Annotated in this window: 49 protein-coding genes and 1 pseudogene (1 of these 50 running past the window's edge); 27 read left to right on the forward strand and 23 right to left on the reverse strand. The window is 36.0% G+C overall.

What is annotated here, in order from left to right; translation table 11 throughout:
- The 8 genes and pseudogenes from EGI05_RS12560 to EGI05_RS12590 all read left to right on the forward strand — a co-directional run.
- Positions 1 to 639, forward strand: a 639-nt coding sequence (locus tag EGI05_RS12560; RefSeq protein WP_148042567.1) for a T9SS type A sorting domain-containing protein, incomplete at its 5' end; no start/stop codon positions are given.
- Between the two features lie 11 nt (positions 640 to 650).
- Positions 651 to 3,899, forward strand: a complete 3,249-nt coding sequence (locus EGI05_RS12565) for an RHS repeat domain-containing protein (protein ID WP_134197478.1) — start codon at positions 651 to 653, stop codon at positions 3,897 to 3,899.
- Between the two features lie 7 nt (positions 3,900 to 3,906).
- Entirely contained in the window at positions 3,907 to 7,566 is a 3,660-nt protein-coding gene (locus EGI05_RS12570) for a DUF6443 domain-containing protein (protein WP_228428608.1), read from the forward strand.
- A gap of 9 nt (positions 7,567 to 7,575) precedes the next feature.
- The gene (locus EGI05_RS12575) at positions 7,576 to 7,842 is read left to right on the forward strand and encodes a hypothetical protein (RefSeq protein ID WP_123263407.1); all 267 of its coding nucleotides are present in this window, start codon (positions 7,576 to 7,578) and stop codon (positions 7,840 to 7,842) included.
- A gap of 103 nt (positions 7,843 to 7,945) precedes the next feature.
- Positions 7,946 to 8,068, forward strand: coding sequence for a hypothetical protein (locus tag EGI05_RS18190; RefSeq protein ID WP_317125050.1), 123 nt, complete (start codon positions 7,946 to 7,948; stop codon positions 8,066 to 8,068).
- 42 nt (positions 8,069 to 8,110) lie between these two features.
- Positions 8,111 to 8,641, forward strand: a pseudogene (locus EGI05_RS18195) (RHS repeat domain-containing protein); the annotation flags it as partial.
- Complete coding sequence (locus tag EGI05_RS12585; protein WP_123263408.1) at positions 8,626 to 9,084, forward strand: hypothetical protein; 459 nt, start codon at positions 8,626 to 8,628, stop codon at positions 9,082 to 9,084. The pseudogene EGI05_RS18195 and the gene EGI05_RS12585, both read left to right, overlap by 16 nt.
- A 6-nt stretch (positions 9,085 to 9,090) precedes the next feature.
- Positions 9,091 to 9,324, forward strand: coding sequence for a hypothetical protein (locus tag EGI05_RS12590; protein ID WP_123263409.1), 234 nt, complete (start codon positions 9,091 to 9,093; stop codon positions 9,322 to 9,324).
- A gap of 459 nt (positions 9,325 to 9,783) precedes the next feature.
- Here the strand turns inward: EGI05_RS12590 and EGI05_RS12595 are convergent, their stop codons facing one another.
- Positions 9,784 to 10,737 (reverse strand): polysaccharide deacetylase family protein, encoded by a 954-nt coding sequence (locus EGI05_RS12595; RefSeq protein WP_228428609.1) that lies wholly within the window; start codon positions 10,735 to 10,737, stop codon positions 9,784 to 9,786.
- Positions 10,737 to 11,129: a DoxX family membrane protein gene (locus EGI05_RS12600; RefSeq protein WP_123263410.1), complete on the reverse strand. Its 393-nt coding sequence runs from the start codon at positions 11,127 to 11,129 to the stop codon at positions 10,737 to 10,739. The genes EGI05_RS12595 and EGI05_RS12600 overlap by 1 nt, the downstream gene beginning before the upstream one ends.
- An 85-nt stretch (positions 11,130 to 11,214) precedes the next feature.
- Between EGI05_RS12600 and EGI05_RS12605 the strand changes: the two genes are divergently transcribed.
- The 6 genes from EGI05_RS12605 (at position 11,215) to pyk (ending at position 16,506) form a co-directional block, all read left to right on the forward strand.
- Positions 11,215 to 12,045, forward strand: coding sequence for a helix-turn-helix domain-containing protein (locus tag EGI05_RS12605; RefSeq protein ID WP_123263411.1), 831 nt, complete (start codon positions 11,215 to 11,217; stop codon positions 12,043 to 12,045).
- Positions 12,046 to 12,327: 282 nt separating this feature from the next.
- On the forward strand, positions 12,328 to 12,567 hold the full coding sequence (locus tag EGI05_RS12610) for an acyl carrier protein (RefSeq protein WP_002976354.1): 240 nt from the start codon (positions 12,328 to 12,330) through the stop codon (positions 12,565 to 12,567).
- A gap of 34 nt (positions 12,568 to 12,601) precedes the next feature.
- The gene (gene fabF, locus EGI05_RS12615; protein ID WP_123263412.1) at positions 12,602 to 13,846 is read left to right on the forward strand and encodes a beta-ketoacyl-ACP synthase II; all 1,245 of its coding nucleotides are present in this window, start codon (positions 12,602 to 12,604) and stop codon (positions 13,844 to 13,846) included.
- 9 nt (positions 13,847 to 13,855) lie between these two features.
- A complete protein-coding gene (gene rnc, locus EGI05_RS12620) occupies positions 13,856 to 14,617 on the forward strand; it encodes a ribonuclease III (protein WP_123263413.1) in 762 nt (253 codons plus the stop codon).
- A complete protein-coding gene (locus tag EGI05_RS12625; protein ID WP_123263414.1) occupies positions 14,595 to 15,068 on the forward strand; it encodes an IPExxxVDY family protein in 474 nt (157 codons plus the stop codon). The genes rnc and EGI05_RS12625 overlap by 23 nt, the downstream gene beginning before the upstream one ends.
- Entirely contained in the window at positions 15,061 to 16,506 is a 1,446-nt protein-coding gene (pyk, locus tag EGI05_RS12630; protein ID WP_123263541.1) for a pyruvate kinase, read from the forward strand. Before EGI05_RS12625 ends, pyk begins: the two co-directional genes overlap by 8 nt.
- Positions 16,507 to 16,638: 132 nt before the next feature.
- Here pyk and EGI05_RS12635 read toward each other — a convergent pair whose 3' ends face one another.
- The 4 genes from EGI05_RS12635 to EGI05_RS12650 all read right to left on the reverse strand — a co-directional run bounded on the left by EGI05_RS12635 (position 16,639) and on the right by EGI05_RS12650 (position 20,675).
- On the reverse strand, positions 16,639 to 17,931 hold the full coding sequence (locus tag EGI05_RS12635; protein WP_394337985.1) for an aldehyde dehydrogenase family protein: 1,293 nt from the start codon (positions 17,929 to 17,931) through the stop codon (positions 16,639 to 16,641).
- Positions 17,932 to 18,038: 107 nt separating this feature from the next.
- Positions 18,039 to 18,953 carry a formimidoylglutamase gene (hutG, locus tag EGI05_RS12640; protein ID WP_123263416.1) on the reverse strand — a complete coding sequence of 305 codons (915 nt, stop codon included), beginning with the start codon at positions 18,951 to 18,953 and terminating at the stop codon, positions 18,039 to 18,041.
- 92 nt (positions 18,954 to 19,045) lie between these two features.
- Positions 19,046 to 20,272: an imidazolonepropionase gene (gene hutI / locus EGI05_RS12645; protein ID WP_123263417.1), complete on the reverse strand. Its 1,227-nt coding sequence runs from the start codon at positions 20,270 to 20,272 to the stop codon at positions 19,046 to 19,048.
- A 34-nt stretch (positions 20,273 to 20,306) separates the two neighbouring features.
- Positions 20,307 to 20,675: a four helix bundle protein gene (locus EGI05_RS12650; protein WP_123263542.1), complete on the reverse strand. Its 369-nt coding sequence runs from the start codon at positions 20,673 to 20,675 to the stop codon at positions 20,307 to 20,309.
- A 146-nt stretch (positions 20,676 to 20,821) separates the two neighbouring features.
- Here EGI05_RS12650 and ruvB point away from each other — a divergent pair, with 146 nt between their 5' ends.
- The 4 genes from ruvB to coaE are packed head-to-tail and all read left to right on the forward strand — an operon-like array spanning position 20,822 to position 23,981.
- Positions 20,822 to 21,844, forward strand: a complete 1,023-nt coding sequence (gene ruvB, locus EGI05_RS12655; RefSeq protein ID WP_123263418.1) for a Holliday junction branch migration DNA helicase RuvB — start codon at positions 20,822 to 20,824, stop codon at positions 21,842 to 21,844.
- 6 nt (positions 21,845 to 21,850) lie between these two features.
- Complete coding sequence (locus EGI05_RS12660; RefSeq protein ID WP_123263419.1) at positions 21,851 to 22,462, forward strand: FMN-binding negative transcriptional regulator; 612 nt, start codon at positions 21,851 to 21,853, stop codon at positions 22,460 to 22,462.
- 13 nt (positions 22,463 to 22,475) lie between these two features.
- Positions 22,476 to 23,342, forward strand: a complete 867-nt coding sequence (locus tag EGI05_RS12665; protein ID WP_123263420.1) for an MBL fold metallo-hydrolase — start codon at positions 22,476 to 22,478, stop codon at positions 23,340 to 23,342.
- Between the two features lie 9 nt (positions 23,343 to 23,351).
- On the forward strand, positions 23,352 to 23,981 hold the full coding sequence (coaE, locus tag EGI05_RS12670; protein ID WP_123263421.1) for a dephospho-CoA kinase: 630 nt from the start codon (positions 23,352 to 23,354) through the stop codon (positions 23,979 to 23,981).
- A gap of 104 nt (positions 23,982 to 24,085) precedes the next feature.
- Here the strand turns inward: coaE and EGI05_RS12675 are convergent, their stop codons facing one another.
- From EGI05_RS12675 to lpxB, 12 genes are all read right to left on the reverse strand, one after another.
- Positions 24,086 to 29,788: a GEVED domain-containing protein gene (locus tag EGI05_RS12675; protein WP_123263422.1), complete on the reverse strand. Its 5,703-nt coding sequence runs from the start codon at positions 29,786 to 29,788 to the stop codon at positions 24,086 to 24,088.
- 167 nt (positions 29,789 to 29,955) lie between these two features.
- The gene (locus EGI05_RS12680) at positions 29,956 to 32,889 is read right to left on the reverse strand and encodes a reprolysin-like metallopeptidase (protein ID WP_123263423.1); all 2,934 of its coding nucleotides are present in this window, start codon (positions 32,887 to 32,889) and stop codon (positions 29,956 to 29,958) included.
- 189 nt (positions 32,890 to 33,078) lie between these two features.
- The gene (locus EGI05_RS12685; RefSeq protein ID WP_123263424.1) at positions 33,079 to 33,738 is read right to left on the reverse strand and encodes a DUF6048 family protein; all 660 of its coding nucleotides are present in this window, start codon (positions 33,736 to 33,738) and stop codon (positions 33,079 to 33,081) included.
- Entirely contained in the window at positions 33,704 to 34,177 is a 474-nt protein-coding gene (locus tag EGI05_RS12690) for a DUF6452 family protein (RefSeq protein ID WP_123263425.1), read from the reverse strand. The genes EGI05_RS12685 and EGI05_RS12690 overlap by 35 nt, the downstream gene beginning before the upstream one ends.
- A 30-nt stretch (positions 34,178 to 34,207) precedes the next feature.
- On the reverse strand, positions 34,208 to 35,614 hold the full coding sequence (gene rlmD / locus EGI05_RS12695) for a 23S rRNA (uracil(1939)-C(5))-methyltransferase RlmD (protein ID WP_123263426.1): 1,407 nt from the start codon (positions 35,612 to 35,614) through the stop codon (positions 34,208 to 34,210).
- 114 nt (positions 35,615 to 35,728) lie between these two features.
- Positions 35,729 to 37,273: a TlpA family protein disulfide reductase gene (locus EGI05_RS12700; protein WP_123263427.1), complete on the reverse strand. Its 1,545-nt coding sequence runs from the start codon at positions 37,271 to 37,273 to the stop codon at positions 35,729 to 35,731.
- Positions 37,274 to 37,411: 138 nt separating this feature from the next.
- Positions 37,412 to 38,179, reverse strand: coding sequence for a succinate dehydrogenase/fumarate reductase iron-sulfur subunit (locus EGI05_RS12705; protein WP_123263428.1), 768 nt, complete (start codon positions 38,177 to 38,179; stop codon positions 37,412 to 37,414).
- Positions 38,180 to 38,203: 24 nt separating this feature from the next.
- Positions 38,204 to 40,216, reverse strand: coding sequence for a fumarate reductase/succinate dehydrogenase flavoprotein subunit (locus EGI05_RS12710; RefSeq protein WP_123263429.1), 2,013 nt, complete (start codon positions 40,214 to 40,216; stop codon positions 38,204 to 38,206).
- A gap of 13 nt (positions 40,217 to 40,229) precedes the next feature.
- A complete protein-coding gene (locus EGI05_RS12715; RefSeq protein ID WP_123263430.1) occupies positions 40,230 to 40,892 on the reverse strand; it encodes a succinate dehydrogenase cytochrome b subunit in 663 nt (220 codons plus the stop codon).
- 144 nt (positions 40,893 to 41,036) lie between these two features.
- On the reverse strand, positions 41,037 to 42,812 hold the full coding sequence (locus EGI05_RS12720) for a ComEC/Rec2 family competence protein (protein ID WP_123263431.1): 1,776 nt from the start codon (positions 42,810 to 42,812) through the stop codon (positions 41,037 to 41,039).
- A gap of 164 nt (positions 42,813 to 42,976) precedes the next feature.
- Positions 42,977 to 44,071, reverse strand: coding sequence for a glycoside hydrolase family 99 protein (locus EGI05_RS12725; protein WP_123263543.1), 1,095 nt, complete (start codon positions 44,069 to 44,071; stop codon positions 42,977 to 42,979).
- A gap of 34 nt (positions 44,072 to 44,105) precedes the next feature.
- Complete coding sequence (gene lpxB / locus EGI05_RS12730; RefSeq protein WP_123263432.1) at positions 44,106 to 45,209, reverse strand: lipid-A-disaccharide synthase; 1,104 nt, start codon at positions 45,207 to 45,209, stop codon at positions 44,106 to 44,108.
- Positions 45,210 to 45,287: 78 nt separating this feature from the next.
- On the opposite strand from lpxB, the gene EGI05_RS12735 reads away from it, so the two are divergent.
- Both EGI05_RS12735 and EGI05_RS12740 read left to right on the forward strand, forming a co-directional pair.
- Complete coding sequence (locus EGI05_RS12735) at positions 45,288 to 45,797, forward strand: DUF2480 family protein (RefSeq protein ID WP_123263433.1); 510 nt, start codon at positions 45,288 to 45,290, stop codon at positions 45,795 to 45,797.
- Between the two features lie 122 nt (positions 45,798 to 45,919).
- Complete coding sequence (locus EGI05_RS12740; protein WP_123263434.1) at positions 45,920 to 46,573, forward strand: DUF937 domain-containing protein; 654 nt, start codon at positions 45,920 to 45,922, stop codon at positions 46,571 to 46,573.
- A 36-nt stretch (positions 46,574 to 46,609) separates the two neighbouring features.
- On the opposite strand, the gene EGI05_RS12745 is transcribed toward EGI05_RS12740, so the two are convergent.
- Together EGI05_RS12745 and EGI05_RS12750 are read right to left on the reverse strand one after the other, a co-directional pair.
- A complete protein-coding gene (locus EGI05_RS12745; protein WP_123263435.1) occupies positions 46,610 to 46,771 on the reverse strand; it encodes a 30S ribosomal protein THX in 162 nt (53 codons plus the stop codon).
- A gap of 82 nt (positions 46,772 to 46,853) precedes the next feature.
- Positions 46,854 to 48,248, reverse strand: coding sequence for an MATE family efflux transporter (locus tag EGI05_RS12750; protein ID WP_123263436.1), 1,395 nt, complete (start codon positions 48,246 to 48,248; stop codon positions 46,854 to 46,856).
- A 193-nt stretch (positions 48,249 to 48,441) separates the two neighbouring features.
- Between EGI05_RS12750 and EGI05_RS12755 the strand changes: the two genes are divergently transcribed.
- The 7 genes from EGI05_RS12755 to EGI05_RS12785 all read left to right on the forward strand — a co-directional run bounded on the left by EGI05_RS12755 (position 48,442) and on the right by EGI05_RS12785 (position 56,069).
- Positions 48,442 to 48,801: an ankyrin repeat domain-containing protein gene (locus tag EGI05_RS12755; RefSeq protein WP_123263437.1), complete on the forward strand. Its 360-nt coding sequence runs from the start codon at positions 48,442 to 48,444 to the stop codon at positions 48,799 to 48,801.
- Between the two features lie 150 nt (positions 48,802 to 48,951).
- Positions 48,952 to 50,706 carry an aspartate--tRNA ligase gene (aspS, locus tag EGI05_RS12760; protein ID WP_123263438.1) on the forward strand — a complete coding sequence of 585 codons (1,755 nt, stop codon included), beginning with the start codon at positions 48,952 to 48,954 and terminating at the stop codon, positions 50,704 to 50,706.
- 41 nt (positions 50,707 to 50,747) lie between these two features.
- Positions 50,748 to 52,082 carry a WG repeat-containing protein gene (locus EGI05_RS12765; RefSeq protein WP_123263439.1) on the forward strand — a complete coding sequence of 445 codons (1,335 nt, stop codon included), beginning with the start codon at positions 50,748 to 50,750 and terminating at the stop codon, positions 52,080 to 52,082.
- Between the two features lie 78 nt (positions 52,083 to 52,160).
- Complete coding sequence (gene ku, locus EGI05_RS12770) at positions 52,161 to 52,946, forward strand: non-homologous end joining protein Ku (RefSeq protein ID WP_123263440.1); 786 nt, start codon at positions 52,161 to 52,163, stop codon at positions 52,944 to 52,946.
- Positions 52,946 to 53,548: a DNA polymerase ligase N-terminal domain-containing protein gene (locus tag EGI05_RS12775; protein ID WP_123263441.1), complete on the forward strand. Its 603-nt coding sequence runs from the start codon at positions 52,946 to 52,948 to the stop codon at positions 53,546 to 53,548. Before ku ends, EGI05_RS12775 begins: the two co-directional genes overlap by 1 nt.
- A 71-nt stretch (positions 53,549 to 53,619) precedes the next feature.
- Positions 53,620 to 55,494, forward strand: coding sequence for a DNA ligase D (gene ligD / locus EGI05_RS12780; RefSeq protein WP_123263442.1), 1,875 nt, complete (start codon positions 53,620 to 53,622; stop codon positions 55,492 to 55,494).
- A 32-nt stretch (positions 55,495 to 55,526) separates the two neighbouring features.
- On the forward strand, positions 55,527 to 56,069 hold the full coding sequence (locus EGI05_RS12785; protein ID WP_123263443.1) for a hypothetical protein: 543 nt from the start codon (positions 55,527 to 55,529) through the stop codon (positions 56,067 to 56,069).
- Here the strand turns inward: EGI05_RS12785 and EGI05_RS12790 are convergent, their stop codons facing one another.
- The 3 genes from EGI05_RS12790 to EGI05_RS12800 form a co-directional block, all read right to left on the reverse strand.
- Positions 56,070 to 56,804 carry an SDR family NAD(P)-dependent oxidoreductase gene (locus EGI05_RS12790; RefSeq protein WP_123263444.1) on the reverse strand — a complete coding sequence of 245 codons (735 nt, stop codon included), beginning with the start codon at positions 56,802 to 56,804 and terminating at the stop codon, positions 56,070 to 56,072. It abuts the gene before it with no gap.
- Positions 56,805 to 56,933: 129 nt separating this feature from the next.
- Entirely contained in the window at positions 56,934 to 57,299 is a 366-nt protein-coding gene (yajC, locus tag EGI05_RS12795) for a preprotein translocase subunit YajC (protein WP_123263544.1), read from the reverse strand.
- A gap of 8 nt (positions 57,300 to 57,307) precedes the next feature.
- Positions 57,308 to 57,671 carry the 3' portion of a DUF1573 domain-containing protein gene (locus EGI05_RS12800; RefSeq protein ID WP_123263445.1) on the reverse strand. 140 nt of this gene lie beyond the right edge of the window, so the window shows 364 of its 504 coding nt (coding positions 141-504); its start codon lies beyond the right edge, outside the window — the gene reads right to left on this strand; its stop codon occupies positions 57,308 to 57,310.

Consider the following 57,671-nt stretch of genomic DNA (forward strand, 5'->3'; position numbering starts at 1 on the left):
AATGAAAGAGGAGAAGAATTATGGCAGAAATCCTATTCTTTCAAGAACAGGGATGTCTTGATGGGAATGAGTGTGATCAGTGGGATGATGGAAGCAGGAAGCGGGAAGTCTAATGAAAATGCAACCAAAGGAATATTATTAGGAGGTTATACTCAGGCAGAAGGAAGAATAGAAAGTGATGATGAGACGTTCTGGATGCTGTATCTTGATCAGGAAGGGAAAGAACAGTGGAGAAAGCATGTGAAAGGAGAATCCAGAAAGAAGGAAGAAAGATTATCAGATATTAAGCTTAACAGAGACGGTTCCATTATACTGGCAGGAACCAGTGCAGAGGAATTAGGAAAAGAAAACTGGAAGATTGTGAAATTGGGAGACGGACAGATTGATCAGTTGATCGAGAAGCAGGATATCAGAGTCTATCCAAATCCTGTATCGGATTACACCTATGTGGAGATCGGCTATGAGTTTGAGGAAGCGGATATCTTATTGTATGATATGAGTGGTAAGTTATTACAGCAAACCAAGACCAAAAATAAGGTAACCAAGATCAATACTCAGCCTCTAATTCAGGGAGCCTATCTGATCACAATAAAAACGGATACCAATAAAAACGCAAGTGCTAAAATCATTAAGAAATAAACACAATTAGAATGAGAAAAATAATAACAGCTATTGGCATAATAGCTATGCAAATGTATTTTGCACAAGATGAAGACTTTTTGCCTAAAATTGTTCCACCATCACCACAGGCTACGGAGCTGGGAAGATATGGAAATGTTCCTGTAGGAATGTTTACAGGTTCTCCGAATATTAATTTGAATATTTATAATTTACAAGAAGCAGGAATCAATATTCCTATAAGTATTACCTACAGCTCAAATGGTGTACAGATTGATGGGGTTGCCAAACAGTTAGGTATTGATTGGAACCTAATCACAGGGGGTGTTATTAATAGACAGGTAAATGATCTCGATGATTTACAGTATCCATTTACTAATGTCAATGTATCAAATTTATGCTTATCTGATAATACTGAAGCAGCAAGCATGGCTAATGGAACGATAGATACGGAAAAAGATATATTTAGTTTCAACTTCTTAGGAACCTCTGGGAAATTTTATTTTGATGGCAGCAATATTATTCAGATTGATCCATCTAGTATAAAAATTGAAAAACTAGTGGCTCCAAATAATACAACTCCCAAGTTTAAGATAACTAATGCTGATGGAACTGAATATTACTTCGGAGGTATAAATGCGGTTGAAAGATCCTGGAGTAGAAGTCATTGTGGGACAGTTGCTCCGCCTAATTTAAATGAGACAGCATGGTTCCTAACTAAAATAAAGACAATTCAGGGGCAGGAAGCTATATTTACTTATGCACAGGAAGACTTCCAATATATTCAATCTTATTATCAAACTGCTATTGCTGGTGGAAGTTATAATAGTTTGTCTAATGCTACACTATATCCACCCTGTTATAATGAGCTTCGTCATGAAACCTCATTTTTACAGGAAATTAGTATAAATGATAAGAAGCTCAAATTTTATTATCAAAAAATAGATCCTAATTCTTCAGAATCTAAACAGCTTGTATCAATGGAAGTCTATAACACTGCTTCTAACGTTATGAAGAAATATAATTTTAACTATGACAGTTTTGCAATTACTACCTCTTCTGGGTCATTGAATAGTTATACCAATGCTAATGAAAAACATATTTTTCTAAAAGATATTAAAGAAGCGGTTCCTACTTCCAATGAAAGTATTACAAAATATACATTTGATTATTATTCTCCAGATCAGCTGCCCCCAAGGCATTCCTTCGCTAAAGATATTTATGGATATTATAATGGACAAAACAATACTAATATAATATATAACAACCTTGTAAATCAAGACCCCTTAAATGATACAGATGCTGTTTACAAGGCATTCAAAAATATAAGTTCTAATAGAGAGCCTAATATTTTATATACCAAAAACGGGATGCTAAAAAACATCTACTATCCTACTAAAGGAAAGACTGAACTTATTTATGAACCTAATACTGTTTTAAGGGATAAAACAATTACTCCTCCTGAAATACAATTGGCTGATGCTGTTATTTCAGAATCTGTAGGATACAATACCATAGTATATTCCCAGCCATTTACAGTAAGTGGTAGTGTTACAGCCGTTTTACACGCAGTTGCATGGAGAGACTGTGGAGAAGATGATCCTGTTCACCCACCACAAGTCACAGTAGATGTAATTGATGCTGATACAGGAGTCATCATTAAATCCTTGTTGGCGAATGAAACCCCAGCCAATACTACAGTTAACTTATCCTCTGGTATTAATTATAAAATCAAGAGTAGAGTAAGCAGACCATGTCTTGGTGCTAATGCTTTTATAAAGGCTCCTGGCGGCCCATCATATACAATTAAAGTAAATGATCCTGTAGCAGGCGTAAGAGTGGTCAAAACATTAGATTATGACAATAATGGAAATATAGAAACAAAGAAATATTTCTATGGAAAATTAGAAAGCCTTGGTACTACTTCAGGAATATTTGCAACAATAGATCCTACTTTGATCAGAAATGTTGATTTATTTGAGAAAAGCAAATTATATAATTATACAACCTCAGTTGTAACAGCTAAGTTTACGATGAATTCAAGTCCTAAAGTAAACTTATTTTCTCTGGATGGATATATGATTATGTATCCATTTGTAGTTGAAAGTTTTGGAGAGAACTTTGAAAGAGGCGGGATTTTATATAGTTTTTATGATAATAAAGAAGATCTTCCAGAATATATATGTAATGGAGATCTTTTCAGGGGGATTTCTTTCTCTAATAATTTCCTTGCAGGAAGAGAAAAGCTCAAATCAGTATTCAGAAAAGTAAATAACAATTTTATTACGGTAAATTCAGAAGAATCTATTTATAGCGCAAATCCTACTTTCAATCAAAGTATAAATAATTATGTTGCAAGATTAGTAAGAACGGAGGAACAGGTATCCACGGATTCTTATGGAAATACTTCTATAAAAGAATTAAAATACTATGGCATCAATAAATATAAATTAAATAGCGAATTTAGGTATTTGTCATCCAGAAAAAATACCATATATGACATTGACGGATTAAACCCTGTAAAAACAGAAACCCAATATTTTTATAATAATTCATCACATTATCAGCTAAGTAAGCAGAAAGTGACTTTACCTGATGCAACAGTGAATGAAACAACTTACAGTTATGCTCACGAAAAAGGTAACCAGTTAATGATTGGAAAAAATATGGTTGGGGTTCCTTTGGAAACAGTTTCTACACAGACTATTGGCAGTACAACCCAAACATTATCCAAAACAGAAACGGTATATCCCACTTCACTCCCAACTACGGAAACGGGAAGTCTGATATTGCCAATTTCAGTGTTATCTTATGATCTTCAGAATCCATTAACAGGATCTACCGAGGTAACCTATAATAAATATGATACTAAAGGAAATCTATTGCAGTATACCACGAAAGCAGGGATTCCTATTGCCATAGTTTGGGGATATAATAATACACAGCCTATTGCTAAAGTAGAAGGAGCAACCTATGATCAGTTGGTAAATTCAGGGCTAATATCAGCTATTATTTCAGCGTCAGATAATGATGCCGCTGACCCAAGCACTGAAGGGACACTGCGCAATGCCTTAGACAGTTTCAGAAACAACTCTAGCTTATCAGGATACCAAATCACTACCATTACTTACAATCCTCTGATTGGGGTAACCAGTATGACACCTCCTTCAGGTATTAGAGAGGTATATATTTATGATTCTTTCAATAGGCTAAAGGAAATAAGAGAGAATGACGCAACAGGAAACCTTCTCAAAGAATTTAATTACAACTACAAACACTAACACAAATATGAAAAAACATCTAATTAAAAAAACAGTATCAATATTCAGTTTATTGTTTGTGGGAAGCTTATTTCATGCGCAAACAACCTCTGAAAATTATGTGCAGACCAGAACCTACTTAGAAGAAACAGCCACTTCTAGTATTTCAGCAAAACAAATTCAAACCATTCAATATCTTGATGGATTGGGAAGACCTAAGCAGATGGTGAATGTCAAAGCTTCTCCCACTGGAAAGGATGTGGTAAACCACATTGAGTATGATGCTTTTGGAAGACAGATAAAAGATTATCTTCCAATTCCCCAATCAGGAACTCAGAACGGGGATATTTATACTTCACCCTTAGGAAATGCCTCTACAATCTACGGATCAGAAAAGATATATGCTGAAAAGGTATTAGAAAACTCTCCAATAGACAGAATCCTTGAGCAGATTCAAGTAGGAAATGACTGGATTAATAAACCTGTCAATTTTGAATATGGTGCCAATATAGCAGGAGAAGTAATAAAGTTTACAACCACTACAATCTGGACTAATAATGCCACTAATTCTAATTTATTTATCTCAAATGTATCTGCAAGTTCTACCAATGGTTATTATAATGCGAATACACTTTATAAAAATACAATAATAGACGAAGATGGAAATAAAACCATAGAATTCAAGAATGGAGAAGGACAAGTCATTTTGGTAAGAAAAGTGTTGAGCACTACAGAGAATGCAGACACATATTATGTTTACAATGAATATAATCAGTTAGCATTTGTTATTCCACCCAAAGCAATTCAATTTCTTATAAATGATACTGGTATAATAGAAGGAGACCCTTTTGATTCAACAACTCTGACAGATCTTTGTTATCAATATCGTTATGACGGAAAAAACAGGCTTGTGGAGAAAAAAATCCCTGGAAAAGGATGGGAGCATATGGTATATGATAAAGCAGATAGACTCATATTTACTCAGGATGCTATTTTGAGGCCCCAGGGAAAATGGCTTTTTACTAAATACGACCAATTTGGAAGGGTAATTTATACAGGAATTATTTTAGCGGCACCCAGACCTTCTCTACAAAATACTGCCAATGATTATATTGTTACCGATTCAAGAAGTTCAACAGGTTTTACCAAAAACGGAATGCAAGTGTATTATACCAATGTGCTGTTTAATGAAATACAGACTTTGCTATCTGTTAATTATTATGATACTTATCCCGATTTATGGCCAGGAATTGCTGCACCAACCTCTATTCTTAATCAGGAAGTCTTAAGGCAACCAGACCAAAGCACATCTGTCAAGAATACAAAAGGACTACCTTTAGCTACCTATATCAAGAATATTGAAGATGATAACTGGACCAAAAATTATAATTGGTTTGATACTCGTGGGAGAGTTATTGGAACCTATTCCTTAAATCACTTAGGAGGATACACCAATACAGAGTCTGAACTGGATTTTTCGGGAGTTACTAAAAAAACAATTACCTATCATAAAAGATTAAGAACGGATACCGAAAAAGTAATTACAGAGACTTTTACGTATGACAACCAAAACAGGCTTTTAGTCCATAAGCATAAGATAAATAACAACACGGAAGAAATCCTGGCTCAAAACACTTACAATGAACTATCCCAACTTTCCAATAAAAAAGTAGGGGGAACGAATACTGCTACTCCACTTCAAAGCATAGATTATGCTTACAACATCAGGGGTTGGATGACTAAGATTAATGATCCTAATAATTTGGGTGAAAATCTTTTTGGATATGAGATGAAGTATATCAATCCTATTAATACTAATATTTTAGCAAATTACAATGGGAATATTTCGGAAATTGATTGGAAGAAAAATGCTGGAGCAGACAATGGAATATTAAAGAGATATAGTTTTAGTTATGATAAGCTGAATAGGTTGAATATGGCTATATTTTCACAACCTGAAATAACTGTCCCTTTCAATGACTTTTATAATGAAACAGCAGAATATGATCTAAATGGAAATATTACGCATTTGACCCGAAATGCACCTTCGTTCTATAGTAATAATTATGAAACAATTGATGATTTGTCATACGATTATGAAGGAAATAGGCTTACTGCAGTTAATGATGGCAGTGGAAACCCTACAGGTTATGAAGGTGGTGGAGGGTATATAGAATATAACAGTAATGGAAGTATGATTAATATGCCAGATAAAAGCATTAACGATATTGGCTATAATCACCTTAATCTGCCGAATGCATTTGGAATTAATAATAATATTAATAAATTACTATACCTATACGGAGCAGATGGCACAAAACGTAGAAAGATAACTCATCTATCAAAGCCTGATGGAGTATTTTTAACTATTACAGAATATCTGGACGGATTCCATTATCTAACTACCCAAGGAACGCCTGATAATGGAGATAACCCTCTGGACTATGCCTATGAGCAGGAATCTTTTATAAATAATATAATAAAAGATCAACCCATCCCTGCATTACAATTTTTTCCAACAGCCGAAGGATTTTATGATTATGCAAATAATAAGTATATTTACCAGTATAAAGATCATTTGGGTAATGTAAGGGTAAGCTACCAAAATAATGGTTATAATCATCCTGAAGTAGTGGATAATAATGACTATTATCCTTTTGGAATGAGTTTTATTAGAAATGCTGAAGAAGAACAGGCTTACTTTGGTACTGCTAGTTTTAAAAACTACAAGTACAACGGGAAGGAGCTACAAGAGACCGGAATGTATGATTATGGAGCAAGGTTCTATATGCCTGATTTAGGACGTTGGGGTGTGATTGATCCTTTGGCGGAAATGATGCGTCGCCATAGCCCTTACAATTATGTATTTAACAATCCAATTAACTTTGTTGATCCAGACGGTAGATCTCCTGGAGGACCAGGAGATCAAGGTGATGGAAAGACCATTGAGATAGAAGAAGTTGTGATTTATGCACAGAAAAAAACTAGAAGCTTTTGGAATTGGGCTTGGAATGGGATTAAGAAAATTTTTCCAGGTAATCAATATACTTCAAAAACTAATGCAGATAAATATGGGGGATTAGATTCTTACCGTCAATGGCAAGGAAGTCCTTTTTATAATGAAGGAGAAACGAAGATGGATAGAATTTTCAGATTGATGGGAAATAGTAAAAATGAAGAAATGCTGAATTTTGGAGGTGGAGGATACAATATGTTTGGAGGTTATGGAAGGGTAGCAAATGTATCTAGAGCTGTAAATGTATCTGGAGCTGTAAAGAATACACCTGAACTCATATTTACAGATATAAGTCCTGTTAAAACTATAGTTCATGCTAATAATATACAAGTGGGGATTATTGATTATGCAGGCATGGCAAGTACAGGTGTAAAATTAGAAATTAATTTAGCAAAAGATATGCAAGGGATGGGTATAGGATCCAAAATATTTAGTACAGCTGTTGAAGAAGCTTCAGTATTTGAAGCAAACTGGGTAAAAAGCTCCAGACTATATCCTGAAACAGGAATGTCCAATAATTTGATTCAATATAATAATGCAGTACAAAAAGGATTAAGTACAACCGAAGCCGCTTGGAGTACTTGGTCTGGAGGTCAGGCTAAAATTAATGGTTTTAACAACGTCACCGTAAAACCAATGGAAAATGGAATAAAGGCTACATTTACAAAATAATAACAAAATATGACTAAAATTTTAATACAAAATATGTTTTATAATCATGGTGATGAATATTATTTAATAGTATGCAAATACCAAGGAATAGTAAATACTGGGGATTATATTATTATAAATCCAGATATTCAAATCAAAATTGAAAAGATTGAAAATGGACTTTTTGAAACTCTTATTTTATCTGTATCAAGAGACTCTTTTGAAAAAGTGAATGATAATTTATATAATAAAGAGTTTTTAATACACAAGGTAGATCAACAATCAAATCACAGTTAAGATTAAGACATAATTAAAAAACAAAAGAACAGGTCTATATTGAGCCTGTTTTTTTAGTAGCACTTTTCTCATTTTACAATATAAACACAAAAATTATTTCTAGTTGCAAAAGTATATTTACAACTATACAGACCACTTAGGAAATACCCGATTGAGCTATTTGAATAATGGTTTGGGAGCTGAGATCATTGAAGAGAACAATTATTATCCATTTGGATTAAAATAAGGTACAGGAGGTGTTACAGGAAACCCTGTATATAGATACCAATACAATGGAAAGGAACTTCAGGAAGAAACAGGAATATATGATTATGGAATAAGATTCTATATGCCTGAATTAGGAAGATGGGGTATCCATGACCCTCTAAGTGGAACAACTCTTGAGCCATATGGATATGCTTATAACAACCCTATTTTCTTTAATGATCCTACTGGAATGATTGGGGAGCCTGGAGAACCTGAATTAGCTCCCAATGCTCCTGGAGGGAAAAATAATCCAATTGAAATTCCAGAGGTTGTACTTACCAAGAAATCAAAATCGATAAATATTAATAATTTTGGTTTATACAATCCAAATTCTTTAAATTTTGGTCAATGGGTACAATATCAGCAAGCATCTCAGCGGTACCAAAAAGTAATTGAATTTCTGCAATCTCGAGCTAATTGTGGATATTGCCATGATCGTGGTGTAATGATGATTGGAGGAGCTGGTGATCCTATTGGTATTTTAGATGTTGGAGCCCTTCTATTATCAAGAATGAGCCAAAGAATAAATATGCCGCAATGGGAATTGGTTTAGCTGCAATTTTGGTCACTCGATCTCCAAATGCAGTAAAAATGGAGGCTAGTATAGCTAGAACGGAGGCGTATGCTGGAGTCAGAGAAGCTTCTGTATATTTACAACAAGCGGGTGTTCCTAGAGATTATAGAAAGCAAATTCTTGAAAGTTTTGAAATTGAAACAATTTCTTTAAGAACTGCCGATAATTCAACTTATGGATTAAGATTTTATGGAGGTATAGCAAAAGAATCGGGAAGATATTTATTTCCCACATTTAATAACTATATAAATAGAGTTGGATTAGCTCTTCCTCCTAAGTGGAATACTATGTCTGGCTTTACACAATTTAAAATAGCCCCAGGAACACCTTATGTTTTTGGACGAGCGGCTTCACAAGGAGGAATATATACAGGAGGCAGTCTTCAAATGTATATTAATGATGTTAAAAATTTAACTAAATAAAAAATTATGAAAGAGGAAATTTTTATAACAAGAAAAGAGAAATTAAAAGCCTTTTTAGAAATGTTATTGGAGACACCAGACTCGTCAGAAATAACTACTATTTTAGAGATATTGAATCAATATACTTTTGACAATAGATTAAAGTTAAAAGGTACATTAACAAGATATATAATAGATAGTTCAGAAGTTGATTATTCAATTGGTGAAAAAGTTATAGAATTCGATACAAATATTCGATAGCAAGTTAATTTAGAAAATATTTTAAATAGAACCTACAATTTTTGTATTGTAGTGATCAAAAAGGACATTCTATTTACAAAAACAAATTAAATTTGCATTGAAATAAACAAAAAGCCTCTACAATAATAGAGGCTTTTATTTTATAGGAAAAATTTACTATAGGCAATAGATACATGTGATAGCAGTGTATAAATTTTAACCTAAAAACATATATATTCTGACAGTTTTGTAGTATAATAAATTTTGTTGGAAATTACTATATTGAGGTGTATATTCCAATTAAAATGACCTGTTGATTCCAGTCCAAATTAATCAGAAATCAACTGGTCACTTTCGCAGGATTATGGTCAATTTTTGCAGTATTCTACACTATAAATAAGCTTAATATCGGTTGCAAATCGTAGTGCTGTTTTTATTTTTAAAACCCTCAGTAATAACTTTTATGACCTGATCTATCTATCATTCTCTTACCGAAGTCTTATCCTCCAAAGTCATTTTTGCTATCTCATCTTTACGCCTGAATGATACTCCGTGGTGGTTTTTTATATAAGTAATAAGCTCACTGGTAGCATTAACTATTTGAGGAGTTCCTCCGATTCTGTCATGAAAGCTAATGGAAAGCATCCGGCGTTTATGCTGACTTTCAACAAACAACTGATCAAACTCTCTTTTCACCTGGTTAAAAAACTGATCTACAGAAAATTGTTTTCCTTCGATCAGAACAATATCATTACACCTGATCGTATAGGGAACAACAGCAAAATCTTTAGTATTAACATCAATAATAAAAGGTTCATCTCTGCTTACATCATCAATATGATATAAAAATCCCAGCTCCTGCAAAATCTTCAATGTATTCTCTCCCCTTCTCAGCCAATTAGCATTATAACCTACCGGAGAAAAACCAGTTATATTTTTTATAGCATCTGCACCATCTTTAATAAATTTCTTTTCCTGATCATAAGACATCATATACTGCGTATCCCAATTCATTCCATGTGCCGCTGCTTCATGGCCCCGTTGTACAATTTCTTTGGCTAGAGATGGATTTTTCAGCACCGCAGAACCAACCATGTGAGAGGTTACTTTGACACCCAGTCTGTCCCAATTGTCAAGCATTCTGGGAATACCTTCCTTGTACCCATAATTATACCATGTTTCTGCAGGAAGATCAACGTATCCCTTTTGCATATTCTGAGGAAAAGGACTTTCTGAGTTTACAGGCTGTCCTCCCGCCTCAAACTGCATTGAAATTGACACAATAAGCCTTGAGCCATCCAGCCATTTGGTTTGTTCTTTATTTTTCATGTTGATTTCCTCAGATGTTGAAATCAGTTTTTCAATCGGGGATAGAGCACCTGCCAAACCTAACATGCTGCTTTTCTTTATAAAATCTCTTCTCGTATCCATCATTATTTTGAGATTAAATTGTCTACAGCATAAGAATTATAAGTAAGATAGTTAAGCAGAAAAGCGAAGAATGCTGCATGAATAAGCTGAGAAGGTAATGCCTCCCAGTTTTCACACAGTGCAGTTCCTAAAATTAAGGCAACCATAATCATTCCTCCTGCAATACAGGCCATCTTTGTAAAAAGACCGCTGATAATCATTATTCCCACGCTGAATTCTGCAACAGGAAGAAAATAACTGAAAGGAAGCACCATTTCTTTAGGAAGCATAGATTTTTCGAATGAGCTTACCATCCAATGACTAAACTCAACAAGCTTTGGTAATCGTACCAGACCGTGTCCCAGCATACTTGCTCCAATGGCAAGCCTTACCAGTAAAAAAGATGTAGTATTCATTATAGATATGTTTTACAATACAAAAATCTTTAGAAAGAAAACAGTTTTGTTGTACAATCAAAGGAAATATTTGTAGTTTTAAATTATGGAAATACGAAATTTACATCAGCCTTTTGAGTTAGATTTAATGGAAATTGAGGACTATGAACCTTTTAGTCATAAAAACACTTTTTTTGAAATGGTTTTTGTCCTTGAAGGAAAAGGCATGCAAATCATTAATGAACATCAGCTTCCTTATACCCGAGACAAATTATTTTTAATCTTTCCTCAGGACACCCATACTTTTGAGATCAAAGCAACAAGTAAATTCTTTTTTATACGTTTCAACGAAAGTTACCTGAAAAACCAAAGCCGGGAATGGATTCAAAAACTGGAATTTATTTTTCACAATCACAACCATTTACCAGGCTGCATTTTAAAAACAGTAGCAGATAAGCCATTGGTAAGAGCATTGATAGAAGCATTAATCCGCGAACGTACGAATCAGTACCCTCAACAAATGGAAGTCATAAAACAGCTCATCAATACCATTATTACTATAGCTGCGAGAAATATTATGTTGTTGCCTGTCATTACTGATCAGTTCAATCCTTCCGGCACAATCCCTTTACTTAATTATATTCACCAGAATATTTATGAACCTAAATTGTTAAGAACAGAAATAATCGCTAAACATTTCGGGATTGCCCCAACTTATATAGGCGAATATTTTAAAACCCATACAGGACAAGGCCTGCAGGAGTATATTATGTCTTATAAAATAAAGCTTATTGAAACCCGTCTGCGTTTTACCGACATGCAGATTAATGAAATTGTACATGAACTTGGATTCACTGACGCAAGCCACTTAAACAGACTGTTTAAAAAGTATAAAAATATAAGCCCCACTGCGTTTAAAAAAAGTATTACACTATAATTTATTGATAAAAAATCATCATATATATTAAAAGAAACAATACTTTCTTTTGTATTTCATCTCAAAAAAAACAAAAGGTGCTTATACCGAAGTCTGAAATCTTAAAAAAATATTATGAAAAAAAGAAAACAATAACCCTGTTCTAAATATCTGAAAACTAAAACACTAAACATCACTATCTCAAAATCCGTATTGTCTACCCACAAAAAAGACTAAAAAAATGTTTTATCGTAAAGAATTTTATATATTTGCACCATCTAACAATTAAAAAAATAATTTACTATGTCAGACATTGCATCAAGAGTAAAAGCTATCATCGCTGATAAGCTTGACGTTGAAGAAACAGAAGTAACTCCTGAAGCTAGCTTCACTAACGATTTAGGAGCTGATTCATTGGATACAGTTGAATTAATCATGGAATTTGAAAAGGAATTCAATATTCAAATCCCTGATGATCAAGCTGAAAAAATTACTACTGTAGGACACGCTATCGCTTATATCGAGGAAGTAGTAAATAAATAATATTCTTCAACAAAAAAGAAATTAAACAAAGTTTATGGAATTAAAAAGAGTAGTTGTAACCGGTTTTGGCGCAATAACACCGATTGGAAATAATGCAAAAGAATACTGGGAAAATCTTCTTAAAGGTGAGAGCGGTGCTGCTCCGATTACTCTTTTTGATGCCACAAACTTCAAGACCAAATTCGCTTGTGAAGTGAAAGGTTTTGATCCATTGCAGCACTTTGATAAAAAGGAAGCTAAAAAAATGGACCGAAACACTCAACTTGGGTTGGTAGCTGCTAAAGAAGCGGTTGCACACTCAAGAATCATCGAAGACAATGTAGATAAAAACAGAGTTGGAGTAATCTGGGGATCAGGGATCGGAGGTTTGGAAACATTCGAAACAGAAGTTTTAGGATGGGCGAATACAGATATTCCGAGATTCAACCCTTTCTTTATTCCGAAGATGATTGCGGACATCACACCGGGACATATTTCTATTGAATATGGCTTCCATGGTCCGAATTATACCACTGTATCTGCATGTGCGTCTTCTGCTAATGCTATTATAGATTCCAAAATGCTGATCCAGCTAGGAAAAGCAGATGTAATCGTTTGCGGGGGCTCTGAAGCTGCCGTTACAGCAAGTGGTGTTGGTGGATTTAATGCAATGATGGCGCTTTCTACAAGAAATGATGACCCAAAGACAGCATCAAGACCTTTTGACAAAGACAGAGATGGATTTGTATTGGGTGAAGGTGCAGGATGTATTATTCTTGAAGAATACGAGCACGCGGTAAAACGTGGTGCTACAATCTATGCAGAATTAAAAGGTGGCGGTATGAGTGCAGATGCACATCACATGACAGCACCTCATCCTGAAGGTTTAGGAGCTTATCTGGTAATGAAAAATTGCTTAGAAGACGCAGGATTAACTGCTGATGAAGTAGATCATATCAATATGCATGGTACATCTACTCCATTAGGAGACATTGCAGAATCTAACGCGATTTCGAGATTATTAGGCGAGCACGCTTATGACATTCAGATCAATTCTACAAAATCAATGACAGGACACCTTTTGGGTGCTGCCGGAGTGATTGAAGCTATTGCTGCGTTAGGAACTATTATTCATGGTATTGTTCCTCCTACCATTAATCACTTTACTGATGATGAAAATATTGACAGCAGACTTAATTTTACCTTTAATGAAGCTGTGAAAAAAGATGTAAAAGTAGCCATGAGTAATACTTTTGGATTTGGTGGGCATAATGCCTGCGTTCTGTTTACGAAAATCTAAATTTACTGAATGGAGTTACAGAAATACTTTTCTAAATTCCTTCTCAAACACAGAAAAAGAAAATTAACGGAGAGAGACTATTTCCTTAGTACACAACTCAACATCATGTTAGGTACTGAGGTTCAAAATATTGCTCTTTATCGAGAAGCCTTCTCTCTTAAAAATTCTTCTAAAAATCAGGAAAGCAATTACGAAAGACTTGAATTTTTAGGGGATTCTGTTTTGGGAACCGTTATTTCCTGCCATCTGTTTCAAACCTATCCTCAGGCCAATGAAGGATATCTGACGCAGATGAAATCTAAAATTGTTAACAGAAAAAATCTCAATAAGCTTGGAGATGATCTGAAACTGACTGATCTTTTACAGAAACAAAGCTCAGTCGTTTTAAGTGAAAATATCTCAGGAAATTTATTTGAGGCTCTAATTGGCGCTGTTTATTTGGATTTTCAGTATGATGCCTGCAAAAAGATCATTTTGGAAAGACTTTTGACGCCAACAGAAATTAACAAACTCGAAAATAAAATTGTCAGCTATAAAGGTCTTCTGCTGGAATGGAGCCAGAAGAAAAAAGTGAACATCAAGTACGAGACTTGTGAAGAAATTCAGGTAAATAAAGCAATTGTATTCAGGTGCCACGTTTGGCTGGAAGAAGAAAAAATTGCAAACGCCACGGAAACTTCCAAAAAGAAAGCAGAAGAAAAAGCAGCACAAAGGGCATTTTATATTTTAAACAAAAAAGAAAATATACTTGGAAATCCAAAAACTTTATGATATTGATGATATAGAATTCGAAGATATTACCATTGGCTTGGTAAGATTGGTGAAAAATATACCTGATCATGAGTTTTTTTACAAAATCAACAAGAACAGCGATCTTACATTTTCCAGAATAAAAGATCTCGTCTATCATGGGTCTTATTATGATTATCACTTCCCAAGATTCGAGGCCTATCACAAATTTACCAAGACCTGTTTTACTTTTATTTCTAATCAATCTTCTGAAAGTAAACAAAAAAAACAACAGACTGAACTCTTCTCAGAAGAAGAAAACATTAAATTTTTATTAAATAATCAGGTAGAAGTAGAATATATTTTGCATAGTTCGGAACAGTTTCCTGATTTTTCCGTAATTTTGCTCCCTGAAAATCTTGTGTTTCCTATTCAGGATTACACTTTAAGTTCTGATGAAGAACTTTATCAAATTATCCAATATTATGAATAAGTATTTAAAGAAGACAAAAATTATCGCAACACTTGGGCCGGCTTCATCATCTAAAGAAGTTATGTTGGGACTAATGAAGGCAGGTGTTGACATTTTCAGAATAAATTTTTCACACGCAGATTACGATTTAGTTCGAAAAAATATTGAAATCATCAGAGAGCTTAATAGGGAATATGGATTCTCTGTCGGCATTTTAGGAGATTTGCAAGGTCCTAAATTAAGAGTAGGTGTTGTAAAAGAAGGGTCTTATCTTAACCCTGGAGATATTCTTACCTTTACCAATGAGAAAATAGAAGGAGATTCTACCAAGGTATATATGACTTACCAACAGTTTCCTCAGGACGTTAAAGAAGGCGAAAGAATCCTTATTGATGATGGAAAGCTGGTTTTGGAAGTTATAGAAACTAACGGAAAAGATACTGTAAGAGCTAAAACTATTCAAGGGGGACCTCTAAGCTCTAAAAAAGGAGTAAACTTACCTAATACAACTGTTTCTCTTCCTGCTTTAACAGAGAAAGACATTCAGGATGCTAATTTCATGCTTGATATGGAGGTAGACTGGATTGCTCTTTCATTCGTTCGTCATGCACAAGATATCATTGATTTAAAAAAACTTATTAAAAATCACCCGAACGGTAAATTCAAAACTCCTATCATCGCGAAGATTGAAAAGCCTGAAGGTGTAAAAAATATTGATCAGATCCTGTTGGAATGTGACGGACTAATGGTTGCCCGTGGTGACTTAGGTGTAGAAGTTCCAATGGAAGAAGTTCCTGCCATTCAGAAAACTCTGGTAGAAAAAGCGAGATTTTATTCCAAGCCCGTTATCATTGCAACCCAGATGATGGAAACAATGATTAACAGCTTAACCCCTACAAGAGCCGAAGTAAATGACGTTGCAAACTCTGTACTGGACGGTGCAGATGCTGTAATGCTTTCAGGAGAAACTTCTGTAGGAAGATATCCGGTTCAGGTGGTGGAAAATATGGCTAAAATTGTGAAAAACATTGAAATGACACACTTTTACCAGCATAAAAATGAACCTATTGAAAAAGATTTCAATTGTATCGACGATAGATTCATTACCAATAGAGTTTGTTTAGCAGCGGTAAGAATTGCAAAAACCACCAATGTTTCTGCAATCGTTACCCTGACCCATTCAGGATATACGGCATTCCAGCTTGCAGCACATAGACCCAATTCTCATATCATTGTATATAGTGGTAACAAACGAGTGATTACCATGCTGAATCTTCTTTGGGGAGTTCATGCTTATTATTACGACATGAAAAAACCTACCGATGAAACCATTATCCAGGTTAATATGCTGACGCATAACTATGGGTACATTGAAGCTGGAGACTTTGTGATCAATATCAATGCGACCCCATCTTACGAAGGCGGAAAAACCAATACCTTAAGATTAACTACGGTTTAAATATAGAGCAAAACAGAGAATTTGCTTTCTAGAAATAAAAAAAGCTCCTGAAGATTTCAGGAGCTTTTATTTTATGTATTTATAGATTATAGATTCCAAAAATTATGAATACATTTTACTTTTTACATTGAATTAGTTTCCTACAATAGTTTTAGGTGTTACAAACTCTTTTAAAGCGATCAGGGAAAGCTCGGTTCCATATCCTGAAGCTTTGGTACCTCCGAAAGGAAAACGGGGATCAGAGCTTGTCATTCTATTGATATTCACAGTTCCTGATTCTAGCCCTTCAATAAAAAATTGTTGACGTTCCTTGTTTTTGGTCCATACAGAGTTTGAAAGCCCAAAAGGAATATCATTCGCAATCTGTAATGCTTCTTCATCATTTTTGGCCACCATCACCATTCCAAGAGGCCCAAACAATTCTTCCTGCAAAATAGGATTCCCCTCTTTTACTCTTATTAAGCCCGGTTTAAACTCATTATCAGAGATTCTTTCCAACGGGATGATAATTTCGGCACCGTTTTCCAATGCTCTTTTAAATTGATCTTCCAGGTCATCTGCTAGATCAGGTCTTGCCATTCCGCCCAATTTGGTTTCCTTATCCAAAGGATCACCGGGAACATATTTTTTATATTCTTCTATAAATTTCGGAAGAAATTCTGCTTCAATCTTTTCATCAATGATGAATCTTTTGGCAGCCACACAGGTTTGCCCACAGTTCTGAAGCCTTGCCAAAGCCCCTACTTTTGCCGCTTCATCCAAATCAGCATCATCCAAAACGATAAAGGCATCGCTTCCACCTAACTCAAGCACAGATTTTTTGATATTCATTCCTGCAACTGAAGCTACTTCACCACCGGCTTTTCCACTTCCTGTCAGGCTTACTCCTTTTATGATCTCATGTTCCAGAATTTCTTTTACTTCCTTATGCCCAACTTCCAGATTCTGGAAAATACCTTCCGGGAAACCGGCTTCTTCAAATACTCTTTCAATAGCATTTCCACTTCCGAAACAGATGGATGCATGCTTTAAAACTACTGTATTTCCCGCCAAAATAGCAGGAACAGCAAATCTTAACACCTGCCAGAAAGGAAAATTCCAAGGCATTACTCCCAGGATTACTCCTTTGGGAATATAATGGACTTCTGAGAAAGTATATTCTGAATCTATTTTTTCCGGTTGTAAAATGTTGTCTGCTTTAGCATAGTAATTCATCATTAAAGCACATTTTTCTACTTCCGCCACAGCTTGTGAAATAGGCTTATTCATTTCTGTGGTAATAATTTCACCGAATTTTTGTGCATGAGCCTTTAAAATTTCAGCAGCTTTTGCGATTAATTGCTGTCTTTCAGCGAATGGTACTTTTTTCCAGTTTGAAAAAGCATGATTTGCTTTAATAAGTTTATTTTCAATTGATTGTTCCATGTTCATAAATAATAATATGCTTTTCGTAAAAGCATGATGAAAGCAGCAAATTTTGTTCCTTCCAGGTCAATAAAATAGTGATTTTCTCTATCGGTTGCTATGGCTCTTTAAATCATGAACCATTCGTTAACTAAGCACGCCGCCAATCGGGCTGTCCTCTCCTGAATATCATAAGAAGGGTTCACTTCAGCAACATCCAATGCAATAAGTTTCTGACTTTTTAAGATATGCCTGTAAAAGTGCATGAATGCGGCATCCACAAAAATTCCATTATAGGCGGCAGCAGAAACTCCGGGTGCAATGGAAGCATTAAAAACATCCATACAAATGGTAACATAGATGACATCCACTTCATTCAGCAAATCATCAATACGCTGATAAATCGACGGAAGATTTTCAAAAAATAATTCATCTGCCAAAATGTATTTCATTCCCAACTGATGAGCAGTATCGAACAATTTCAGCGTGTTGGAATTTCTTTGTATTCCAATATGTAAAGAATGGATTTTTCCTTCCTGGGCAATTTGCCAAAAGCCTGTTCCTGAACTTGGTCCTACTCCATTTTCGGGTTGCCTGTTATCAAAATGGGCATCAATATTAATGATTCCGATTTTCTTATCCGGAAATGCTTTCCTGATTCCGGAATAATGTGCAAAAGTTACTTCGTGCCCTCCTCCTAAAACCAAAGACTTACCTCCTTTTGTAAGAACCTTTGAAACATTTTCAGCCAGAATATTTTGTGCGCTCTCTAAGTTCTGATCATCACAAGTGATATTTCCGAAATCAAGCAAAGAAAAATCAGGGAGAACCACCGGGAAATTAGACATATTCTTTCTGATAATGTCCGGTGCGTCTTTTGCGCCTACTTTGCCTTTATTTCTTTTTACTCCTTCATCAACTGCAAATCCGTGTAAAACGAAATCATTCGTTGAAATATGATCATAATTGGTTTCCTCTTCCACTCTTTGAAAAACTCTGTGAAAAAGAGGTTCTTCACCATCAAATCTTCCTTGCCAGATCATTATATATTTTTTTTATTAATTGAAAAATACCTGTCATACTCTTTATAAAAAAATAGAATGTAATTTCATTTCTATTTGCCCTTTATTTTATCTCAGTTTTGTTTTATTCCATCAATGTAAACATTCTCTGCTTTCAAACTCCCTTGATTATAAAGCACATTCTGGAAATTGTTGGTTGAATACGTTACAATATCTGCCTTTAACCCTTGTTCTAATTTCCCTCTGTCTTCCAATCCAAGAGCATATGCAGAACGGAAAGTCATTCCCGCCAGAACTTCTGCTGTTGTCAACTTTTCATATGTTGCCAAAATAGAGGCTTGTGTTATCAAATTCCCCATGGGTGCAGAACCAGGATTCCAATCACTTGCAATAGCTAAAATGGCTCCTGCATCCAGTAATTTTCTTGCCGGAGTAAATTTTTCGCCTAACCCTAAGCTTGCACCAGGTAAAGCTGTAGCAACTGTATCGGATTGAGCGATGAAGTCAATATCTTCATCTATTGTTGCTTCCAGATGATCTGCTGATTTCGCTCCCACTTCCACCGCAATCCTTGAGCTTCCGGGTGTAAATTGATCCGCATGTACCGTAATTTCAAAACCTAAGTCTTTAGTTTTAAGTAGGAAATCTTTACTTTCTTCCGGCTGAAACGCCGATTTTTCGATGAAAATATCTACACGTTTTGCCAGACCTTCTTCTTTTACTTTAGGTAAAATGTCATTAATAATATAATTCAAATATTCCTGATTACTTCCTTCAAAATCTCTTGGCTTCAAATGAGCAGAAAGACATGTCGGAACTAAAGTAGCTTGAGTTTGTTGCTGGGCTTTTTTAATCATTCTCAACATTTTAAGCTCATTTTCAACATCTAACCCATAGCCGCTTTTTATTTCAATGGTTGTAATTCCTAAAGAAATAAGAAAATTGATTCTTTCCAATAACGTTTTTAGTAATTCCTCTTCTGAAGCATTTCTTGTATGCTGTACAGAGCTCCAGATCCCACCGCCACTTTCAGCAATTTCCAAATAAGTTTTTCCTGCATTACGCATCGCAAAATCATTAGCACGATTTCCACCGAAACAGATGTGGGTATGAGAATCAACAAAAGCCGGAAGAGCAATTTGTTCTCCTTTTATGAATTCAATATCTATATCTTGATTTTCAGATCGCAATTCTTCAAAATTTCCGACTTTCTGAATTTTCCCTTCATTTACCACAACTCCTCCATCAACAATAATTTCAAGCTGGTCATCAGATAATTTCCCCCTCAAAGAAAGGTTAGCAAGTGTCACAATTTGCTTAAATGGTCCTATTAATTTCATTAAGTTTAAGGTTTAGGATAAGTTTTAGATCAACTTAAGACTGAATATTTTTGTTCAAATGGGTATTAATTTTATTTAACTCATGAATTACTTCATTAATTAATTTTTCAATTTCCAAATATTGATTTTCTGAAAAATAATTTACTTTTATTCCATAAATCAAATGACTTTTCGTTTCAAATGCCGAACCTCTTGAAATATCATAAAATCTACTTTTATCTTTAGTGGTTCTTCTTCCAAATCCTTCTGCAATATTTGCAGAAATACTTTGTGCAGATCTTCTTAGTTGAGAAGTAAGTGCATAGTCTTCCTTTTTAGGTAAATTTTCAGAGATATAAAAACATTTTTCAGCAATTTCCATTGCTTTTTGCCAAACAGGCATTTCAGTAAAATCTTTGATCAATTCAGTCTTCTTATTTTCCTTCAAAAATACTTAAAAATATCTTCTTTCTCAACCTTTTCCTTTAGCTTAATATGAGTATTTTTTAATGACCCTTTTCCTTAACCTTAGCCTAAATTTCCTATCTTTGAGGTAAATGAAATGATTTAATGCCTGATTTTCTACATCCAGATAAGGAAAACTATTCCCGTGAAGAGCTTTTGCAGGAAGAACAAATACGTCCACAGAGTTTTAAGGATTTTGCCGGACAAAGAAAGACTTTAGAGAATCTTGAAGTTTTTGTAACGGCTGCCAAAAAACGTGGCGGAGCTCTTGATCATGTCCTTTTACATGGACCTCCAGGTTTGGGGAAAACAACACTGGCAAACATCATCGCCAATGAGCTTGGAGTGAATTGTAAAATTACTTCTGGTCCTGTTTTAGATAAGCCGGGAAGCTTAGCCGGATTATTGACGAACCTTGAAGAAAACGATGTCCTTTTTATTGATGAAATCCATAGGCTATCTCCAGTAGTAGAAGAATATTTATATTCTGCCATGGAAGATTATAAAATTGATATCATGCTGGAAACCGGTCCAAATGCGAGAAGTGTTCAAATCGGTCTGAATCCGTTTACCTTGGTGGGAGCTACTACAAGAAGTGGTATGCTAACCAAACCTATGTTAGCGAGATTTGGGATTCAGAGCAGATTGGAATATTATACCATCGAGCTTTTATCCATGATCATTCAAAGAAGCTCAAGGGTTTTGGGTGTGAAAATATACGAAGATGCCGCAATAGAGATTGCCCGAAGAAGCCGCGGAACTCCCAGAATTGCTAATGCTTTATTAAGAAGAGTACGGGATTTTGCCGAAATCAAAGGGAATGGCGAAATTGAGATCAATATCACCAAATATGCATTGAATTCTCTGAATGTAGATGAGTTCGGATTAGATGAAATGGATAACAAGATCATGCGTGTAATGATTGAAAATTTCAAAGGAAAACCAGTTGGGATTTCTGCTTTGGCAACTTCCATTGGAGAGAATCCTGAGACATTAGAGGAAGTATATGAGCCGTTTCTTATTCAGGAAGGGTTTATCATCCGAACTCCGAGAGGTAGAGAAGTTACGGAAAAGGCCTATAAACATTTAAATATTTCAAAGCCTAAAAATCCGGGGGAATTATTTTAAAAGTGTATGTATATCCCTAAATTATATAAAAGTGAGGATTACCACCTGATGAAAGAGATCATCAAGGAAAATGCCTTCGCCCTCTTGATCTCTTCAGTTGATAAAATAAGAGCGACTCACTCTATGATGATGCTTAATGAAGATGATCATGAACAAATTTATATAGAAACACATATTTCAAAAGCGAATCCACAGGCCAAACTTTTAAAGAATGGTGACGAAGTCCTTTGTGATTTTTTAGGAGCGCATACCTATATTTCCAGCAGTTGGTATGATCATGTGAACGTTTCCACCTGGAACTATGAAGCGGTTCAGATCTATGGAAAAGTTGAACTGATGAATCATGAAGAACTTTATGACCATCTGGATAAACTGACCTACAAGTATGAAAGTGCACAGCGCTGCCCTATGTTTGTAAAAGATATGGGGAAAGAGTTCGTAGAAAAGGAAATGAAAGGCGCTTTTGGGTTAAAAATAATCCCTACCGAAATATGTATTAAACAAAAACTTTCTCAAAACAGGAAGGAAAATGATTTTCAAAACATTATTTCTAATCTGGAACAATCCGGTGAGAATGAAAAGAAAATCGCTGAAAAAATGAAATCATTAAAAAGATAAACAATATATTTATATGAAGCTATATCCTATACAATGTGGAAAATTTAAATTGGACGGCGGAGCCATGTTTGGAGTCGTCCCAAAGAGTCTGTGGGAAAAAACAAATCCTGCAGACGACAGGAATTTAATTGAATTGGGAACCCGTTCCCTTCTTATTGAAGATGGTAAAAAACTTATTTTGGTTGACTGCGGTCTCGGGAATAAACAGGACGAAAAATTCTTCGGTCACTACTCTCTTTGGGGAGATGATAATTTAGATAAGAACTTAAAGAAATATGGCTTTGTAAAAGAAGATATTACGGATGTTTTCCTCACTCACCTGCACTTTGACCATTGTGGTGGAGCTATTGAATGGAATGATGATAAAACAGGCTATAGACCCGCTTTTAAAAATGCTCAGTTCTGGACCAATGAAAATCATTGGCAATGGGCAACCGAACCGAATGCAAGAGAGAAAGCAAGCTTTTTGAAAGAAAATATACTTCCTATGCAGGAAAGTGGACAATTAAACTTTCTTCCCCTTCCTACAACTGGAAATTATGGTTTTGCCCCTGACTTGAAAATGGATGTAATTTTTGTTGATGGACATACGGAGAAACAAATGCTTCCTGTGATCCAATATCAGGAAAAAACAATTGTTTTTGCTGCGGACCTTATTCCAACAACCGGACACATCAACCAGGTGTATGTGATGGGATATGATACAAGACCTTTACTAACCCTGGAAGAGAAAGGTAAGTTTTTAAAGCAGTGCATCGATAATGAATATTTATTGTTTTTTGAACATGATGCACATCATGAGTTGGCAAGTCTTAAAATGACTGAAAAAGGAGTAAGACTTGATGAAACCTATAGTTTTAATGAAGTTTTTGGATATTAATTTTTAATTATGGAAGAACTACATTCAGAAACGCCAAAAACTGAACCGGAACCTTTATCAAAGATCATTGGATTAACCGGCGGAATCGGCTCCGGAAAGACTACTGTGGCGCAGTTTATAGAAGAATTCGGATTCCCGGTATATTATTCTGATGACAGGGCAAAAACCATCGTTAATGATAACGAAGATTTAAAGATAAAAATCAAGGAGCTTCTCGGGAACGAGGCCTATGATGAAAATGGTTTTTATGACCGGAAATATGTCGCAGAAAAGGTTTTTAACAACAAGGATCTGCTTCATAAATTAAATGAGATTATTCATCCTGCCGTTCGGATTGATTTTGAAGAATGGGTAAAAAAACAAACCAAGTATTTAGTTTTTAAGGAGACTGCTTTATTGTTTGAATTAAAACTGAATCTGCAATGCTACAAATCTATCTTGGTCACTGCAGAAGACAATATAAGAATCAAAAGGGTGATGGATCGTGATGGAAAAACTTACCGAGAAGTGGAGTCCATTATGGAAAAACAAATGCCGGAAAAAGATAAAATAAAACTGGCAGATTGTGTGATTTACAACAATACCAATCTGGATGATTTAAAAGAACAAACAGAAAAAATTATCTTTGAGATTGAATAAAAAATAGAAAAAACCTCGTCAAAATCTGATGAGGTTTTTTGTTTTTGGCTCAAAAAATAAGCTCTCATTTCTGAGAGCTTATTCTTATATATTGAAGTTAATTATTATTCTTTAATAAACTTCTTCTGTACAGAAACTGAACCATCTTCGATATCTATTACAAATACTCCGTTGATCAGTTTGCTTACATTGATCTGGTTATTCAATAGAATTCCATTAGCCACAAGCTGTCCTGCCGAATTGTATATTTTATACTTCGCTTTTTTGCTGATATTCTTCACATACAATACTGAACTTACCGGGTTAGGATAGATCATAATATCATCCTGATTAAGTCCGGTAGCAACAGGCAATTTGGAAATTCTTACCGTGTAATCTTCAACTTCTCCATAAGGGAAGCTTGTACAGTTTACAGGAACGCCACCTCTCTGCATGGCTACTCTCATCACCACATACTTATAATCAGTCATACTTACAAATGCATTCGCCGGTACACTGAATGTTCCTGTGATAGGAGTGGTTGTATTCGGTCCTGCTGTAAGGATTCTTTCATGTGGATCAAAAGTACCGCTTCTGTCGAAGTCGATCCATACTGCAATACCAGCCTCATTGGTAGTCGTCTTCTCAATAGTGATCTGATTACCTGTAGAACCTTGGATCAACTCAATGAAGGTTGCCGGGTTACCAGAATAATCTGTGTAATTAGAGGCTCCGGAAGCATTCGTCATTACTGGCTTACCATTAGGAGTTACCTTAACATTAGATATATAATCCGTAGCTGAGCTCTGACCAGACATCTGACAATAGATTACAGTAGGCGTCGTGAAATAGTACGGTGGGGTAAAGTTACCCGGAGTACCGCTACAAACGTTTGCTACCTGCATTTCATATTTCGTTAATTCAACTAAGTTGGTAAGCGTATATGTATTCGTTGGAACTGCAATAGTCGTCCAGCTCGGAATACCTACTTTTCTATATCTCAAGATATAAGTTGCTCCTGGGAACGGATCCCAAACCACAACTGCAGATGTTGGAGTAAGAGTAGTAATCGTTAATCCCGGAGGCGGCAATTCACATGTTCTTTCCGTAGTAAATACTTTCGGATTTGAATATGGATTAGGAGTAGTCTCACCATTACAGATATTGGCAATCTGAACTTCATAAGTTGTATATGGTGACAATCCCGGAAGTGTATAAGTATTCACTGGAGGTGCCGGTAAGTTTACCGTTATCCATGTAGTTGTTCCTACTACTCTATATCTCATCACATATGTTGAACTTGCAGCAAGTGGAGTCCAAGTGATTTGAGCAGAGTTAGTTGTTATATTACTGATACTTACACTTGGAGGTGTAGGATCACATCTTGTCGTAAATGTCTTAATCGCCGTAGGAGTTCCAGGTGTATTTCCACACACTGCAGAAACTTGTACTTCATAAGTCGTTGCAGGAGTTAAACCTGTTAACGTCAATGGAACATTTCCTAATAGTGTAGAGGCATATACATCCGTCCAAGCTGTTGTTCCCTGCACTCTGTATTGTACCAGGTAGGTGATATTATTGGTAGCACCTGTAATGTTTACAATTGCTGAGTTATGGGTAATCGTATTGAAAGTAGGAGCATTAGGAGTAGTGTTTGCACACGGTCTTAATTTTACTGCATAATCTTCTACTTCACCATTTAAAGCATTCTGACACATTACCGGAGAACTGCTACGTTTTAGCACCACTCTCATAGTTGTTGTCAATGGTCCGTTGTAAGCCGTTGTCGGCACATTGAATAATGCCGTTACAGGTGAGTTTGTACTTGCTGCTGAGTTTAATATTTGCTCAGTAGTTTCGAATACTCCATTTCTGTTGAAGTCAATCCACGCAGATACTGCATCACTATAAGTAGAACCTGTCCAACCTTTAGCAACAGAAATTTTATTACCATTAGAACCGATGTCTAAAGTAACAAGAGTTGCCGGAGTGGTATAGCTGATATAATTAGTCTGTACAGACGTATTATTCATTGGTGGAATACCAGGGTTTACAGGAGTAATTGTCACATTAGAAATATGATCATTCGTTCCTGTACCTGTCATTGGACAATACGTAATAGGTGTTGTAGTAAACGTTGTAGACGTTGACCAAGGTCCTTGAGTTCCACCACAAACGGTAGATACCTGTACTTCATACGCTGTTTGTTCTGTAAGACCTGTAATATTATAACTGTTAGTAGTCACAAGAGGTGAAGTCTGCCATGTTCCTACAGGTGAAGTGGTTCTCCATCTCACATAATAGGTAGCCCCTGTAGCTCCCAACCATGAAACAGTAGCCGTAGTGGCAGCAATATTACTCATCGTAATACTGGTTGGCGGCGCAGTAGTACAAGCCGGGATATCAACAAATTTAACCTGGTAATCTTCTACTTCTCCATTACTCGTAAGAGGTGAACAAGCATCAGTTGGTGTTAAGAAATATACAATAACACGCATTTTCAATTTGTTCGCACCTATATAAGCATTGGCAGGAACAGCAAAAGTAGCTGTTACAGGAGTCGTTGAAGAATATCCTAAGTTCATGATTCTTTCTCCTCCAGGAGTTGTTGACGGGTTGTTATTAAATAATCCGTCTCCGTTGAAGTCGATCCAAGCATAAGTAGAATAGGTACTGGAAAGAATTGTTCTTCCTACAGAAAGAACGTTACCTGTTGTATTACGTCCTAATGTAATAAGCTTAGTAGGATCATTAGAATAATCCGTATAAGTACTAGGGCCTGAGTTATTACTCATGATTGGTGTGTTTACACCCGTCATGGTAATATTATTGATATACCCATCCGTTACTGTTGCAGTACCATTATTACAGTAGCTTATTGCTGGAGTAGTAAAGTTGATTGAAGCAGAGAATGGTCCCTGAACACCACCACAAATAGTAGAAACCTGTACTTCATATTGAGTTTGTCCAGTTAAACCGGAAATCACGTATGGGTTCGTAGCAGGGTTGATGGTATTCCAAGTAGGAGAACCAATTTGTCTATATCTTAATATATAAGTAGCTCCTGTTGTTCCAATCCAAGAAACATTTGCTGTTGAAGCCGTAATATTAGCTACGTTAATGTTACTTGGTGCTGCCGTTGTACAAGGTTGCATGTCAACAAATTCTACAGCATAGTCTTCAATTTCTCCACCACCAGAACCGGTAAGGTTATTACATGGTCCGGTGATTGTAAGATATGACATGATTACACGCATTTTTACAATACCGGTAGCAGTAGTAGCAGGAACACTGAATGTAGCAGTAACCGGAGTCGTATTGGAGTAACCTAAATTCATCACTCTTTCAGTAGCTGTGTTTTCAAAAACACCATTTCCGTTAAAGTCAATCCATACTGAAGTAGCATAGGTACTTGAAGGAATAAATCTTGATACAGAAACTGTATTATTGGCCGTATTTCTTACTAAAGTAATTAATGTTGCAGGGTTAGTTGCATAATCCGTATACAAGCTTGGTCCTGAGTTATTACTCATTGAGTAAGAGTTCGTAGGATAAACGGTTACATTAGTAATATGTCCGTTTGAGTTATTGGATGTAACAGGACAATACGTCTGTGTTAAAGTAATAAATATTACAGAAGGAGAGAAATTCCCCTGAACTCCTGAACATACATTCGCTACCTGAACTTCATATTTTGTACCTGCCGTTAGCGGGCTCAATACAACACTGTTCGTAGTAGATGTAGTTTGTTGCCAAGTAGTACTTCCTACGACACGATAGCGAATCACATAAGTAGCACCAACTGAAGAGTTCCATGTAACAGTAGCCTGAGTCTGTGTAATTGCAGAAACAGTAACACCCGCCGGCGGAGCACTTGTACAAACTGCCAAGCTTGCCATAACAGCATTTCCGATAGCATAGAATACGTTTCCAACTGCGCTTACTCTGATCTTAACGTTAGTACCTACAGGTAATGATCCGAAGTTTAGATCTTCATTTCCGTCATTAGCTGTAGATGCGGTAAGAACTGTCCATGTATTCCCGTTATCTGTAGAAAAATCAATTTTTACATTGGCAACACTATATGGAGCAGCAGATGTATTAGCAACATTCCACGTTACGTTTGTTGGACCATTATTATATGCTGTAGTAGTAGTCACGGTGAAAGGGCCGTCATTTCCTACAATGATCGTTTGTTCAGCATATTGAGTTTGCTGTTGATTGGCAGCAGGATTGTTATCTCTTACTGTTACAGCAAATTTTGAAGTTCTTGCCACTGTAGATACAGATTCCCAGGTATTGTTAGCATTGTTTAATACACCTGCCAATACTGAAGAGAATTTAGGGAAATATCTTGTCGGGCTTGTAGTTGGGTTGAATGATCTGAATGAAGCTCCAGATGTTGTAGTTCCCAAATTGTTTTTATTGATTGTAACCGTAGCATTATCTACTTCTTCCCAAGTATACGTCATTGGGTCATTCTCTGGATCTGTTGCTGAAGCCGTAAGAACAAATGCTGTTCCTTTAGGAATATTATAAGTAGGTAAAGCGGCAATTACCGGTGGGTTATTGGTAATTGCAGTTTCAACGTCACAAGTTTTGTTGATCAAATTAGCCTGAATCTGCTTGATACTTACATTATGGAAATAAGGATCAGAGTGTGGCTGTACATCTGTATTAGCTCCAGTGATACCTGCATATCCCATAATGGTTGAACCTGAACCCGGTTCAACATTTACTCCTGCTCCTTCTAATCCATGAGAGAATGTATGGTTACCTCCCAATTGGTGACCCATCTCGTGAGCCACATAGTCTATATCAAAATTATCTCCCTGAGGAATACCATCCGCAGGAGAAGTATATCCTGAACCTTTCTGTTGTGAAGTAGGCCCTGTAGGGTTCACACAAACACAACCGATACAACCTGCATTACCACCACCTCCTGAAGCACCGAATAAATGCCCAATATCATAATTGGCATTTCCTACGTTAGCTGTAAGGGTTTGCTGAAGCTCCAGGTTCCAGTTGTTCATCTGGGCAGCGGGAGAATATGGGTCAGTAGCTGCGTTTGTATAAATTAACGCAGGATAATTCTGCAAATTTAAATGTAACGCGAAATCTTTTTCAAAAACACCATTTACTCTTGTAAGAGTAGCATTGATAGCTGTTAATGCACCTGCTGTACCTCCAAAATATTGTGTATATTCCCCGGTAACAGACATTGCCAGTCTCATCGTTCTGTATTTCTTATCAGAATTTTTCGCGAAATCAGTAGATTGGTTGGCAAACGATTTGCCGTTCTGATAAAGCTTTTCCAACTCTTTTTGGTAAGCCGGATCCTCTTTTGTTGAACACAAAAAGCCTTCATTACTTTTATCAGTTTTAGGATGCACACCGTAAACTGTTTTGGCTTGGTCCACCGGCTCTATAAATTCATAATGCCCGTTTTTGATGATCATGGACTGAAAATCATTCGGAGCTAAACTGAATCTTAAGTATTTGCCGGGATCATCTATCCCAACTCCTACATAAGAGCCTAATTGATATTGATCTGCCAAAGCTTTCACCACAACCGGGAAGCTGTAAACGGCAAATTTTTCCATTTTTCCGTCTAAAGTCGGCAAGGAAATCGTAACGGGTTTTGCATTTTTCCCCATTTCCTGTGCTCCTGCCAATTGAGACCTTAATTCGGAAATATCCAGCGCAAAATAGTCTTTAATATCCGATCTTGCCCTGAGTTTTTCCCCACTGAACGCTGCCGGTCTCCACTGTGCACTGGTGACCACAAACAGACAGAGGAAAAAGAAAGAAGTAAAAATTTTCTTCATAACTTTCTCAATATTATATTAATCACACAAAGCTAATCATTTTTTATTATTAAATTATAGCTCCAAAATATTTTTTTATAGAAACTCCACAATAATTCATTTTATGATTTAAGAAATAAAAAAACCTCAGACAAAGTCTGAGGTTTATATATTAAACAGTTGTATTATTATTTTTTGATGAATTTGGATGTGAATACATCTTTTCCTTTTTCTTCAATAGTAATAATATATCCGCCTTTCACTAATGCTGAAACATTAATTTTTCCGCTGTTAACATTTCCACTTCCCACCAATTGTCCTGTAGTACCATAGATTTTGTAAGAAGCTTTGTCTGAAACTTTAGTAACATTTAAGACATCAGTTGCCGGGTTAGGATAAATCTGAATACCATCGTTATTTTTAATGATATCATTGGTCCCCAATACCTGCTGGATAAGTACCGGATAATCTTCAATTTCACCGTAAGGATATACCTCACATCCGTTATCAGCCTGAGCTCCATACGTTAACATCACTCTCATGATAACATTCTTACCACCTGCATAAGCTGTTGCAGGAACAGAGAATGTTCCGGAAACCGGTGTTGTTGTGTTAGGTGAGCTGGTGAAGATCATTTCCGTATCCGAGAAGTTTCCGTCTCTGTTGAAATCGATCCAAGCGGTAACCCCTTCAGCATATAGACTTGATGTCCAAGCTTTTGTAACACTGATACTATTGTTTGTTGAACCTTGTGTAAGGGTTATTAATTTAGATAAATCAGTTGTATAATTAGTATACGTAGACGCTCCACTAGGGTTTGAAATAGCAGCAGATCCTGTAGGAGTTACCGAAACATTTGAAATATATTCATCTGCGGCACTTCCTGCACTATTTGTACAAAATGCGTAAAGTAAGGTATTAAAGTTGACGGAAGCAGAATAAGCTCCTAATGTGGATCCACAAACATTAGCCACTTGCACTTCGTATGAAGTCCCTTCTTCAAGACCCGTTAATTGATAAGAGTTTGTTGGCACAGATACCGTAGTCCATGTAGCAGCTCCTGTTTTTCTGTATCTTAAAGAATAGGTAGCACCTTGAAGTGCGGTCCAGGTTACATTCACGGATGTCATAGTAATACCTGTAACTGCAACACCTGTTGCAGCAGCAGCAGAACAAGCTCCCGGAGTTGCAGAAACTGTTGCGCTTCCGATAGCATAGAATACATTTCCGATGGCACTCACTCTGATCTTAACATTCGTTCCAGCAGAAAGCGAGGAGAATGAATATGGTTCAGCACCGTCGTTAGGAGTGGACGGAGTGATCACTGTCCAGTTAACTCCATTATCCGTAGTATAATCTATCTTAACATTTTGTGTGTTATATGAGCCTCCATTTGTACCTACAACATCCCAGGTAATTGCTCCCGGCGTATTGTTATAGACAGTTGTTGAAGTTACCTTAAATGGTCCTTCGTTACCAACATCAATATGCTGTAATGCAGAATTGGTTTGTTGTTGAAAAACATTAGGGTTATTATCTCTTACTGTAAGGACAAAATTTGCAGATCTTGGCTTAAGAGGGGTAGCTTCCCAATCAGCTGTTGATGATAAATTCCCAGCCAATACTGTAGCTAATTTAGGAAAATATCTTGTCGGGCTGGTTGTAGGAAGTATGGATCTGAACAATGGACCTAATGTATTGTTTCCGTTAATCGCTGTAACCGCAGTTAATGCCGTATCGAATTGTTCCCAGGTATATGTCATTGGATTTCCTTCAGGATCGGTAGCATTTCCCGTTAGCACAAATGCTGTTCCTTTAGGGATCATATAATTATTCAAAGCACTGATTACCGGAGGGTTATTAGCCACTGCCGTTTCCACATCACAAGTTTTGCTTGTCATGTTATTTTGTATCTGAATAATACTTGCTACATGGAAATAAGGATCTGAATTCAGCTGTACGTTAGCACTTGTGATTCCAGCATACCCCATAATAGTAGATCCTGATCCAGGCTCCATATTTACACCTGAACCTTCCACATTATGAGAGAATGTATGGTTTGCTCCTAATTGATGCCCCATTTCATGAGCTACATAATCAATATCAAATGAATCTCCTTGTGGAATTGCATTCGCAGGGGAAGTATATCCTGATCCTTTAGCCTTTGAAGTGGGCGAAACCGGATCCACACATACACAACCGATACATCCTGCATTTCCACCACCACCACTTCTTCCGAAAAGGTGTCCTATATCATAGCTCGAGCTTCCGATAGTATTGGTAAGATTCGCCTGTAATTCCACATTCCAGTTCCCCATTGAAGAAGCGGGAGAATATGGATCATTATTAGGATCTGCATAAACCAGTACCGGAAAGTTCTGCATATTTAAATGGATCGCCAGATCTTTTTCAAATACTCCGTTTACTCTGGTCATGGTATTATTCATTGCCACTAAAGCTCCTGAAACACCCCCAAAATAGGTTGTATACTCACCAGTAACGGATAATGCCAATCTCATGGTTCTGTATTTTTTATCAGAAGATTTGGAGAAATCCGTAGGGTTATTGCTAAAAGATTTAGATTTTGTAGAATTAAATAGTTTAGCAATTTGCTCTTTAGACAAAACATCTTCATTCATAGAACATAGGAATCCTTGAGATCCTGTATCTATTGTTTTAGGATGTACACTATAAATTGTTTTGGAATTATCCGCAGGGTCAATAAACTGATATACTCCGTCTTTAATAATCATGGATTGAAAATCAATCGGAGATGTTGAAAATCTTAAATATTTTGAAGGATCGTCAATTCCCACTCCCACATAAGAGCCTAATTGATATTGGTCTGCCAGTTCTTTTACAACAACCGGAAAACTATAAACCGCAAACTTCTCTACTTTTCCACCTAATGTGGGTAAAGAAATTTCTACAGGTTTTGCGTTGTTCCCCATTTCCGGGGCATTCGCTAACTGAGCTCTTAACATGGTAAGATCCAATGTATAATGGCTCGTCATTTCCGCACCTTCTCTAACTTTTTCTCCCTTAAAAGCCGCAGGACTCCATTGTGCATTAGCAGTTCCTAATAAAGAAAGAAAAAAGAAAGAAGTAAAAATTTTCTTCATAACTTTTTAATTATATTTAATTTGCAAATATAATTATTTTACAATACGAAATTGATAATTTAACACATTTGTTTTCAATTACTTTTCAATTATTCAAAATTAGATTTAAAAATAAAAAACCTAAGGTACTACACCCCAGGTTTCTTTATTTATCTGATAAATTGATTAAAAAATCAATAATGTAATTTATTAAAATTTATAGGCAATGTTCCATGCAAATCCCATATTAAATTTGGAAGAGCTTCTTCCAAACCCGGGTACAATCATGGGCTGAATATCCTCTTGTTTGGTAGTATAGATCAAATATTTTGGCTGAAGATTCACATCAATATAAAAGTTCGATTCAAATAACTGTACTCTTCCTCCAATAGTTCCTTCAATCCAGTATGAGGATTGTGAAGAGGATGGAAAAGAAACAGAAGAATTACTTCCCCCGAATCCACGAACCGGCACCGCCATATACTCCTGATTGTAAAAAGAACCTGCCAACTTACCTCCTGCATAGAAACCATTAAATTCATTCTCCGCATCTTCAGCAAGCATGTAAAAAGCACCTAGCTTCACAAAAGGCCCATTTACTTTAGCATCATATCCGTTCTTCTGATAGATATTTTTTTCAAAACCTGCTTCAATAACACCATGAACGTTTCCTTTAATCCTCGATGATACGAATCCCTGGTAAAGCTTTCGGTCCGAGAAGAAAGAAACTCCCGTATTGAGAGCATCAAAACCAATCATGAAATTGGGTTCATATTTCCATTTTGCTTTTTCTGTCTTTTTATTGTCCTGTCCAAAACTCAGAACACTCCAGATGCTAAAAAAGAAGGTAAAGATTAGTCTTGTTTTCATTCTCTATAAAATTTTGTCCCAATTCCAATCCCAGAACCGGATTTGCTATTAGTAATTCCGAAGTTAATCCTTCATACGTTTTTTTAATACCGCAGCCAGGAGAAACATAGGTTGATTTTGTAGTATAGTTAATTTTAACTTTGGACTCTGTTCCTTTATTTCTGGTCTTAAAATACACTTCTGTATATGGGGAATCATCAACACGCAAAGGAATTAAGGTAGATTCTACTTTTGTTTTCCAGCCTAAATTCACTTTTCCAGACCCATAATCTACAAATACCTGTAAAGAATCTAATGTAATAGCTTTATTGTCTGCATTTTTAAACATGACCATCATTCTGGGGGTTCCTTCACCGCTTTCGCAGATATCATCATCGCCACCGCATGAACAAAGCAGCCCGAGGAAGCTTAGGAATATAAAAAACTTATAATATTTCATAGTAAGATTTGATACTCAAATTTAGCTAATTTATTTTTTTAGCAATAATGCAATATTCTCTACGTGATGGGTTTGCGGGAACATATCTACCGGTAAAATTTTAACCAGGGTATAATGATCCTTCATCAGAGCCAGATCTCTTGCCTGAGTTGCAGAATTACAGCTCACATACACTATCTTTTCGGGAGATAATTTCAAGATCTGTTCCACTACTTTCTGATGCATTCCGTCTCTCGGCGGATCGGTAATCAACACATCTGCTTTTGGGTGGTTCTGCAAAAATTCATCATTGAAAATATCTTTCATATCTCCGCAATAGAAGGTACAGTTATCAAGACCATTCAATTCAGCATGCTCAATAGCTGCATCAATAGCTTCCTGAACAGATTCTATACCGATTACCTGTTTTGCTTTTCTGGCTACATATTGTGCAATAGTTCCTGTTCCGGTATATAAATCGTAAACCACTTCATCTCCTTTCAGATCTGCAAATTCTAATGTTTTTCTGTAAAGTTCCAACGCTTGTTTATAATTGGTCTGAAAGAATGATTTCGGACCGATCTTAAATTTCAATCCATCCATTTCTTCCATTAAAAACCCTTCTCCCGAATGTATATTGATCTCTAAATCATAGATGGAATCATTTGGTTTTGGATTGATAGCATATACCAATGTTTTGATTTGCGGGAATTTTTCCAGTAAGAATGTAAATAGCTTTTCTCTGTTTTCTTTTTCTTCTCTGTAAAGCTGGAATAAAACCATCCATTCTCCTTTAGAGTTCTGTCTCATCATTAAAGTTCTCAGGAATCCTTCCTGGTTTTTCACATCAAAGAAATCCAGACCGTTCTGATCTGCATATTCTTTTACAGCCAATCTTATGGCATTGGACGGATCTTCCTGAAGAAAGCATTCTTTAAGATCAAGGATTTTGCTCCACATTCCCGGAATATGAAATCCTAATGCATTTTTATCGTTGAAATCGTCCTGGGAATTGATTTCTGCAACAGTTAACCAACGTGCGTTGGAGAAGGAAAATTCCATTTTATTTCTGTAGAAATATTCCTCTTCTGATCCAAGAATAGAAAGGGTTTCAAAATTCTCTAAACCTCCAATCCTTTTTATATTGTTATACACTTCTTCCTGCTTGAAATCCAATTGCTTTTCATAGCTCATATTTTGCCATTTGCAACCCCCGCAAGCTCCGAAGTGAATACATTTCGGGGCTACTCTGAAGGGGGATTCTTCTAAAACTTCCACCGCTTCAGCTTCATAATATTTGGATTTGGATTTTTTCACTCTTGCATTCACCACATCACCGGGAATGGCTCCTGAAACCAGAACTGTTTTCCCATCCTCAGTTTTTCCAATGGCAACTCCTTTAGCACCCGCAGTGACAAGTTTTATATTTTCAAGAATAATGTTTTTCTTCTTTTTCATTCAGCACTTTCTATTGTTTCTATAATTGATTGAAACTCTTCCTGGTTTCATTCCGCAAAAATACAAATAAAAAAACCTTATCCGAAGATAAGGTCTTATCTATAATAAAGTTTATTACTTGGTTGGAGCCGGTTGAGGATTTGCAGGTTGTTCCGGCGCTGGCTGCATCGCTGAAGGATCAATGCTCATTCCTGGTTGCAGCTGTACTCTCGGGTCCACTTTAGGAGCAGTAAGCCCTGTTTGCTTATCCAATACGGTTACCAATTCAGGATCTCCTAAATTAAAGAATGGCTTACTTGCAATTTTACCGTCTTTATCAACGATGATGAAACAAGGTAATTTAAATCCATATACCCCATATTTTTTGGCAATATCAGAATCAAGACCTCCTTTTCCATATACATTTACACCTGTGATTCCTTTTAACAATGAGTTGCTTGTTTTTACAAACTGTTCTTTGGTATCATCAACATTAACGAATACAAAATTCATTTTGGATTTATAGAAATTCACCACTTCTTTCAATACAGGAACTGTAGCTTCTCCGATATATGGGTTCCATGAAGCATAGAATGTGATCATATATGGCTTTCCTTTATTTTCAGAAAGATTGTATGATTTATCATCCTGCTTTATTAATGAAGCTTCAGGAGCAGGCTCACCTACTTTAAATCCGTTGATCGCAAACTGGATCTTTTTCAAATCGCTTTTGATAGTAGCATCCTTGATATCTTCATCAATAATTTTCTTGATTTTTTCAATTGTTTTCTCCGGTGTTGTCGGGTGAATATCCGATTGAGCCATTACAAAAGCCAAAAGATAATCTTTCGCTGTTTGAGAAAGGTCTTTTTTAGACTTTAAATATTCAGCAAATAATTCTGAAGTAGTAACATCTGTTTTTCCTTTACTTTTTGCTTCCGCATATTTTTGGAAATCAGGACTCATTTTAGTTAATAAATACTGTCTGTAAACAGGGTTTTCCTTTACCATAACGTCTTTATTCTCCTGAAGTTTGTTCTCATAATCCGTGAAAGCTTTAGAAGACTTGAATGAAGGATTTCCGGACATTTGCTGCTGTCTCAGCTGGTATTGAGTCATAATAGAAAGCAATGTACTTGCTACATCATTCTTTTTCCAGTTGATAATTTCTTTGTCAGGATTGAATTTCTTTACATTTTCATCAATATTCTTATTGATGTCTGCTTCTACTTTCTGAACACCTTTGATAAAAGTATTTTCATCCTTCATCATAAGCTCATTCATATTCACTGTCTGAGCATAGTTAGTAAGATATTTTTGAGTGGCCATGAAGAAGTCATTATCCTTTTTAGCGTCTCCTGTAATAACATATTCCATTGGGAACGTTGCTCCGTTACCTGAAATATTAAGGGTTTGACCACCTTTTAAATAAATCAGATTTTGCTTTCCACCATAAGAAACCACATACATTCCGCTTTTAGGAGCTTCGAAAGTTCCTGAAAAGGTCCCGTCATTTTTCAAACCGATATTGGCTAACGGAAGTGTTGCTACTCCTGAAGCCTCAATAAATTCGATTCTTTCTAATGGAGATCCGCCTGTGATTTTTCCTTTTACTTCAACTTTTTTAGAGCAAGACATTGCAAAAACTGCAATGATAAACAATAAAAGATATTTTTTCATTTTTGAATTGTATAATTGAACAAAAATAAGTTTTTCGGGATACCCGACACAATTTAAAAGTATTTTTTATGAAAGATTTAACTAAAAAAAATCGCCATCCGATAGGGAGACGATTTTTTCATGTATATAAAGTCAATTCTATCCTCTATCAACAAAAGCTGCCATGTACTCTCTATTCATTCTGGCAATATTTTCAAGGGAAATTCCTTTAGGACATTCCACTTCACAAGCACCAGTATTAGAACAGTTTCCGAATCCTTCTTCATCCATTGCCTTCACCATGTTCAGAACTCTTCTTTTTGCTTCTACTCTACCTTGAGGAAGTAATGCAAACTGAGAAACCTTAGCTCCTACAAATAGCATTGCAGATCCGTTTTTACATGTAGCTACACAAGCTCCACATCCGATACATGCAGCAGCATCCATTGCTTTATCCGCATCATCTTTAGGAACCGGAATCGCATTTGCATCCAACGTATTTCCTGAAGTGTTCACCGAAATGAATCCACCAGCAGCCATTACTCTGTCGAATGCGCTTCTGTCTACCATTAAGTCTTTGATAACTGGGAAAGCAGCACTTCTCCAAGGTTCGATAACGATGGTTTCACCGTCTTTGAACATTCTCATGTGAAGCTGGCAAGTAGTGATTCCTGTATCCGGACCATGTGCTCTACCATTGATGTAAAGAGAACACATTCCGCAGATTCCTTCACGGCAATCGTGGTCGAAAGCTACCGGCTCTTTTCCTTCGTTAATTAAGTTTTCGTTCAGAATGTCCAACATTTCCAGGAATGAAGAATCCGTAGAAACGTCCGATATTTTGTAGGTCTCAAACTGACCTTTAGATTTATTATTTTTTTGTCTCCAAATTTTCAGCGTAAGATGTAAGCCTTTTTTTGCACTCATAATTATGTATTTATAGGTTGGAGATTATTTGTAACTTCTAGTTTTAACCTCGATGTTCTCATAGATCAGTTCTTCTTTATGCAACACTTCTGCGTTGATATTGCTTCCCTGATATTCCCAAGCTGCAACGTATTTATAATTTACGTCATCTCTTTCCGCTTCTCCATCCGGAGTGGAGTGGTCTTCACGGAAATGTCCTCCACAAGATTCATTTCTATGAAGTGCATCGATAGCCATTAATTGTCCAAGCTCAAGGAAATCTGCCACTCTGAATGCTTTTTCAAGCTCAGTGTTCATACCATCATTATCTCCAGGAACTTTTACGTTTTTCCAGAAGTCGTTTCTTACTTCTTCGATTTCTTTGATTGCTTCTCTTAATCCTTCAGGAGTTCTTCCCATTCCTACTTTATTCCACATGATGTGTCCTAATTGCTTATGGAAATGATCTACTGAATGAGTCCCTTTATTATTTAAGAAGAAGTCGACTTTTTCTTTAATTCCTTTTTCAGCTTCATCAAAGGCCCCCGTGTTCGTTGGAATAGCCCCTGTTCTGATATCCGCAGAAAGATAATCTGCAATAGTGTATGGAAGAACGAAATATCCGTCCGCAAGACCCTGCATCAAGGCAGAAGCTCCCAATCTGTTAGCTCCGTGGTCTGAGAAGTTAGCTTCACCGATTACGAAACATCCAGGAATAGTAGACTGAAGATTATAATCAACCCAAACACCACCCATTGTATAGTGAACGGCAGGATAAATCTTCATTGGAGTCTTGTAAGGGTCATCAGCAGTGATCTTTTCGTACATTACGAATAAGTTACCGTATTTCTCCTCAACCCATTTTTTACCTAAATCGTAGATTTGCTGATCCGTTGGGTTATGAATATGTTTTTCAATAGCGGCTTCTCTACCTTTTTTCATGATCTCTGTAGAGAAATCCAGATAAACACCTTCCTTTGTATCATTATTTTCGATTCCGAAACCAGCATCACATCTTTCCTTAGCCGCTCTTGAAGCAACGTCTCTAGGAACAAGGTTACCGAACGCAGGATATCTTCTTTCTAAATAATAATCTCTATCTTCTTCTTTAATATTCTCAGGTCTTAATTTACCTTCTCTGATCGCCACAGAATCCTCAATCTTTTTAGGAACCCAGATTCTTCCCGAGTTTCTTAATGATTCAGACATTAACGTCAGTTTAGATTGCTGTGTTCCATGAACAGGAATACAAGTCGGGTGAATCTGTACATAGCAAGGGTTTGCGAAATAAGCTCCTTTCTTGTGAATTTTCCATGCTGCAGAAACGTTTGAACCCATTGCATTCGTTGAAAGGAAATATACGTTTCCATAACCTCCGGAAGCAATAACAACAGCATGAGCAGAATGTCTTTCAATTTCACCTGTTACAAGGTTTCTTGCAATAATTCCTCTTGCTTTTCCGTCAACAATTACAAGATCCATCATTTCATGACGGTTGTACATCTTGATTCTACCTTTACCGATCTGACGGCTCATTGCAGAATAAGCACCTAATAATAACTGCTGACCAGTTTGTCCTTTGGCATAGAAAGTTCTTTTTACCTGAACCCCACCAAATGAACGGTTATCTAACTGACCTCCGTAATCTCTTCCAAAAGGAACCCCTTGGGAAACACACTGGTCGATAATATTTGCAGAAACTTCAGCTAATCTGTAAACATTAGCCTCTCTTGCTCTATAGTCACCTCCTTTAATGGTGTCATAGAATAATCTGTAGGTAGAGTCACCATCTCCCTGATAATTTTTAGCTGCGTTGATTCCCCCCTGAGCTGCAATTGAGTGTGCTCTTCTAGGAGAATCCTGATAGCAGAATGCCTTTACATTATATCCCTGCTCAGCTAAAGTAGCTGCTGCAGAACCTCCTGCCAAACCTGTCCCTACAACAATAATATCAATCTTGTCTCTGTTGTTTGGTGCAACAAGGTTCATATGGTCTTTATGATTTTTCCATTTATCCTTAAGAGGACCTGCTGGAATTTTTGAATCTAATTTACTCATAAGTATGATATTATTATTGAGTTACAAAGTGGAAAATTGCGATAAAAACGAAACCTGCAGGAATAAGGATAGAATACCATTTTCCGAAAGCTTTAATTACCGGCGTATATTTTGGATGTCTTGCGCCAATCGACTGGAAAGAAGATTGAAAACCGTGAGCTAAGTGTAATCCCAATAAAACAAAAGAAATTACATATAAAGCCACTCTCCAGATATCAGCAAATTTCTCATGAAGCTCCGGCCAGAAACGCTCGGCATCAGGAGCAATCCCTTCAATATACTTATAGTTCATTTCATGGAACCAGAAATCATATAAGTGAAGTGCCAAAAAGGCTAAAACAACAGCTCCGGAAATAATCATATTTCTGGACATCCATGATGAGTTCACAGAAGGATTGTTCGCTGCGTACTTTACAGGACGCGCTTTGTTATTCTTAATCTCCAGCACAAATCCCATAATGAAATGGAAAATAACCGCAAAACCAAGAATAGGCTGCATTAAGAACTGCACAAAAGGATTATAGCCCATGAAGTCCGATGCTATATTGAAAGCATCTCTGTTCAGGACTGATAACAAATTGGTCGTCAAATGCAGTATAAGGAAGATCAGCAAAAACATAGCCGATAATGCCATAGCATATTTTCTACCTATCGTAGAACTCGTTAAACCTGCCATAAAAGTTTAAATTTGATTTTCCACAAAATTAAGAAATGTTAACAATATCGAAAAGTGAGAAATCTCACAATTAGCCAGTTTGTAATCTTTCTAAATAAGATTGCAAAGTATTATAAATAAAGGAAAAAGAAGATTTGTTAACAATTAATTTATGTCATAAATTTTACCATGATACACTACCTTTTGCACGTGCTCCGGAAAAATTTTTATTTCAACGGAATGTATTCTTCTTGAGGCTATATAAGGTTTAATGATATACTGAAGAACCTTATCTTTCTCTGTGTGATCATTAATCCAAAAGCAAACACTGTTCCTATTCTTTACCAATAACACTTTATTTTTATAAAAATCTTGTACCAATACTTCCTCCTTATTGTATTCAATGATATTGAAGGAAAACCTCACAATGAAAAATATAAAAACTGCCATGGTGAACCTCATCGAGTTTTTAAAGTCAAATCTGATAATTATCCATCTCATTAAATAGATGATCACCAATAGTAAAAGTACTTCCATTTGATTCATAGGGATGCTTTCAAAGAAAAGCCCATCAAAATCTGCAAACCAATGAATAACATCCAGCAACACATGGATCATTGCATCATATATTGTATTGATCACCGAAATATTCATCCCTATCGCTATAATAGCTGTCAACACAAATGAGAACACTATAATGATTTCTGAAAACGGAACAATAAAAAAATTCGCTATAATGGAAATAAATGAAAACTGATGGAAATACAATAAGACTAATGGAAGAGTTGCAAGCTGGGCAGAAAGGGAAATAGAAATTGTGTTAAACAAGAGTCTTTTAAAGTAATTATCCTGTTTCGGAAAGTATTTCAAAATAGGCTGATTCAACCAGAAAATCCCGAGAACAGCTGTAAAGCTCAACTGGAATCCAATATCAAAAATCTGATAGGTATCAGAAAGCAATATGATAAACGCCGACAGTGCCAATGAATGCAACAAATCCGGTTTTCTTTGAAGCAAAATATAGATGAAGTACATACTCAACATAATACATGAACGTAAAACAGAGTTTCCAAACCCTATAAATCCGGCAAACAACCAGATGAAAACAAGACTCAAGATCACAGCATATTTTCTATATTTTAAAGGCAAAAGCTGCACAAAGAGAAAATAAAATATTCCGAAAATAACGACAATATGGGTTCCTGAAATGGCTAAAAAATGTACCAACCCTGATCTATTGAAATCTCTTACGGTTTCCGGGTCAATTTCCGTTCTATCGGCCAGAATGATCCCTTTCAGAAAAGCTTTGCTTTTGATAGACATTTTTGCCTGGTCAATATTTTGCAAAACCTCTACTCTTTTTTGTGAAATTTTTTCGCTCAAGGTGAGATCATTTCTTTTGGAAGAATAGATTTTGTCTGATATAAAAGCCTGATAATATATTCCTTTCCTGCTTAAATATTTTACATAATCAAATTGGAAATCATATTGTGGAGGTTTTGGCTGGGTTATATAAGCTTTTGCTCTGTAATAATGATTAAAATCAAGCTCTTTGTTATGTTGTGGAACATATATAAGAGAGTTAGTGTATCCTTCTCTGGTCTGGATAACAGCTTCATACTTTTTATATTTACTATCAGAATTTAATTTCTTTGTGATTTTGAAAAGGACAATATCATTTGATGCCGAATGAATGTTCTTGTTTGATCCATCAACCGTATTAAAATGATGACATATAATTCCTACACCGAAAAAAAGAAAGCCTAATAAATAAGACCTGGCTTTATGTAAAAAATAGGAACTAAAAAGTACCAAAACTAATATCAACAGACAACCTCCTGCAATACCATATACTGGAGAATTACCTAAAGAAACCCTTTCCTGAAAGCAGATTCCGAAGATAAAGCAAATGACCAGAATGAGAAGAGGCTGTTTATTCAATGGTAATGATTTGAAAGTCAAAATAATAAATTTATTGACTTACAAGTAGTGCTGCAATTGCTGATAAACATCACTCTTTCCCATTAAAGAGGAAAAATAAAGCGTGAATTTATATTAGTAAAACTGCAATTCAATTAAAATTTTAAAGCAATCCAGAAACCCTGCTATTGCTTACTCTTCAAAAACTTATCCGTTAGTTTTTTTGTCTCTTTAATATACAACATGGAATCCTTTCCATAATCTTCATAAGTAAAATTGCCGGCTTTTTTAGGAATTGCCGGTTCGATCTGGGTTCCTTCGTGCCATTCATTAAAAGAAGTAATCCCTATAAAATCCGGGTTTACATTAATAGCTGCATCAAACATATTTTCGTAATACTTTCCATTATCCCGGCTTTTAAAATTAGCTTCATTCCAGGGTCTTATTCTGGTATCAGAATATCCGGGACCTACACAGGGGATAAATATAAGGTGATGTTCTTTTGCATATTGGGAAAGATATTCCCAATTGGAAGTTGTACTTCCGAAAACAAAGCCGTCACTGGCAAAATAGGTATAAAATCCATCAAACCCTGATTCTCCAAAAAAGCGTGAATCATCTTTCTCTACCCACAATCCGATGTAAAAAGCATCTAATTCCGTATTTCTCACCGTACTTTCACCTTTTTTAGAAAGTAATTTCGCCCATTCCTGCGGGGAAATCTTATAGCTGTCATACACATAATATAACGGTTTCCCATCTTTTTTATAAAATGCATGATGAGAAGAATAGGTTTTCACCAGATAAGAAATCTGATCTTTAAATTCAGAAACCGTTTTATAAAACGGCTCTATGTGGAAAGCAATTTTTAAGTTGAAGCGGTCTGCAATATCCAGATACTTTAGGGTACTTTTATCCGTATAAGAATCTTTTCCCAACCAGCTTATCACCACAACGCCAACTCCGGATTCTTTGATCATTTTCATATGTTTTTCTATGATCTTCGGATCGTTGGAGCTATAATTTCCTAAAGCCGGATAGAAATTAGCACCAATGTCATTCCCACCTTTGTAATTGCCTAAGTTATTCCATTTCGGGTTACTCCAGTGAGGCAGAATATCGTGATTCCAATGATGATAGCTTCCATCTGTTTCGGGATTCCCATACCATCCATAATAGAAAATCTGAACTTTTTCCCTGAAAGTATTTTTCTGCGCAAAATTTTCTGAGAAAAAAAATGTTAGTGTAATCACTAACAAAGCTTTTTTAAAATAATTCATGATAGCCATTTGAATTAAAGTTGATATATAAAGATCAGATTGTTAAAATAACCTCAGCAGCTTTTTCACTCGCTCCTTTCCCTCCTAACTTTTCTCTTAAAAGCTCGTAATCCTTTAGCACTTTTTCTCTTTGACTTCCCTCTAAAACTTTATGTAATTCTTCAACAAGGTTCCTTGTATTTAAATCATTTTGAATCAATTCCTTCACAACCTCTCTATCCATAATAAGGTTTACTAAAGAAATATATTTGATGTTTTTCACCAATCTTTTCGCAATGGCATAAGAAATTTTACTTCCACGGTAACATACCACTTCCGGAATATTCAACAAAGCTGTTTCCAAAGTGGCCGTTCCAGAAGTCACTAAAGCCGCTTTAGAACACCTTAGCAAATCGTATGTTTTGTTGGAAACAAAATGAACATTGTCATCCACATATTTCTCGTAGAATTCTTTAGGAAGGCTTGGCGCTCCTGCAATAACGAATTGATATCCTGCAAAATGAGGTCTCACAGAAAGCATGATTTCAAGCATTTTTTCCACTTCCTGTTTCCTGGACCCCGGAAGAAGCGCAACAATTTCCTTATCGTTTAAGCCATTTTCCTTTTTAAAATCATTTTTATTGATTTCCTTAAGATCTGAAATAGCATCAAGCAAGGGATGTCCTACGAAATGACCATGTACACCATGTTTCTTATAAAAATCTTCTTCAAAGGGTAGAATCACCATCATTTCATCTACATATTTCTTGATGATCTCTACTCTGCCTTCTTTCCATGCCCAAAGCTGCGGTGAAATATAATAGATCACTTTTATTCCCAGCTCTTTTGCATATTTGGCAATCCTCAGGTTAAAGCCGGGATAATCAATCAGAATAAGAACATCCGGCTTGTTATTTTTAATATCTTCTTTACAGAATTTAATATTATTCAGGATAGTTCTTAGATTCATGGCTACTTCCAGAAATCCCATAAAAGCCAGATCACGGTAATGCTTCACTAACGTTCCGCCTTGTTTCTGCATGAGATCACCACCCCAGAACCTGAATTCTGCGTGCGGATCTTTCTGTTGTAAAGCTTTCATTAAATTGCTTCCGTGCAAATCTCCGGATGCTTCTCCTGCAATAATATAATATTTCATTTCTATAATCAGAATAGAGAACAAATTACATCTTTATAGATCTTAATTTGTAAATTTGTTCAAAGATAATGATAAAAAATGTCAGAAGAATTTGAAATCCGCAATAAAGTTGCTGAGAGTGGTTTAATCAATTTTGATCTTTCTGATCTTGTTCCCAGAGGAGTAAGAAAAGGGATTGATCTTAAAGATTTTCTTTTTATGGAAATGATCCTAAAAGAAAAGGACTTCCGTGAAAAAGTAGCCGCCATTGATGTTGAGCAATATAGAGACACCTATATCTATATCTACAATTCTGCAGATGCTATTGTTCCGCTTTGGGCTTATTTTTTGATAACAGCAAAGCTTACGGATGTTGCCAAAAAAATAGTTTTCGGAGACCGTGAGGATCTGGAAGTCATATTAATGCATAATGCCATTCAGACTCATGATTTTGAAGACTTCAGAGGTAAAAGAGTACTGGTGAAAGGGTGTTCCGATAAAGAAATCCCTGAAAATGCTTACATCGAATTGGTAGAACAATTAAAACCACTTGTAAAGTCTCTGATGTTCGGAGAGGCATGTTCCAATGTCCCAATATTAAAAAATTAACACTGAAAACCAGATACTTATATTAATTTATATGCTTTAACGTTATTTTTGGTTCAAAAAAAATTGTTAAGGAATATTTTTTGATAAATTTGGTTCACTTAACATTTTAATAAACACAAACTATGAGTTTAATTGACCTACTTACAGGGAACACAAGCAACCAGGTTGCTGAACAGGCTGAAAATAAATTCGGGATCAGCAAAAATCAGGTTATTGCCTTATTAGCGGTTGCAGCACCTTTGATCATTTCTTACCTTAGAAATAAATCCCAAGACTCTCAAGAAGCTGAGGCATTAAATAATGCACTAGATAAAGACCATGATGGAAGTATTCTGAATGATGCTTCACAAGTAGAATCAAGACAGGCTGAAGGTGGCTCTATTCTTGATCATATTTTTGGCGGTCAAAAAAATACTGTTGAAAACCAGCTTTCGCAAAATACAGGAATTTCCATTGATAAAATTGGACCTATTTTGGCAATGCTTGCCCCGGTAATCATGGGATATATCGGAAAAGAAAAACAACAGAATAATGTGAGTGCAGGCGGACTGGGAGACTTATTGGGCGGAATTTTAGGAAACGCTTCCAATCAGGCACAAGCACAGCAATCTAATCCGTTGAACGATATTTTAGGAAGCGTTCTTGGTGGTGGACAACAACAGTCTTCAGGAAATCCTTTGAATGACATTCTGGGAAGTGTTCTTGGCGGCGGTGGACAACAGCAACAAGGAGGTGGATTGGGAAATATCCTCGGAAGTATTTTAGGAGGAAAATAATTTAATTGTAAATACAATCATCAAAAAGACCGAAGATTATTCTTCGGTCTTTTTTGTTCTTTTCGCTTTCGGAGCTTTTTCAGTAACTTCAGTTTTTTCTGAAACCAAGAATGATTTTGAACCTTTTTTAGGTCTCGTTTTTCCGTAGCTCCCGGAATTTATTTTTCCTCTTCTTGTCTTTTTATCTCCTTTTCCCATAGTAATGTATTTTGATGATGTAACGAAATTAAAAAATTAAGCCCTAAAACTCAATACATCAAGATGTTAAATTTTTATAAATCTATACTTTGATGGTTTTCCACTTTCCTTTTTTAAATAAAATAAAGGCAACAATGGTGATAAGCGTTTCGGCAGCAGGAATAGAAATAAAAACACCTTTCGGCCCCATATCCAGATATTTGGAAAGCAAATAAGCTAAAGGAATCTGAAACAGCCAGAAACCGAAAAAATTAACCCATGTTGGGGTCCAGGTATCTCCTGCTCCATTAAAAGCATTGATCATCACCATTCCTATCCCATAGAAGATAAAGCCCACACTCATGATATGTAATGCATTCTTAGCAAAGCTTTTTATCATTTCCTCCTGTGTGAAAAAGCTCACCAGAAAATCACCAAGAATAAAGAAGATTAAACTCACAGCCAACATGAAGATCACATTATATTTTACCGTTTTCATCACAGACTGTTCAGCGCGAAGCATTTCATTGGCACCCATATTTTGCCCCACTAAAGTAGATGCCGCATTACTCAATCCCCATGCGGGAAGCATAAAGAACATCATAAGCCTTAGTGCAGTCTGGTATCCCGCAGAAGCATTTTCACCTCCGGTCGTTGCCACCAGTTGAGCCAAAATGATCCAACTGCAGGAAGCAATCACAAATTGAAAAATACCGGGAGTCGCAATCTTAATAACAGACCGGATCAACGTAAAATCAGGTTTAAAATATTCCGTTTTGATACGAACCTGGGAATCAGCAATGAAAAGATGATAAAGCTGATACAGAACTCCCGTACTCCTACCAATCGTTGTAGCAATGGCTGCACCGGTTAATCCCATTGCGGGAACCGGACCAAGACCTCTGATCAGTATCGGACAAAGAATAATGTTTGCTATATTGGCAATCCACAAACTTTTCATGGCTATAGCAGCATTTCCTGCTCCTCTGAAAATACCGTTAATTAAAAACAATAGCATAATAATGACACTGCTTCCCATCATTATTCTTGTAAACTCTTTACCATAAGCTGCTGCTTCAGGTCTTGAACCCATCAAAATCAAAATTTCTTCAGCATATATTACTCCCAGGAGACTCAGAACCAGTGTCACTGCAAAGGAAACCAATAAAACCTGCGCTGCACTTCTGGAAGCCTGTTCAGGATTCTTTTCCCCAATTCTCCTGGCCACCATGGCAGTCGCCGCCATACTCATTCCTATTGCAATGGAATACATAATCGTAAGAACAGATTCCGTTAATCCTACAGTCTGGATTGCAAAACCACTTTCCTTCAGATGTCCTACAAAATAGAGATCTACTAAAGCAAAAACAGATTCCATCGCCATTTCCAGCATCATGGGAATAGCCAGAAGCAGGACCGCATTACGGATACTGATCTTCGTATAATCTACCTCTTCTCCACTCAATGCTTTCTTAAGAAAATTGATATATCTTGACATTTTTTCAGGGTAATTTTATGGGGATCTAAAATACAAATTCAAATTTCAATTAATATCATTCGTTTAATTCAAGTTTTTATTTAAATTTGTTACCATAATAATTGAAAATTCAAATCTTAAAGAAAAGAATAGAAAAATAATTAGTAAAAAGTATCAAAAAATATTAGCTTTGTATATTCTTAAAATAAAATTTATGAAAAAAATAATCTTTACTTTTTTAATATTCGGGATATCAGTATTCACAAGTATGCTGTCTGCTCAACAATTGACTAAAGAACAAAGAAAAGCAATTCAGACTGACAATATTGCCGTGTTCAAAAAGCAATTTGCTAAAGATGACTACAACAAATGTTTTCAGGTTAAAACAGAATCATTCAGTCCATTGGCTTATAGTGTGATGAATGACAAAAAAAACATTGTAAACTTTTTGATCGACCAGAAAGTCGATGTTAACAAAAACTGCGGTAACATGACTCCACTTGCTGTGGCAGAACAATATCAGAGAACTGACCTTGCAAAATTATTGACAAAAAAAGGTGCATTAAAAAATTAAACACCACATTTATCCCTATAAAGTATTTTAAACTTCCATACCGGAAGTTTTTTTTATGCATAAAAACTTTTAAAATCTTATCTTTGCCAACGAAAAATCAGGCTTATAAAAGTCTAGTATTTAAAGTTTAATCTCTAACATCTAAAACACATGTTTCGATCGCACACTAACGGAGAACTGTCTCTCACAAATCTTAATGAAGAAGTTACACTTTCAGGATGGGTACAAACTATCCGAGATAAAGGATTTATGATTTGGATAGATCTTCGAGATCGTTACGGAATTACTCAGCTTGTTTTTGATCAGGAACGCTCTTCTGCTCAATTGATGGAAGAAGCCAAAAAACTGGGCCGTGAATTTGTGATTCAGGTGACCGGAAAAGTGATTGAAAGAGTAAGCAAAAACCCGAATATTCCAACTGGGGAAATTGAAATTTTAGTTGAGAAATTAACGTTACTTAATGATTCTCAGCTTCCGCCTTTCACTATCGAAGATGAAACGGATGGTGGTGAAGAATTAAGAATGAAATACCGTTACCTGGATATCAGAAGAAATCCGGTGAAAGATAAACTGATCTTCCGCCATAAAATGGCACAAAAAGTAAGAAATTATCTTTCAGACGAAGGTTTCATTGAAGTGGAGACTCCGGTTTTAATCAAATCTACTCCTGAAGGAGCTAGAGACTTCGTAGTTCCGAGCAGAATGAACCCAGGACAATTTTATGCCTTGCCACAATCTCCACAAACCTTCAAACAGCTTTTAATGGTAGGTGGAATGGATAAATATTTCCAAATTGTGAAATGCTTCCGTGATGAGGACCTAAGAGCCGACAGACAGCCGGAATTTACACAGATCGACTGTGAAATGGCTTTTGTAGAGCAGGAAGATGTGATGAATGTTTTTGAAGGAATGACTAAAACATTGTTGAAAGATATTACTGGTCAGGAATTCGGAGCTTTCCCTAGAATGACTTTCGCAGATGCAATGAGAAAGTATGGGAACGACAAGCCGGATATTCGTTTCGGAATGGAATTCGTAGAATTGAATGAACTTGTCAAAGGAAAAGATTTTAAAATATTTGATGATGCGGAATTGGTAGTAGGAATCAATGTTGAAGGCTGTGCAGAATACACCAGAAAACAGATCGATGAGCTTGTGGATTGGGTAAAGCGTCCACAAATTGGCGCATCAGGAATGGTTTGGGTGAAATTCCAACATGACGGTATGAAAACTTCTTCCGTAAATAAATTCTATAATGAGGACGATTTAGCAAAAATCATTGAAAAATTCGGTGCGAAAGAAGGAGATTTAATGCTGATTCTTTCCGGAAACGAAAACAAAGTAAGAGCCCAGCTTTCTGCTTTAAGAATGGAACTTGGAAACCGTTTAGGATTAAGAAAAGGAAATGAATTTGCTCCGCTTTGGGTAGTTGATTTCCCGTTGTTGGAGTTTGATGAAGAAAGCGGACGTTATCATGCCATGCACCACCCATTCACATCTCCAAAGCCGGAAGATATCCACTTATTGGAAACTGATCCGGGAAAAGCAAGAGCCAATGCTTATGATATGGTGTTGAATGGAAACGAAATCGGAGGAGGATCTATCAGGATTTTCGATAAAGACCTTCAGTCTAAAATGTTTGACCTTTTAGGGTTCTCAAAAGAAGAGGCAGAAGCACAGTTCGGATTCTTAATGAACGCTTTCAAATACGGTGCACCTCCTCACGGTGGTTTAGCTTTCGGGTTTGACCGTTTGGTAGCTATTCTCGACGGAAATGAAGTGATCAGAGATTATATTGCTTTCCCTAAGAACAATTCCGGACGTGATGTAATGATTGATGCACCTTCCACCATTGCAGATGAGCAACTGGATGAATTGGAATTACAATTGAATTTAAAAGCATAAATTTAGAGCGGAGAAAATATCTCCGCTTTTTTAATAATTCCATGAAAAAACTTTTTATCCTCTTTTTCTATTTAATCTCTATTTTCATATATTCTCAGAGTTTCAGAATTCCATTTAGATTAAAGAATCTTTGGGGATTTGCAGATCAGACGGGAAAAATTAAAGTATCCCCAAAATATGATTCTGTTTCAATAAATAATGAAAATTTCAGGTGGTTTGTTTATAAAAACAATAAGGTTGGTGTTATAGATTCTTCAGGAAATGAAAAACTGGCTGTTGAATATGATTCTATTGAAAGAAAACCTCTGCATAGCCAGGATAATGATTTTTATCTTTTCAAAAATAAAAGAAAAGGATATGCCGATATCACCGGAAAAATAATTTTTCCTTGCGATTACAAAGATATTGTTGCCTGTGATGAAATACGTATCGGCAAAATCTCTAATTTCTTTATCAAAAAAGAGAACGAGAATTCCTGGGAGCTGCAAGATTACAGCCATACTACTCAAATCAATCAAATCCAGGAATTCAAAAATTTTTACAACGGAAATTACACCATTAGAAAAGGGAATCAATGGGGATTTTATAATGTCTCATTAAAGAAATGGATATTTAATGCTGAGTATGACGAAATAGGAAGCTTATCCTACAAAGATTTTTATGAGAAGAAAAAGGAATATTCAGACTATAAATACTTTGCTAAAAAAGGCGATGTCTTTTATCTGTGCACAAAAGATTTTAAAATAGCTGAATTCAAAAATAAATATGAAGATTTTTTTGAAAATAAAAGATCTTCTGCTGAAACTTATGAGGTGTACACGGATATTGGAAAAGCGGAGAAAAAAAGCCTTACACAGAACAATTCTAATCTTTCTCCAACCTATAAATTAAGCTCTTATTACGGAGGACCTGGACAAATAAAAATCCTGCAGGAAAAGAATAAATTCGGATTTCAGGTTCTGGGAATTTATGAAGAAAAAAAAGTTCCTCCAGCGTATGATGAAATCCAGCTAATTTTCGAGGGCGGTGCTTACCAAAATGATATTGCTTTCTTTAGAAAAAAAGATAAGTGGGGAATTTTCAATCTTAAAAAATTTGTTTGGGTTACTGAGGTTTCCTATAATGATATCACTCTTTCTGATATAAGAAATATCCTACTGATTAAACACAAAAATAAAGTGGGATTGTTTGAAATTAATGATGGAAGAATAGATTTCGACACACAGTTTATTCCCCCAATCTATGATAAGTTCTCCACCATACAATATGCAAGATCTTTGGATCACACATATAAAAGCTTTCATGTATATTTTTTTCATAAAAACAACAAAATTTATCCTGTAGGAATGAATGGTGTCCAATTTTATCAGGATTAAAACCAATTAGATACCACATTTAACAAATATTTTTCTCTCGGCACAATCATTGCACGCTCTTACACAAAACGTAAGACAATGAAAGCAATTTGGAATGGCGCCATTGGCTTTGGTTTAGTCAATATCCCGGTTAAAATCTATTCTGCTACAGAAACCAGTAAATTGGATTTGGATATGCTGGATAAATCCGACTTTTCTAACATTAAGTTCAAACGGGTTAACGAAAAAACAGGTAAAGAGGTAAAATGGGAAAACATTGTAAAAGCTTACCTTATGGAAGACCGATACATTGTTTTGGAAGATGAAGATTATGAAGCCGCGAGCCCTGAAAAAACCAAAATACTTTCTATTGATCAGTTCGTTAAGGAAATAGAAGTAGACAGTATTTATTTTGAAAACCCTTACTTTCTGGAGCCCCAGAAAAATGGAGAAAATGCATACAGGCTTTTACTAAAAGCACTACAGGAAACCAAAATGGTGGGTATCGGAACATTCGTTCTGCGTGAAAGCGAAGCGATTGGTATGATCCGTCCTTATAATGATGAAATACTGCTTTTAAACCGATTAAGATTTGATCAGGAGATCAGAGATTACTCAGATTTAAAAATTCCTGCTAAAAAAGCACCTAAACCTGCTGAATTAAAAATGGCAGTAAGCCTTATAGAACAGCTTTCTCAGAGTTTTGACCCCACCATGTATAAAGATACCTATTCTGATGAGCTATTAAAGATCATCAAACAGAAAGCAAAAGGTAAAGGGGTAAAAGCAAGAAAAACAGAACCTGCTAAGGGAGGCAAAGTGATTGATTTGATGGCACAGCTAAAAGCCAGTTTACAAAGTTCTAAATCTAAAACAGCATCGTAATGGCCCTTAAAGATTATCAGAAAAAGCGTAAGTTCGATGAAACCACCGAACCTAAAGGAAAAACGAAAAAAAGTAAAGACAAACTTATTTTTGTGATTCAAAGACATGCTGCATCACGTCTGCATTATGATTTCCGCCTTGAAATGGAAGGGGTTCTGAAAAGCTGGGCCGTTCCTAAGGGTCCTTCTTTAGATCCGAAAGATAAACGTCTTGCGATGATGGTAGAAGATCATCCGTATGATTATAAAGACTTTGAAGGAAATATTCCGGAAGGCAATTATGGAGCAGGGCAAGTGGAAATCTGGGACAGTGGAACCTATGAACCGTTGGAAGAAAACTCCAAGCTTTCCGATGAAAAAGAATTACTGAAAGAATTGCATGCCGGTTCGTTAAAATTTATTTTACATGGTAAAAAGCTGAAAGGTGAATTCGCTTTGGTCAAAATGAAAAATTCCGAAGATAATGCGTGGTTACTGATCAAACATAAAGATGAATTTGCGGAAAGCCCATACAATGCTGAAGAAAATACCGCTGCAAAATCTTTGGTAACGAAATTTTTAGAGGAAAAAAAAAGCCCGAAAACAAGCAAAAAGAAGTCATAACTTCTTCTAAAAGGTTCCAACGCTTTAATTCTTTAACAGACGAAAAAAAGCTTAAAGATTTCATCAGACCCATGCTTGCCAAATCTTTTGATAAAGCATTCGATGATAAAGACTGGATTTTTGAAATAAAATGGGACGGATACAGAGCTATTGCCGACCTAAGTAAGGATGATCCCCTCTTCTATTCCCGCAACGGAATTTCTTTTCTATCTAAATTTCAGAAAATATCCCGGGATTTCAATTCACAACAACATAAAATGATCATAGACGGGGAAATTGTAGCGTATGATGATCAGGGAAAACCCAGTTTTCAGCTTTTACAGCAAATCGGTGATAATCCTGACTTAGCATTGGTTTACCAAGTTTTTGACCTGCTATGGCTTAATGGCTATTCTACCGAAGATCTTCCGCTCCTCCAAAGAAAAGAACTTTTAAGAGAAGCACTTGTTGAGACGGATGTGATTAAATACTGTGACCATATTCCTGAAAAAGGCATCAATTTTTTTGAACAAATGAAAAAAATGAAGCTGGAAGGAATGATCGCTAAAAAAGCAGACAGCTTTTATATAGAAAACCACCGAACTACAGATTGGCTTAAAATAAAATTCTCTGATACCGATGAAGCCATTATTTGTGGATTTACGGAGCCCAGGGGATCCAGAAAAAATTTCGGAGCATTGATTTTAGGGAAATATATTGATGGAAAGCTCATATATTGCGGACATACCGGGACCGGATTCAACAGCACTACATTAAAGGAAATGTATCAACGGCTTGAAAAACTGATTATCAAAAAATCCCCTTTCGAAATCATTCCAAAAACCAACATGCCTGTGACCTGGGTACAACCGGAACTGGTCTGCGAAATCAAATATTCCGAAATTACCAAAGACGGTATTTTCCGTCATCCGGTTTTCCTGGCTATCCGGGAAGATAAAGAGCCCGAAGAAGTTAATAACAGCTCTGAAGAAATAAACAACATTCAAAAAACAAAAGAAATGAAAGCCTCTTCAAAAACAAAAACATCTGAGAAAGAGAAAGAAGTTACTTTAAATAAACATAAAGTAAAACTGACCAATCAGGATAAAATCTATTTCCCGAAGGATAATATAACAAAGGGAGACGTAATAGAATATTATCAATCCGTTGCTGAATATATTTTACCTCATTTGAAGAACCGCCCGCTTTCATTGAACCGCTTCCCGAACGGAATCGAGGAACAGGGCTTTTATCAAAAAGATGCCAGTGACAATATCCCGGATTGGATAAAAACCACGCCGGTTCACTCTGAGTCGAATGACAAGTATATTGATTACATCATCTGTAATGATAAAGCAACAATGGCTTATCTTAATAATTTAGGTTGCATAGATTTTAACCCGTGGAACAGCTCTTTACCTGATCTTGAGAATCCCGATTTTCTGGTGTTAGATCTTGATCCATCCAAAAAAAATACATTTAATGACGTGATTGAAACCGCACTTCAGGTTAATGAAGTTCTGAAATCAATAAAAATCGAAGGGTATTGTAAAACTTCCGGAAGTACGGGAATCCACGTTTATATTCCTATGGGTGGAAAATACGATTTTGATCAGGTAAAAGACTTTGCCCACATTCTGATGCAGCAGGTCCAGGAAAGACTTCCTGATATTACTACTTTGGAAAGAAATTTAAAGAAAAGGGATGACGATAAAATCTACCTGGATTATCTTCAAAACAGAACCGGGCAAACATTAGCAAGCGCTTACAGCTTGCGGCCTAAAGAAGGCGCTTCCGTCTCTATGCCTTTGGATTGGGAGGAATTAAAACCGGGATTAAAACCCACAGATTTTAATATTCATAATGCATTGGATAGAATTAAAGAAAAAGGAGACTTGTTTAAGCCGGTCTTAGGAAAAGGAATTGATATGGTAAAAGCGCTGGAATTGTTGCAGAATCTTGGGTAAATCTATATTTTTGGCATCATAAACTGATCGCCGTGAATGAAAATATAACAATTGAAATTTCTTTTAATGAGAAAATAGAAAGGGAAAATCAAAAATTCTTTTTTAAGCATATTTGGAAGAAGAATTTCAGAGAATTAAAAAAAGCCGTCATTTATGTAATCATTTTTTTAGTAATAGGCTTTTTCCCTTTAAAAGACTTTGATCAAAGTGCTATACCTTATATTTTCAAGTATGTTGCCTTTCTTTATATAGGATATATTTTTTTATTACTCTATCAATATTGGATTTCTAAAAAGAAGAATTATAAATTAATTGAAGAATATATTGAAGATTTTAAAGCTAACAATAATCAGATGAGTTACATTACTTTAAATGATACCTCTTTAGAAATCAGAAATACCTTTCATACCTTCAGTTCAGTTTGGAAAAAAACAAGCTATCAATTTGTTGATCAATACCTTATCATTGGAATAGTTAAAGATCGCTTAAACTTTGTATTGACAAAACAAGAGTTTAATAATTCTGATTATGACACCTTGCTGCATTATCTACAAAAATATTCTACAAAAAAATAATTACGGAAGCTTCGAGACTAAGCTTTCAGGCAGAATTCGCAAAATATGATAAATGATTTTCCATTTAAAATTCGGAACAATAGTAAAAGAATTCCTGGCATTCACTATAAATTTCGCCACATAATCCGGTTCCATGATCAATGATTCATTAAGTTGAAGCCCTTTATTGATCTTTGTGCGGATATAGCCAATCACTAAAGCGTTAACAATGATTTTTCTGGATGCCAATTCCTGTCTTAGTCCGGCCAGATACTGTGTAAACGCAGCTTTCGTGCTACCATAAACAAAATTACTTTTTCTTCCTCTTACTCCGGAAAGGGAAGAGAGTCCTATGATTCTTTCTAAATGGGTATTGCTTTCATCCATTGCGATGATATTGAGGATGGAAACTCCACCCATATAATTCACCATCATCATTTGTTTTGCACCTTTAAAATCTTTCAAAGCCTTTTCATTATCCACTAAAAAACCTGCTGCATACACCACAATATGAGGCTTGATCGGAAGGTTATCATAAAATTTCTGATGAGAATCAAAATCTTCAGCATCAAAATACAAAACCATCACTTTTGATGCCTGCAAGCTTTTTTCCCGGATAAAGTTATCCAACGATGTTGTATTTCGGGAAGCCGCTATAACAGAAAATCCTTTTTCCAGATACTGAATAATACATTGCTTCGCCACATCGGAATTAGCACCTAATATGAGAACAGTTTTATTTGTATTTTTTTCCATGGAGCAAAGATAAATAAAGAATAGAGATTCTTGCCTTCGTTCAGAATGACAAAGTGTAGAGAATATTATAAAAAGAATCGGCGCGGTGAACGAAGTTCACCGCGCCGATCTTATCTTATCATAACTGAATTATTTCTTCTCAGTTTCTGCTTCTTTTTTCTCCACTGTTTTTTCAGCATTTTTAGCCGCTTTTTCTCCAAAACGGGCATCAGTGAATTCTCTTGAAACAGCCGCTTTTTCGAATTTTAATTTTCCGGATAATGTTTCAATGATAAAACCATCTTCCTGAATCTGAGCAATTCTGCCATGAAGACCGGAAGTAAGAACTACTCTGCTTCCAACTTTCAGATTCTCTTGAAAATTTTTCTCCTGCTTCTGTTTTCTCATTTGTGGTCTTATCATCAGGAAATAAAATCCCACAAACATCACTCCCATCATGATCAGCATCATAGATCCGCCACCTTGTGGTTGTGCCTGTAAAAAAAGTGTTAACATATTCATTTTTATTTAGGTTGAATGTCAGCAGTGAATGTTAATTTAATCGGAGATTTCTCTACGTTCACAAAAACATCTGCATATTTCTGAACATTACCATCAAAATTGGAAGAATCGAAATGTAATGTGATTTTTCCTTTTTTACCTGGTAAGATCGGGTCTTTGGTGAAATCAGGAGCTGTACATCCACATCCCGGCTTTACTTCAGAAATTACCAACGGATTAGTTCCTGTGTTTGTAATTTCATATACGTGTTCTACTTTATCTCCTTTTTTGATTTTTCCGAAATCGAAATTGCTTTCAGATAGAGCCGCAGTGGTTAACGGTTGATTAGAAGTTGGTGCAGCTTCAGTTGCAGGAGCTTCTGCAGTG

Source organism: Chryseobacterium daecheongense, from assembly GCF_003729955.1.
GTDB classification, from domain to species: domain Bacteria; phylum Bacteroidota; class Bacteroidia; order Flavobacteriales; family Weeksellaceae; genus Chryseobacterium; species Chryseobacterium daecheongense.

Coding starts and splice junctions, on each gene's coding strand:
- EGI05_RS12565 (WP_134197478.1), top strand. CDS start 651: ATGAGAAAAATAATAACAGCTATTGGCATAATAGCTATGCAAATGTAT.
- EGI05_RS12570 (WP_228428608.1), top strand. CDS start 3,907: ATGAAAAAACATCTAATTAAAAAAACAGTATCAATATTCAGTTTATTG.
- EGI05_RS12575 (WP_123263407.1), top strand. CDS start 7,576: ATGACTAAAATTTTAATACAAAATATGTTTTATAATCATGGTGATGAA.
- EGI05_RS12585 (WP_123263408.1), top strand. CDS start 8,626: ATGGGAATTGGTTTAGCTGCAATTTTGGTCACTCGATCTCCAAATGCA.
- EGI05_RS12590 (WP_123263409.1), top strand. CDS start 9,091: ATGAAAGAGGAAATTTTTATAACAAGAAAAGAGAAATTAAAAGCCTTT.
- EGI05_RS12595 (WP_228428609.1), bottom strand. CDS start 10,737: ATGATGGATACGAGAAGAGATTTTATAAAGAAAAGCAGCATGTTAGGT.
- EGI05_RS12600 (WP_123263410.1), bottom strand. CDS start 11,129: ATGAATACTACATCTTTTTTACTGGTAAGGCTTGCCATTGGAGCAAGT.
- EGI05_RS12605 (WP_123263411.1), top strand. CDS start 11,215: ATGGAAATACGAAATTTACATCAGCCTTTTGAGTTAGATTTAATGGAA.
- EGI05_RS12610 (WP_002976354.1), top strand. CDS start 12,328: ATGTCAGACATTGCATCAAGAGTAAAAGCTATCATCGCTGATAAGCTT.
- fabF (WP_123263412.1), top strand. CDS start 12,602: ATGGAATTAAAAAGAGTAGTTGTAACCGGTTTTGGCGCAATAACACCG.
- rnc (WP_123263413.1), top strand. CDS start 13,856: ATGGAGTTACAGAAATACTTTTCTAAATTCCTTCTCAAACACAGAAAA.
- pyk (WP_123263541.1), top strand. CDS start 15,061: ATGAATAAGTATTTAAAGAAGACAAAAATTATCGCAACACTTGGGCCG.
- EGI05_RS12635 (WP_394337985.1), bottom strand. CDS start 17,931: ATGGAACAATCAATTGAAAATAAACTTATTAAAGCAAATCATGCTTTT.
- hutG (WP_123263416.1), bottom strand. CDS start 18,953: ATGATCTGGCAAGGAAGATTTGATGGTGAAGAACCTCTTTTTCACAGA.
- hutI (WP_123263417.1), bottom strand. CDS start 20,272: ATGAAATTAATAGGACCATTTAAGCAAATTGTGACACTTGCTAACCTT.
- ruvB (WP_123263418.1), top strand. CDS start 20,822: ATGCCTGATTTTCTACATCCAGATAAGGAAAACTATTCCCGTGAAGAG.
- EGI05_RS12660 (WP_123263419.1), top strand. CDS start 21,851: ATGTATATCCCTAAATTATATAAAAGTGAGGATTACCACCTGATGAAA.
- EGI05_RS12665 (WP_123263420.1), top strand. CDS start 22,476: ATGAAGCTATATCCTATACAATGTGGAAAATTTAAATTGGACGGCGGA.
- coaE (WP_123263421.1), top strand. CDS start 23,352: ATGGAAGAACTACATTCAGAAACGCCAAAAACTGAACCGGAACCTTTA.
- EGI05_RS12675 (WP_123263422.1), bottom strand. CDS start 29,788: ATGAAGAAAATTTTTACTTCTTTCTTTTTCCTCTGTCTGTTTGTGGTC.
- EGI05_RS12680 (WP_123263423.1), bottom strand. CDS start 32,889: ATGAAGAAAATTTTTACTTCTTTCTTTTTTCTTTCTTTATTAGGAACT.
- EGI05_RS12685 (WP_123263424.1), bottom strand. CDS start 33,738: ATGAAAACAAGACTAATCTTTACCTTCTTTTTTAGCATCTGGAGTGTT.
- EGI05_RS12690 (WP_123263425.1), bottom strand. CDS start 34,177: ATGAAATATTATAAGTTTTTTATATTCCTAAGCTTCCTCGGGCTGCTT.
- rlmD (WP_123263426.1), bottom strand. CDS start 35,614: ATGAAAAAGAAGAAAAACATTATTCTTGAAAATATAAAACTTGTCACT.
- EGI05_RS12700 (WP_123263427.1), bottom strand. CDS start 37,273: ATGAAAAAATATCTTTTATTGTTTATCATTGCAGTTTTTGCAATGTCT.
- EGI05_RS12705 (WP_123263428.1), bottom strand. CDS start 38,179: ATGAGTGCAAAAAAAGGCTTACATCTTACGCTGAAAATTTGGAGACAA.
- EGI05_RS12710 (WP_123263429.1), bottom strand. CDS start 40,216: ATGAGTAAATTAGATTCAAAAATTCCAGCAGGTCCTCTTAAGGATAAA.
- EGI05_RS12715 (WP_123263430.1), bottom strand. CDS start 40,892: ATGGCAGGTTTAACGAGTTCTACGATAGGTAGAAAATATGCTATGGCA.
- EGI05_RS12725 (WP_123263543.1), bottom strand. CDS start 44,071: ATGAATTATTTTAAAAAAGCTTTGTTAGTGATTACACTAACATTTTTT.
- lpxB (WP_123263432.1), bottom strand. CDS start 45,209: ATGAAATATTATATTATTGCAGGAGAAGCATCCGGAGATTTGCACGGA.
- EGI05_RS12735 (WP_123263433.1), top strand. CDS start 45,288: ATGTCAGAAGAATTTGAAATCCGCAATAAAGTTGCTGAGAGTGGTTTA.
- EGI05_RS12740 (WP_123263434.1), top strand. CDS start 45,920: ATGAGTTTAATTGACCTACTTACAGGGAACACAAGCAACCAGGTTGCT.
- EGI05_RS12745 (WP_123263435.1), bottom strand. CDS start 46,771: ATGGGAAAAGGAGATAAAAAGACAAGAAGAGGAAAAATAAATTCCGGG.
- EGI05_RS12750 (WP_123263436.1), bottom strand. CDS start 48,248: ATGTCAAGATATATCAATTTTCTTAAGAAAGCATTGAGTGGAGAAGAG.
- EGI05_RS12755 (WP_123263437.1), top strand. CDS start 48,442: ATGAAAAAAATAATCTTTACTTTTTTAATATTCGGGATATCAGTATTC.
- aspS (WP_123263438.1), top strand. CDS start 48,952: ATGTTTCGATCGCACACTAACGGAGAACTGTCTCTCACAAATCTTAAT.
- EGI05_RS12765 (WP_123263439.1), top strand. CDS start 50,748: ATGAAAAAACTTTTTATCCTCTTTTTCTATTTAATCTCTATTTTCATA.
- ku (WP_123263440.1), top strand. CDS start 52,161: ATGAAAGCAATTTGGAATGGCGCCATTGGCTTTGGTTTAGTCAATATC.
- EGI05_RS12775 (WP_123263441.1), top strand. CDS start 52,946: ATGGCCCTTAAAGATTATCAGAAAAAGCGTAAGTTCGATGAAACCACC.
- ligD (WP_123263442.1), top strand. CDS start 53,620: ATGCTTGCCAAATCTTTTGATAAAGCATTCGATGATAAAGACTGGATT.
- EGI05_RS12790 (WP_123263444.1), bottom strand. CDS start 56,804: ATGGAAAAAAATACAAATAAAACTGTTCTCATATTAGGTGCTAATTCC.
- yajC (WP_123263544.1), bottom strand. CDS start 57,299: ATGTTAACACTTTTTTTACAGGCACAACCACAAGGTGGCGGATCTATG.